Origin of the sequence: Roseomonas populi (genome assembly GCF_024594815.1) — a bacterium.
Lineage (GTDB): Bacteria > Pseudomonadota > Alphaproteobacteria > Acetobacterales > Acetobacteraceae > Roseomonas > Roseomonas populi.
Genome location: NZ_JANJOU010000002.1, coordinates 277481 through 331815, shown reverse-complemented (window position 1 = coordinate 331815; position 54335 = coordinate 277481). Strand labels below are relative to the sequence as shown.

Below are 54335 nucleotides of genomic sequence, written 5' to 3'. Positions count from 1 at the left end.
GACGTTGTAGAGCCCGTCGAGGAGGTCGAGGAAGGACTCGCCGGGCACGTGGAAGGCGTGGGTCACGCCCTGAGCCACCAGCGCATCCGCCAGAAGTTGCCCGCCCGTCCGTCCCCGGGCCGTGCCCTTCGTGGTGCCGTCCATCGTGCTTGGTCCCCTTCCCCCTCCGGCAGCGTGCCGGAGGGGGCGCAGACTAGGCCGCGCGGGCTGGCCCGCCAACCGCTACCGGGTAAGTTCCACCTTGGCGGAGGTGTAGAGGGCCACGCACTCGTCGGAGAGCACGCCGTCGATCACCTCCAGGTCCCAGCCGACGGTTTCCGCGAAGGACTCCACGGAATAGCCCCCAAAGTTGAAGGCCTTGTTCGCCAGCCGCTTCACTTCCGCGTTGCGCGCCCCCAGCACCAGCCGCTTGAAGCCGCCGTTGAGGATGGCGCCGAGGCACATCGGGCAGGGTTCGCAGGTGGCGTAGAAGGTGCAGTCGGGCAACTCCCGCCGGCCCAGCGCACGGCAGGCCATGCCGACGGCCAGGGTCTCGGAATGCGCTGTGGCGTCGCAGAGGCCGACCTTCTTGCTCCAGGTCTTCACCACCACCTCGCCATCCTTCGCTACCAGCGCGCCGAAAGGCTGTTCGCCGAGGCTGGCGCCGTGCTTTGCCTGCTCTATGGCGAGCCGCATCATCGTCTCATGCCCGTTCACGGCGATCATCCCACCACCGGGAGGAGGCGCGCTTCGCGCGCGGGCAGGAAGTCGCGCAGGAATACGTCCCGCACGCCGGGGGTGCGCGGCAGCCCGTAGGTCTCCACCACCGTCCCGATCGCGCCTTCCAGCCGCTTGTCGCTGAGGTCGCCGAGGCCGAGCGTGCCCGTTTCCGGCGTCGTCATCTGTGCGCGCAACATGTAGAGCAGGCGCTGCTTCTCGATGGCGGTGTCCGTCAGCGGCTCCACCTTCTTCAGCTCGGCGATCCCGGCATCCGGGTTCCTCGCCACCTCCTGAATCGCGCGGTTGATCGCGGTGGTCAGGCCGCGCACCGCCTCCGGCCTGTTCTTCAGCAGCGCCTGGCTGACGAGGACGCCGTTTGAATACTGGTCCAGCCCCATGTCGCTGTAGAAGAACCAGCGGAAGTCCTTCTCCGGATCCTTCCCCATGCCGACGAAATTCATGTAGCTGGTGCCCGAGAACTGGGCGACGGCATCCACCTGCCCTTGCACCAGCATCTGCTCCACGAGGTTCGGCGCGATGGCCGCCATCCTCACCTTCGAGGGATCCACGCCGTTCCGAGCGGCGAGCGCCGGGAACATGCGGGCCGTGGCGGATCCGGCGGGGGCGCCGACCTGCCGCCCTTCCAGGTCCTTCAGGGTGCGGACCGGGCCGTCAGCGCGGGAGATGATGGCGTAGGGCGCGCGGTTGTAGACGAGGTAGACCATGACGGGCTGCTCGCCAGGACGTCCGGCGGCGTTCTGGATCACGGCGTTGATGTCGCCGAAGCCGGCGTCGTAGGCACCGGACATCACGCGCGTGACGGCGGCCGCGGAGCCCTCGCCCTGGTCGATGGTCACGTCCAGCCCGGCCTCGCGGAAATACCCGCGGGACTGGGCCACGTAGTACCAGGCGTGCGGGCCCTGCGCCTTCCAGTCCAGGATGAAGCGGATAGGCGTCAGCGCCTGGGCGGAAGCCGGGCGGATGAATGGGCTGGCGAGGGCGGCGCCGAGGACGGCGCGGCGGGTGGCCCGGGGCAAGGGCATGGCGACACTCCTTCGCGCCCGCCATGCGGGCGCGGGTGGGAATGCCGCGTGGGGGTGCGGGCGGCCATGCTGCACGGACTTGCGGCGGCCTTCCCCCGCCGGGCGGCGCGAGCCGCCTTCCGTGCTGCCCCGCACCATGCAGCTTCCGTGCCGCCCCAATCATCCGCAAAGGCTTGGAACCCTGCCCGCCCGGCGGCATCCTGCGCGCCGAACGGGAGCAGGGCCGGATGAGAGCGATCTTCGTGATGATCAAGTGCGAGATGGGCGCGGCCTACCGCGTGGCGCGGGAGATGGCAGATACGATCCCCGAACTCTCCGAGATGCACTCCACCAGCGGGCAGTACGACCTTCTCGGCAAGTTCTACCTGGAGCCGGATCAGGATATCGGCCTCTTCGTCGTGGAGCGGATTCAGACGGTGCCGGGCATCAAGGACACCTACACGCTCCAAACCTTCAACGCCTTCTCCGGCCCGCGGGGCTGAAGGGGCGGCCGCTAGTCGAAGTAAAACCTCGCCACGAAAACACCTTCGTCCCGCCGCGCCCTGCCATGGCGCTGCCGCGCGGGTGACACCGGGGCCACCGATATCTGGTGTCCTCGGAGGTCCCGCCAGATGAAGCCCCGCTTCCTTCCCGCCCTTGCCATCGCCGCAGCCCTGGCTACGGCCGGGTGCCAGCACCCGGACGGCTCGACCGACTGGGGCAGCACCCTCGCCCTCGGCGCCGGGGTCGGGCTTGCGGCGGGGCTGGTGGCGGCCGCGGCCAGCGACGGCGGGCACCACCGGCAACCCCCGCGCCGTGGCGCGGGTTCCTATGGTGGCCCCGGCCGCCCCTATGCCGGCGGCTATGGGTACGGGAGGAACTGGCGATGACGATTCGTCTGGCGGTTCTCGCGGCGGCCGGGCTGGCGCTCGGCGGCTGCTACGGCCCCTACGGGGAACCGAACGTGGCCGGCTCGGCCCTGGTGGGCGCCGGGCTGGGGGCGGCGGCGGGGGCGGCCATCGCCTCCGGTCCTGGCTACTACGGGTATGGCTACGGCTACGGCCCGCGCTACGCCTATGCGCCGCGCTACTACGGGTACGGATACGGCTATTACCCCCGCCACTACGGCTGGCGCCGCTGGTAGGTCAGGGCGCACCGCGCGCCGCCGGCCCCCTCGGCACGGGGACCGGGACGCGCGGCGGCAGATGTTGCCCTCAGTCGAAGCCGAGGAAGCCTGGCATGGAGGCAATGGGCGGCGCCTGCCGCAACGCCTCGATGTCCGCCTGCGGCCGGGAAAGCAGCGCGTCGCCCCCGCAGGCCGCCTCGATCGCGGCCGCCGCGCGCAGCACCAGCGCGTCGCCCCCGCGCGGCCCGACGATCTGCAGGCCGAAGGGCATGCCCAGCGCGTCCCGGCCCATGGGGATTGAGATGGCGGGGTGGCCCGTCAGCGTCACGATGTAGGCCATGGCGAGCCAGTGGAAGTAGGTGCGGGTCGGCTGCCCGTCGATCTCGCGCGGGAAGAGCTCCGTCCAGGGGCGCGGGGAGATCGTGATGGCCGGCGCGATGATCAGGTCTGTCCCCGCCTCGAAGAAGCTCTGCCAGCGCTGGTACATCTGCGTCTGCAGCACGCCCGCGCGCGCCACGTCGGCGGCCGAGTAGCCGAGCCCCTCCTCCACATTCGCGCGCACGTTCGGTCCGACGAGATCGGGCGTCTTCGCCACCTTCTCCTGGTGCGCGGCCAGGAAGTTCAGGGCGCGCAGGACCTCGAAGGCCTCGTTCGCGCCCCGGCAGTCCGGCGTCTTCTCCTCAATCCGGGCGAAGAGCGGCTCCAGGGCCGCCACGCGGGCGCGGAAGGCCTCGCGGACGGTCTTCTCCACCAGCGCCAGGCCGAAATCCTCCGTCGCCGCCACGCGGAGGGAGGAGAGGTCGAGCGGGGCCAGCGGCGTCCAGCGCTCCGGCCGCGCCCGCACCACCTCTCCGGGCAGGGTGTAGGAGAGCGGGTCGCGCGCATCGTCGCCGGCCATGGCGGCGAGGAGGAGCGCGGCGTCCGGCGTGTTGTTCGCCATCGGCCCGAGCACGGACAGGTTCTGCCAGCCCAGCCCCTTTCGCTCCGTGGAGACGAGGCCGGGGCTCGGCCGGAAGCCGACGATGCCGTTGAAGGCCGCGGGGTTGCGGAGCGAGCCGCCCGTGTCCGAGCCCGAGCAGATCGCGAACATCCCCGCCCCCAGCGCCGCGCCGGAGCCGCCGGAGGAACCGGCCGCGGACCGCGTGGGATCGTGGGGGTTGCCCGTCGCGCCGTACACGGCGTTGCGCGTGTTCGCGCCCGCACCGAACTCCGGCGTGTTCGTCTTGGCGGTGATCACCGCCCCCGCCGCGCGGATGCGCGCCACGGAGGAGAGGTCCGCCTTCGGCACGTTGTCCTTGAAGATCTGGCTGCCGAAGGTGGTGGCGAGGCCTTCCGTCTCCTCCAAGTCCTTGATGCCGATCGGCAGGCCATGCAGCAGGCCGAGCTTGTCGCCCCGCATCACCGCGTCCTCGGCCTCCTTCGCCCAGCCCCGCGCGCGCTCGTCGATCGCGACCACGGCGTTGATCGCGGGGTTCACCGCCTCGATCCGGGCGAGGCAGGAGTCGAGAAGCTCCACCGGGGAGAGCTTCTTCGCCCCGATCAGGCGGCGGGCTTCAAGGGCGGGGAGGTCGCAGGGCTCGGTCATCGGCGGTCCAGCAAGTCGGGTCGGAAAAAGAAGGGCCGCGGCTGGTGCCGCGGCCCGATCGGGGCTCAGTAGCCCATCGCGCAGCCGTCCTTGCGCGGGTCGGAGCCGCCGATCAGCACGCCCCTCTCCCGATCGATCAGGATGGCCTGGCCGCCGCCATGCGGCTTCTTGATGAGCTTGGGCTGGTGGCCGAGTGTGGCCAGGGCGTCGCGCAGCGCGGGCGGCAGGCCGTTCTCAATCTCCACGTTGCGGTGCTCCTCGCCCACGCTCGGGAAGACCCGCGTCAGGTCCAGCGCCTCCTGCACGTCCAGGCCGAACTGGAAGTGATTGGTCAGGAACCAGCTCTGCCCCATGGGCTGGAAGTGCCCGCCCATCACGCCATAGGGCATGATCGCCTTGCCGTCCTTCATCACCATGCCCGGGATGATGGTGTGCATGGGGCGCTTGCGCGGCGCGATGCAGTTCGGGTGCCCCTCCTGCAGGCGGAAGCCGAAGCCGCGGTTCTGCAGCATCACGCCGCAGCCCTCCGCCAGGATGCCGGAGCCGAAGCCCTCGAAGAGGGAGTTGATGAAGGAGCAGGCGTTGCCGTCCCGGTCCACCACGGTCAGGTACACCGTGTCCTTGTGCTTCTCCCAGTCCGCATCACCCGGCGGGGGCAGGTCCACCATCGCCCTGTCGTCGCTGATCATGCCGCGGAGCTTGTCGAGGTAGCCGTCGGACAGCAGGCGGTCGAGCGGCACCTCGGCCTGGGCGGGATCGGCGAGGAAGGCGTCACGGTCACGGTACACGAGGCGCGCCGCCTCCAGGTGGCGGTGCAGGCGCACCGCGTCCAGCGGGCCGGCCGGCTCCGGGAAGCCCTCCAGGATGCCGAGCAGCATCAGCACCAGCAGGCCGGAGCCGTTCGGCGGGCACTGGAACACTTCCATGCCCCGCCACTTGCGGGAGATCGGATCGACGAAGTTCGCGGCGGTCATCCCCTCCGCGAAGTCCTCCTCCGTGTGCAGGCCGCCGGCGGCCCGCAGCGTCTTCACCATGTCGGCCGCGATGGCGCCGGTGTAGAAGGCGCGCGCCCCGTCCTTCGCGATGGCGCGCAGCGTCGCGCCCAGCTCCGGCTGCACGAAGCGGTCGCCGAACCCGTAGGCCTTCCCGTCTTTCAGGAAGCGGCGCGCCGTCTGCGGCTGGAGGGAGAGCTTGCCGACGCTGTCCTCCCAGTCCGCCGCGACGCGGGAGGAGACGGCGAAGCCCTGCTCGGCGTAGCCGATGGCGGGCTGCAGGATCTGGTCCATCCCGAGCCGGCCATGCGCCTTGTTCAGCGCCTCCCAGGCGGAGATCGCGCCGGGGACCGTGACGGAATGGACGGACGTGTTGACCATCTTCGTCAGCCCGGCGGCGCGCAGCGCCTCCGGCGTGGCGGCGGCCGGGGCCTTGCCGGAGCCGTTAATGGCGTGAACGCCGCCCGAGGCCGGGGCGTAAAGGCAGAAGCAGTCCCCGCCGATCCCCGTGGATTGCGGCTCCGCCACCGCCAGCACGGCGGCCGCGGCGATGGCGCCGTCCATGGCGTTGCCGCCCGCCCGCATCGTCTCCAGCGCGGCCAGGGTCGCCACGGGCATGGAGGTGGCGGCCATGGCATTCAGCGCCATGGCGGGGCTGCGGCCGGGAAGGTGAAGGTCGCGCATCGGTTCGGGTATCCTCCCAGGGCCGTCGTTGTTCGGCAGGTGTGGCGGGCCCGCGCCGTCCCTTGGCGGTCGGGAGAGGGCCCGCATGTCGCGCCGCCGCGTCCCTGACGCGACGGCCTCGGACCAGGGGATACGCCGGTATGCGCGCGGGCGGAAGGCAGGGCCGCCGCCGCGGGGCCACCGCCCGCCCAGGGCGGCGCCGGCGCGGGGCGCTCAGGCGCGGGAGGCGCGCTCCCGCCTCCAGGCGGCCGGGGGCATCCCGACAAGGCGCTTGAAGGCCCGGTTGAAGGCGGCCTCCGACTCGTAGCCCACCTCCACCGCGATGCTGACGACCTTGTCTCCGCCCTGAGCGAGGCGGGTAGCGGCGAGCTGCATCCGCCAATGGGTGAGGTATTGCATCGGCGGGCGCCCCACGAGGGCCGCGAAGCGCTCGTGCAGCGCCGTGCGGGAGAGGCCGGCCTCCCGCGCCAGGTCGTCCAGGGTCCAGGGATGGGCGGGGCGCCCGTGCAGCAGCCCCAGGGCGCGGCCGACCTGCGGGTCCCGCAGACCGCCGAGCCATCCTCCCGAGCCCTCCGGCAGGGCGGCAAGATGCGTGCGCACGGCCTCCACGAACATCATCTCCGCCAGCCGGGCGCGGAGCGCCTCCCCGCCGGCCCGGGGCACCGCCGTCTCGGCCACGGCCAGGCGGATCAACTCGCCCATCGGGCCTTCTCGCGCCGGGATGCGCAGCATCCGGGGCAGCGCCTCGATCAGCGGGTTGAACGGCCGAGCATCGCAGCCGAGGAAGCCGCAGACGAAGCGGGCGGAGGGTGGCCCTGTGCCGCCGTAGCGCAGGCGGATCGGCAGGGCTCCCTCCTGCGGCATGGTCGGGGGCGGCGGGCTCAGCCCGGGATCGCTGCGGAACAGATGCGCCTCCCCGCGCGGGAAGAGGACGACCTCGCCTGGGCCGATCCGCTCCTGTCCACCGCCCAGGGGACCGCCCCAGCACTCGCCCTCGAAGAAGACGTGGAACTCCATGACGTGGTCGCAGCCCGGCATGACGGCCGCGGCGACCTCACGGGAGGGAGGCGCCATCACTACCCAGGGCTCGGCCGCCTCCACGAGATAGAAGACGGCGCCCTTCAGCCGGACGGCCTGCAGAACGTCGGAGAGGATGTCGTGGCCCATGCCGCCTCGCCCTCCCCCGGCCGCCTTGTCCCCGGGCGGTCTGATTTAGCGCGAGACGGACGGAAGCGGAACGATCTTCCCCCTGCCACGCATATGCCCCGGCCAAGCCGCCGGCCGGAGAGGCGGGCAAGAGCGGCGGATGCCCGGCAAAGCGGGGTGGACCCGCTGCGAAACGGCGCGAAGGGACGATCAAGCGAGCAAGGACCGTAAGGCGTAGGACTCAAGCCGCGCCACGATCGCGCTAGCACGAACATTGAGGAGACAGGCAAATGCTCAAGCGCTTCATCATCGAGCGGGACATCCCCGGGGCGGGCCACCTCTCCCCGCCCCAGCTCGGCCAGGCGGCCCGCACCTCCAACGGCGCGCTCGGCCAGCTCTCCGGCATCCAGTGGCAGCACTCCTACGTCACCAGGGACGGCACCTACTGCGTCTATCTTGCCGAGAGCGAGGCGGTGATCCGGGAGCACGCACGGCTCTCGGGATTCCCGGCCACGCGCATCATGGAGGCGACAGGGATGATCGACCCCGCCACGGAACAGCTCTGCGAGTTGGCCGAGGCCTGAGCGATGGCGGGCGGGCGGCCTGCCGCCCGCCGCCCTGCCCTCAGTCGCGGGGCGCGGGAAGCCAGGGCCGCGCCCGGGCCTGGGCGGCCATACGCACCCCGGCATTGGCGGCGCCGTAGTCCGCGTAGCCGGCGCGCCGCTCCACAACCTCAAAGAAGAAGCGGTCCTCGAAGGAAACGGTGTAAGCGTGGACGAACTCGCCCCCGCGCGCATCCCGGTCGTAGAGGAGGTGGCCGCGCTCCAGATCGGCCAGGAGCCTGTCGTCCAGCCCGAAGCGGGCGGCCAGGTCCTCGTAGTAGTTGCCGGGGATCGTCAGCATCGGCGCCGCCCGCCCGGCCACGAAGGCGGCCGCGTCGGGGGTTGAGAAGGCGACGTGGTGCACCCCGGCGCCGGCGATGGCCGAGACGAAGCGCCCCGTCGCCGTCTGCCGGCTCTCCGAGACGTTCAGCGGCATCCTGACTCGCCCTGAAGGGTCCGCCATGGCCCGGCTCTGCACCAGCCCCTGCGGATCGGGCAGGTCCATCGGCGGGGCCGGCTCCAGCCCGAAGACGGCTCGGTGAAAGAGGACGAAGCCCTCCATCTGCCCCTGCGCCAGCGCGTGGGCGACATGGTCCACCCTCTCCAGCGCGCCCGGCGCCTCGGCGGCCCCGGGCAGGAGGTGGAAGTCGCTCTCCCAGATGCTGCGCCCCTCGGCGCCCGGCTCCACCAGGTAGATGAGCGTGCCGTCCGGCGCCCGGACCGCGGGGATCGGCCGCTCCCCCTCTCCCAGCCTCTCCCGCCAGGTGGAGCAGAGCAGGGCCTCGGCGCGGGAGAGGGCGCGGGTGGCGTCGTCCACCCGGAGCGCGGTGGCACAGACGGAGGCGCCGTGCAGCTCAAAATGCCCGGCCGCCGCACTGTCCGGCTCGCTGTTGAGGACGAGGTTGACCCCACCCTGGCGCCAGAGCTCCACCGACTTGGAGCGGTGCTGCCCCGCGAGGCGGAAGCCGAGGTTGGAGAGAAAGCCGCCGAGCTCCCGCCCCTTTGCCTCGTCCACCGCGAACTCGAGGAACTCCACCCCGCCCAGGACGGGCGGGGCGGGCAGCGGCGATGCGGGCACGGATGGGCCCGCCAGAACCGAATCGAGCCAGATGAGGGACCGATGCCCGTCCCGCGCGATGCGGCGCGCGGGGGCAGCGCGGAACTCGTCGTTGAACACCTCGAGCGAGAGGGGCCCGCGATAGCCGGCCCGAAGCACCTCCCGCGCGAACTCCGCAATGGGCAGCTCACCCTGGCCGGGGAAGTCGCGGAAGTGTCGGGACCAGCTCAGCACGTCCATTGAGAGGCGCGGGGCGTCGGCCAGTTGGACGAAGGCGATCCGGTCCCCTGGCACCTCGCCCGCCAGCCCATCCAGCGTGTCGCCGAGGGAGAGGGTGTGGAAGCTGTCGAGGATGAGGCCCAGCGCCCGGTGGTCCGCGCGCCGCACGATGTCCCAGGCCTGCCGCCACCGGTTAACGTGCCGGCCCCAGGCCAGCGCCTCGTATCCCACGCGCAGGCCCCGGGCCGCGGCGCGCTCCGCCATCTCTCGCAGGTCGGCGGCCGCGCGGGCGGGATCGTCCATCGCGGCGGGCTGGACGTTGCTGCAGACCAGCACGAGGTCCGTGCCGAGGGCCTGCATCACGTCGAACTTGCGCTCCGCCCGGTCCATGTTCCGCCGCCGCTGCGGCTCCGGCATCGCCTCGAAGTCGCGGAAGGGCTGGAAGATCGTGATGGCCAGGCCGAGGTCCTCCGCCATGGCGCGGATGCCCTCGGGCGGCCCGTCATGGGTCAGCAGGTCCTGCTCGAAGATCTCGACGCCCTGGAAGCCGGCGCTCGCCGCCGCCTCCATCTTGTCCGGCAAGCTGCCTGACAGGCAGACGGTGGCGATGGACTTCGGAAGCGGCGTTTCCAGCATGTTCGGCCCAGCGTTCGGCAGCAGGTTAGCCGAGCCGGCCCGTCCCGGCCACCTCTCCACCTTCCCCGGGGCGGCCCCCTCCGCTAATGGCGCGGGATGGAAGACGCGCCGAACGCCTCCCCCGTCGCCAGCATCGAGGATTTCGACCGGATCGACATCCGCGCCGGCACGGTGGTGGACGCGCAGCCCTTCCCCGAGGCCCGAAAGCCCGCGATCAAGCTCTGGATCGACTTCGGCGGGGGAATCGGCGTCCGCCGCTCCTCCGCCCAGGTCACGGTCCACTACGCGCCCGAGGCGCTGATCGGCCGGCAGGTCCTGGCCGTGGTGAACTTCCCCCCGCGCCGCATCGCTGGCTTCGCCAGCGAGGTGCTGACCCTCGGCCTGCCGGACGAGGCGGGCGCGGTGGTGCTGCTACGCCCCGACCTGCCCGTGCCGAACGGCGCCCGCATGTTCTGAGAGGACCAAGAGGAATGTCCCCGCCCCGCTACTACACCGTCACCTGGGACCAGTTGCACCGCGACGCCAAGGCATTGGCCTGGCGCCTGCACGGCAAGGGCCCGGAGGGCGGCGCCTTCAAGGGAATCGTCGCGATCACCCGCGGCGGCCTGATCCCCGCCGCGATCGTGGCGCGGGAACTGGACTGCCGCCTCATCGAGAGCGTCTCCGTCATCACCTACGGCAAGGACGGCGAGGAGCAGAACCGGGGCGAGCCGACGGTGGCCAAGCCCCCCGTCGCGGCCGGGGACGGCACGGGCTGGCTGGTGCTGGACGACCTGGTGGATACAGGAACCACCGCGCGGGTGGTGCGGGCCATGCTGCCCGGCGCCCATTTCGCGACCATCTACGCCAAGCCCGCTGGCCGCCCCCTGGTGGACAGCTTCATCACCGAGGTGAGCCAGGACACCTGGATCCTCTTCCCCTGGGACACGGAGCCGCAGTTCGTCGCCCCGATCGCGCGGTCCGCGGCGGCCGGGGGCTGACCGCTGGGGCAGGCCCGCAGGGCGGAACGACCCGCTAGCGGAACTGCCCTGGGCAAAGCATGGTGCGGGCCGGGGAATCGGCCCCGCCCCGCCCGGGGTGGTGCCCATTCCCGGGGGGTCATCCGCATGAATGCCACACCGCGGCCGGTTGCCGCCATCCTGGATAGCCGCGCCTTCGGGGTGCTGGCCCGGATCCTCCTGACCTTCCCGTACTGGGGAAGCGGGCTGGCTAAGCTGATCGACTTCACCGGTGCCAGGGCCGAGATGGGCATGTTCGGCCTGCACCCCACCGCGCCCTTCGCCATCGCCGTGATCATCACCCAGCTCGTCGGCGCGGGGCTGGTCATCCACGGCCGCCACGCCTGGCTCGGCGCCGGGTGGCTGGCGATCTTCACGGCGCTAACGATTCCCATCGTCCACCATTTCTGGAACATGGACGGGGTCATGGGCGTGGTGGCCTTCCACACCGCCACCGAGCATGTCGGCATGATCGGTGGGCTGATGCTCGGTGCCATCCAGGCCCACTGGGCGCGGCGGCGCGCCTGAACGCCGCCGTGCCCGGGATGGGGACCCGCTAGACCGGGACCGTCTCGTCCTTCGCGGCCAGCACCTTGTCCACGCGGCGTCCGTCCATGTCCACGATCTCGAAGCGCCAGCCGCCGAACACGATGCGGTCGCCCTCCTGCGGGACCCGCCGCAGAAGGGCGAGCATGAGGCCGGCCACCGTGTGATAGCTGCCGGCCTGGGGCAGCACGGGCAGATCCAGGCGGGCACGCAGTTCGTCGCTGGGCATCATGCCGTCCAGCAGCAGGGAGCCGTCGTGGCGCTCCACGGCCGGGCCGGCGGAAGGCAGCGGATCGGGCGCGCCGAGTTCGCCCACGATCGCCTCCAGCAGGTCGGAGGCGGTGACGACCCCCTCGAAGGAGCCGTACTCGTCCATCACCAGCGCGAGGCCGAGCGGGTCCTGGCGGATCTTCTCCAGCGCGTCCAGCGCCGGCAGGTTGTCCGGCAGGACCATGGGCTTGCGCAGGGCAGCCGCGACCGAGAGGGGCTGGCGGGACAGCATCTGGTCCAGCAGGTCCTTGGCGGCGACGACTCCGACCACGTTGTCCACGCGCCCGTCGGCCACGATGAAGCGGTTGACCGTCTCGCCCTTCAGTTTCTCCGAGACCTCCTCCGGCGTCGCCTTGCGGTCCAGCCAGACGATTTCGGTTCGCGGCGTCATCAGGGCGCGGACGGGCTTGTCCGCGAGGCGGAGGACGCGCTCGATCATGTGGCGCTCCTCCGTCTCCAGCGCCCCGGCCTCTGCGCCCTCGGCCACCACGGCCTTCACCTCCTCTTCCGTGACGGACTGCTCCACCGTGCCGCTGGCGCCCATCAGCCGCAGCACGAGAGAGGACGAGGTGGAGAGGAGCCAGACGATGGGGGCAGAGATCCGGGAGAGGGCGAGCATCGGCCGGGCAATCAGGGTCGCGATGCGCTCGGGGTTCCGGAGGGCGAGTTGCTTCGGCACCAGTTCGCCCAGGATAAGGGAGAGGTAGGTGATGAGCAGCACGACGACGAAGATCGCCACCTCGCCACCGTAGGGCGCGACTCCGGGGATGGAGTCCAGAACCGGGCCGAGGGTGGAGGAGAGCCGGGCGCCGCCGAAGGTGCCGGCGACCACGCCGATCAGGGTGATCCCGACCTGCACGGTGGGCAGGAAGCGCTGAGGGTCATCCGCCAGGGCCAGGGCGGCGCGCGCGCCCGCTGACCCGGCCCGTTCCATCCCCTGCAGGCGGGCGCGCCGGGAGGAGACGATGGCCAGCTCGCTGCTGGCGAAGACGCCGTTCAGCAGCACCAGAAGGATGATGATGCCGATTTCCAGGAGCGCCGACATGGGTGGTGAAAGGATCCTTTTGGGGTGAGAGGCCGGGTGTTGAACGCATCTTAGCGGCACTCGACGGATTGACCGAATGACAGGCGCGATTCGGACGCTTCGAGACATCGGGATATCATTTGTTGCGCCGCAATCTTGCCCAGATTGGGCCGGATGCGCGCCTCAGCCCCGGCGTTTGATGCCACTGAGCGCATCAGGCACCAGGACCATGCCAGCCCGGATCGGCCGGGCGGTGGCCAGGTGCCCCGCGCCGGAGCCCTGCACGCGATGACCGCGCACGTTGCCCCGCGCATCCCCCGCAACCCCGAATCCGGGTTCAGCCCCGCCCCTGCCCGCCCCGGCTTCCTCGCCCGGCACGGCCTGACGCTGGCGGTGCTGGCCCTGGTGGCGGCCGCCCATATCGGCGCCTGGTGGGCCATAAACCGGCCCGTGGCGGTGCCGGACTTCCGCGGCCAGGTGAACGGCCTAGCCTTCGCACCCTACCAGCGCGGCCAGGGGGCCGAGGGCGGCCCCACCCCGACTCCGGAGCAGATTGAGGGCGACCTGCGGAAGGTCGCGCCGATGACCCGGCACATCCGCACCTATTCCGCCCATGGCGGGATGGAGCGGATCCCCGACATCGCCTGGAGCACCGGGCTGGACCTGAAGATCACCCTTGGCTCCTGGCTGGACAAGCGGCTGGACCGGAACGCGGCCGAGATCCGCCGTCTGATCCAGATCGCGCGCGAGAGCCGGAACGTGGAACGCGTCCTCGTGGGCAACGAGGCGGTGCTGCGCGGCGACATCACCCCGGCCCAGATGGTCGGGTACATCCAGCAGGTGCGCCGGCAGGTCCGCCAGCCCGTCTCCACCGCCGAGCCCTGGCACGTCTGGATGGACCATCCCGAGCTCGGCGACGCCGTGGACTACATCACCATCCACCTCCTTCCCTACTGGGAGGGGCTGCCGGTGGACGACGCGCTGCGCTTCATCATGGAGAAGTTCGATGCCGTGCAGGCGCGCTTCCCCGGCAAGAAGGTGGTGATCGGCGAGGTGGGCTGGCCCAGCGACGGCGTAGCCCAGGGCGCCGCCCGCGCCAGCCGCGTGAACCAGGCCCTGTTCCTGCGCAGCTTCTTCAACATCGCGGAGCAGCGCGGCCTGGACTACTTCGTGATGGAGGCCTTCGACCAGCCCTGGAAGGTGTCCTTCGAGGGCCGCGCCGCCGGCCACTGGGGCATGTATGACCTGGACCGCCACCAGAAGTGGCCGCTGGTTGGCTCCGTGCAGGAGACGCCGGCCTGGTTCGGCTGGGCCTTCGGTGCCAGCCTGATTGCCTCCCTCGCCACCTTCTTCTTCCTCGCTCGCCGGCCCGACATCCGCTGGCAGGGCAAGCTGATGCTCGCGGGCCTCTCCCAGGGCTTCGTGGCGCTGGGCACCTGCGTGGTGCTGGCGATGAGCGAGACCTACATGTCCGCGACCGCGGGCGTGGTCTGGACCTTGCTGGTCTTCGGGCAGGTGCTGCTGCTGGGCCTGCTGCTGTCGGACGGCTTCGAGCTCGCCGAGACCCTTTATGGCCGCGTCTCCAAGCGCCGCTGGCCCGCCCTGCCCGCGCCGGACGGCACGGCGCTGCCGAAAGTCTCCATCCACCTGCCGATCTGCAACGAGCCCCCGCACATGGTGCGCGAGACGCTCGATGCCCTGGCCGAGCTGGACTACCCGGACTTCGAGGTCCTGGTCATCGACAACAACACGACCGACCCGGCGCTGTGGGAGCCGGTGGCCGAGCACTGCGCGCGGCTGGGCGCCCGGTTCCGCTTCTACCACCTTGGCAAGTGGCCGGGCTTCAAGGGCGGCGCGCTGAACTTCGCCTTGCGCGAGACGGCGCCGGACGCGGCCGTGGTGGGCGTGATCGACAGCGACTACCTGGTCCGCCCGGACTGGCTGCGCCGCATGGCCCCCTTCTTCAACCGGCCGGAGGTGGGCTTCACGCAGAGCCCGCAGGACTACCGGGACGGGAATGGCGGGTTGTTCAAGCGCCTGATGTTCTGGGAGTACGCCGGCTTCTTCAAGGCGGGCATGGTCACGCGCAACGAGCGCAACGCCATCATCCAGCACGGCACCATGACGCTGATCCGCAAGTCCGCCCTGGAAGGCGCCGGCGGCTGGGCCGAGTGGTGCATATGCGAGGACAGCGAGCTCGGCCTGAAGCTGATGCGCCAGGGCTGGGAGGCGGTGTACTGCCCGGACTCCATGGGCCGCGGCGTGATGCCGGACGACTTCTCCGCCTATCGCAAGCAGCGCCACCGCTGGGCCTTCGGCGCGGTGCAGATCGTGAAGCACCACTGGAAGGCGCTGCTGAACCCCTTCGACCGCAGCCTGACCCAGGGCCAGCGCTTCCACTTCGTCATGGGCTGGTTCCCCTGGCTGGGCGATGCGCTGGGGCTGGCCTTCGTGGTGGGCGGGCTGGTTTGGTCGATCGGCCTCACCCTCATCCCGCTGACCCGGATCCACAAGACGGTGGAGATCTTCGGCCACGAGTTCGCGACGGAAGGGCTGCGCACCGCCCTCGTCTCCGTCGGCCTCTCGGACGAGTTCCCGATCACCCTCTTCATGATCCCCAGCCTCGCGCTCTTCGCCTTCAAGTTCGCGCAGATCTGGCTGCTCTACCGCGCCCGCGTCTCCTGCGGCCCGATGGACCGGCTGGGCGCGGCGCTCGGCGGACTCGCGCTGTCCCACACCATCGGCAAGGCGGTGTGGCAGGGCTTCTGGAAGAAGCGGGCCCACTTCGCCCGCACGCCGAAGATGGAGAACGCCCCGGCGCTGGTGCAGGGGCTGATGACGGCGCGGCAGGAGGCGGTGTTCATGCTCCTCCTCTGGCTGGCGGCCGCCGGCGTGACGCTGGCGCATCGCGGCGGCACCTGGGAGGCGATCCTCTGGACCGTCATCCTGCTGGTGCAGTCCATCCCCTACCTCGCCGCCGTCTCCATGGCGCTGATTGCGGCGATGCCGGCGAAGGTGGCGGCGGTGCTGCCGGGCGCGGTGCCCGCGCAGTCCTCCGCGGGCACGGTGGTGGCGCGCAGCGAAGTCCAGTAGCCGCTGCGCGAGACCTGGGGCGGCCCGCCGGGGAGACCCGGCGGGCCGTTCGTCTTTCCCGGGCGTCAGAAGTGAATTTCGTTAATGCAGAATGAAGCTGCGGGCGTGGCCCATGCCGCGTTAAGCCTCTGGTCACCTTCTTCCGGAGCGCGCCGCATGGCCGAGATCCTTCCCCTGAACCGTGCCCCGCTGGAGCGGCTGCAATCCGCCCTCCGCCTCCTCGCCGTCTCGCAGGACGCGCAGAGGGCGGCGATGAACAACTTCCGGGAAAGCCTCTACGAGCTGCGCGACAGCACCGCGAAGCTGCAGGCCAGCGTACAAGGTTGGCACAGGCGTGTCGGCGATACCGGGCGCGAGCTGGCCAAGGCCCAGGACGCGGTGCGGACGCTGGGCGACACCGCCGCGAGGATGTGAGGGGTGGGGCCGCTCAGAGCGGCCGCACATGGGTCGCGGAGCGCAGGACGGCCGGCACGAAGCCGCAAGCCTCGTAGAAGCGGCGGGCCCCGCCGGGTGAGCGCACGCGCAAAAGCTTGAATCCATGCTCCGCCGCGGCCTCCGTTGCGGCGTCCACCAGGGCGCGGCCCACGCCCCGCCCGCGATGGGCGGGCGCGACGTAGAGGCGGCGCAGCCGGGCCGTGCCTCGATCCCCCGCATAAGGGTCGATGCTGAGCCCGACGATCCCGGCCAGGTCGTCGCGGCGCCAGGCGGCGAACAGCCCTTCGCCCGGCCGGTCGAAGCGGAGGGCACCGCCTGTCCAGTCCTCCTCCAACACCTGCAGCATCCGCCAGCCCTCGGCCAGCGCCGTGTCGCGCAGCGCCGCGAAGCCAGTAGGCAGGGTCTCGAGGCGGGCGATCCTGGCGCTCATCCCCCGGGTGTCACGGACCGTGGTGGACGACGTGGAGCTTGTTGCCCTCAGGGTCTCGCATATAGGCGCCGTAGTAGTGCGGGTCGTAGCGGGTGCGCAGCCCTGGCGCGCCCTCGTCCGTCCCGCCATGGGCCAGGGCGGCGGCATGGGCGGCGTCCACCGCCTCGCGGTTCGGGGCCATGAAGGCCACCATGCTGCCGTTCCCATGGCCCGGCGGGTTGCCGTCGAAGGGCTCCTGTACGTCGAAGGTCGGGTGGCGCGCGCCGGGGGCGCGGTAGCAGATGCCGCGCGGGCCGGCCGAGGAGTCGGGGCCACGCTCCAGGCCGAGGGGCAGCAGCACGGCGTCGTAGAAGCGTGCCAGGGTCTCCACGTCCCTCGCGCCGACCATCACGTGGCTGAACATCGGGTTCATCGCGTCACCTCGTTGGCGCCGGGGCGCAGGCGAAGACCCGGGCGGAGGTGGCGGAACGGTAGCGTGGCTGGATCCGCCACAACCGGGCCGGGTGCTGCGGCGACGATGACGCGTTCCGCGATGGGCTGGAAGTCCGCGCGGAAATGTACCGAGGATTTGACCACCACGATTCCCTCCTGCGCCGGCTCCACCCCGATATGGCGGAACAGCGCGAGGTCGTAGGCCTGCATCTTCCGGCTGGTGACGATCGCGCGCACGCCGCCGATCGCGACGAGGGCGGAGGGGCCGAGATCGGCGGGGTTGCCGCCCGCCATCGCGCCCGTGCAGGTGAAGCGCCCGTTGGAGAGGCGCAGCACGCGCGCCGTGACCTCCAGCGGCGCGCCGTCGCTCCGGCCGCCGAGCTTGAGGGAGACGGTCGCCCCCTCCCCGGCCCTATGGCAGGCCGCCGCGCTCTCGGGGTCGTTGATGGAGCCGACCACTGCCTTGCGGGCGTTCTGCCGGACCAGCTCGGCTAGCAGGCCGGTGGTGTCGCCGTGGCCGCCGCCGCCGGGGTTGTCCTGCGTGTCCGCGATGATCACGGGGCGGGAGGCGTTGACCCGGATGGCCTCGGCCACGGCGCGGTCGGCGGGGAGGATCTCGCCGGCGAAGTCGCGCTCACGGCGGTTCAGCAGGGCAAGGAACTCGTCCGCCGCCGCATCCGCCGCGGCCTGGTCGGATGCGAAGGCGGCCACCGCCATGCCGCAGCCCGGGAAGTCGGCGTAGGGAAAGCCGAAGCAGAAGGCGAGCTCCGAAACCCCGTGGCGGGTCGCGATGCGCTCCCGCTCCGCATAGACCTCGCTCATCGGCGGGACGAGGGTGCACTGGCTGGTGATGGGCAGCCAGAAATCCACTTGGCGATAGGCGCGGGCAAAGGGGCGGCCGCGCCTCATACGCTCCACCAACAGGCGGATGGCGCGCGCGCCCGCCTGCTTCATGTCAATGTGCGGGTAGGTGCGATAGGGCGCGAGCGCGTCGGCCCGCTCCACCATCGCCGCCGTCAGGTTGCAGTGCGGGTCCAGGCTGCAGGCAATGGGGACATCCGGCCCGGCGAGGGCGCGGACGCGGCGCAGCAGCTCGCCCTCCGCGTCCGGGAACTCCTCCGCCACCATGGCGCCGTGCAGGTCCAGGTAGATGCCGTCCAGCGGCGCCCTCGCCAGCGCGTCCGACAGCTCGGAGACGATGAAGGCGGTAACGCGCTCGAAGGCCTCCGCCTGCACCGGCCCGGCCGGATTGGCGAAGGCCCAGGCGAGCGGCACGATCTCGATGCCGCTGCGCTCCGCGGCCTGGATCGCGCCGGCGGCCGGCACGCCCGTGTTGCGCAGGCCGTCCAGCAGCGTGGCGCCGCGCTGCGGCACCGGCCATCCGCCGGGGTTGAGGAAGTCGTCCCAGCGCGTCGGCACGGGGGCGAAGGAGTGGCTCTCGTGCTGGAAGCCGCCGATCGCGATCCGCACGCGCTCAGCCCCGCGCCGCGCCGGCGGTGGCCAAAACGGCGTCCGCCAGCACTATCAGCCCGGCCTCCGCCCATTCCGGCGTGATGCTCTCCGCCTCGTTGTGGCTGATGCCGCCGTGGCAGGGGCAGAAGATCATCACCGTGGGGACCTGGCGCGCGACATAGACGGCATCATGCCCAATTCCGGTGGGCATGTCGCGGAAGCGGATGCCGCGCGCCTTGGCGGAATCCCGCAGGCGCTGGGCGAGGATCGGGTCGAAGGGGGTCTGGGGTGAAGTCCAGAAGGGCGCCACATCGACAGCGACGCCGCGGGATGCCGCGATATCCGCCGCCCTCTCCCGCAGCGCGGCTGCCATGGCGTCGAGCGCCGCCTCGTCGCCGTGGCGCAGGTCCACGCTGAAGCGGGTGACGGAGGGGACGACGTTGCGGCTGGATGGCTCCACGGCGATGCGGCCGACCGTGGCGCGGGCGTCGCCGCCGGATTCCAGCGCGATCGTCTCCAGTGCCTGGATCAGGATGGAGGCCGCAATCAGCGAATCACGCCGGTGCGCCATCGTCCCGCCGGCATGGGCGTCCTCGCCGGTCACGGTCACGTCGAACCATTGCTGCGCCAGGGCGTGGGTGACGACGCCGACGTCCAGCCCCTCTCGCTCAAGCACCGGCCCCTGCTCGATGTGCAGCTCGAAATAGGCTTCCAGCTCGCGCAGCCTTGCGGGGTCCGCTTCGCCCTTCCAGCCAATCGCCTCCAGCGCGTCGCCGAAGCGCACACCGTCCGGGTCGCGCTTATCGAGCACCTCCTGCTCGGTGAAGGCGCCGATCGCGGCGCCGCTGCCCATCATCGGCGGGGAGAAGCGCGCGCCCTCCTCGTTCGTCCAGTTGATCAGGACGATCGGCGCTTCCGTTTCCGCTCCTGCCTCGTGCAGGGCGCGCATCACCTCCAGCCCCGCGAGCACGCCCAGCACCCCGTCGAACTTCCCGCCCGTGGGCTGGGTATCGAGGTGGCTGCCGATGGCAACAGGCTTGCGGGCGGGATCGCGCCCAGGGCGCAGCAGGGCCATGTTGCCCAGCCGGTCGGTTCTCAGCGCCAACCCGACCTCCGCGCCCCAGCGCGCGAGCAACGCGCGACCCTCCCCGTCCAGTGGCGTCAGCGTCTGGCGGTTGCAGCCGCCTTTCGGGGTGGCGCCGATCCGCGCCATCTCCATCAGGGATTCCCAGAGCCGCGCGCCGGAGAGGGGAAGGTTGCTCATGCCGCCTTCTCCACCCCGCACCACTCGGCCATCAGCAGCGCAATGCTGCGGGTGATGTCGTGCATGGAGGAGAGGGACACGCTCTCGTCGATGCCGTGGATCTCCTGCGCCTCCGGCCCGAAGCAGGCCACCGGCGTGTCCTGGTAGAGGGTGAAAAAGCGGCCATCGGTGAGCCCGGTGGCGGGGTAGTGGCGCAGTTCACTCCCGCTCGCCTCCGCATAGGCGCGCTGGGCTAGGCGGGCGATATCGCTCTCCATGTCGAAGCCGCAGGGATCGGCCATGAAGCCCTTGAACTCCAGCTTCACCTGCGTGCCGCGCAGCCCCGGATCGGCCGCCGCCTCGCTTACGATGCGCTCGATGTCCGCCTTCGTCTGCGCCGCCGAGTAGCCGAGCATGACGCCGACCCGCAGCCCGATCCGCGCGCGGGTGGGAACGGAGGAGTTCCACTCTCCGCCCTCAACCGTGCCGAGGTTGACGTTCACGGGATGGTTCACCCCGCGGAAGGCCGCGTGGACGTTCTCGGCGCGGTTGCGCTCGTTCTCGTAGTCCTTGAAGCGCGCCGCGATCCGCATCGCCCCCTCGATGGCGTTAATGCCCGCGTGCATGTCGCGCACATGGGTCGGGCGGCCGGTCACCGTCACCCAGGCCCAGACAACGCCGACTTCGGCCGAGTACATTGCGGCCATGCCCGGCCCGGGCTCGGGGATCACTACCGCATCCGTCTTGGGCATGGCGAGCATGGTGGCCAGGGCGCCGTTGCCGCTGCACTCCTCCTCGATCACCGCCTGCATCTGCACGGGGGCGGCTGGCTGCAGCCCGGCCATCTTCAGCGCCTGAAAGGCCGTGAGGTAGGAGACGATGCCCGCCTTCATGTCACCCGCGCCGCGCCCGTACATGCGGCCATCCCGCACCGACGGCTCGTAGGGCGGGGTGATCCAGAGATCCGCCGCACCTTCCGGCACCACGTCCACATGCCCCTGCAGCGCCAGGCTGCGGCCCTTCACCTCGCGCGGGGTGAAGATGGCGGCCACGTTGTCGCGGCCGGCATAGGAGATAAGCGGGGGCGAGAAGCCGGGATGGTCTTTCAGCGCCTCCGGATCGGTCGGGATGCGGCGTGGGGCCAAGCCAAGCGACTCATAGTTCCGCGCCATCAGCTCCAGCGCGCCCGCCTCCTTCCCCAAGGTGGACTCGCAGCGCACGAGGTCGGCGAGGCGGTCGATCGCCGCCCCCTCCAGGGCCTTCACGGCCTCCAGGATCGCGCGTTTCGCACCGGGGTCGAGAGGGGTCATGGAACCGTCCTGAAAGTGGCAAGGGCGCGCAGGCTACGCCTTCCGCGTCCCCTGTCGAGGGATCGCCGGGGGATCTCCGGGGCATGGGCGCGGCCGCGTGGACAAGCGCCCGGGGCGCCCATAGGGTCGGCCCATGCAAGCCTTTGACCACCCCGCGGAATCGGCGCACGCGCCGCAGTTCTTCCTGCAGCGTGGCGTGCTCCGGCCGAACTTCGAGGTGCCGGCGCGGGCGGCGGCGCTGCGTGAGGGGCTGAAAACGCTGGGCATCGCTGCAATCACCCCTGCCCTGCCCGGCCGCGCGGCGCTGGAGACGGTGCACGCCCCCGACTACCTGGACTGGCTGCGCGACGGCCCGGCGGAGTGGGCGGCCACGCCCGGCGCCGGCGCGGAGATCGTGGCGAATATCCATCCCTCGCCGGAGATGCTCGCGCAGGGGGCCCGGCCCTCTACCCAGGCTGTGGGCAAGGCCGGCTGGTACACGGCGGACACGGCCTGCCCTGTCGGCCCCGGCACCTGGGAGGCGGCGCTCGGCGCAGCGGGCTGTGCGCTGGCCGCTGCGGATGCCGCGGCGAAGGGCGGCACCGCCTACGCGCTCTGCCGCCCGCCCGGGCATCATGCCTACGCCGCGCGCGCCGGGGGCCACTGCTTCGTTAACAACGCGGCGCTGGCCGTGCAGGCGCTGCGCGGCGCCGGTGCGCGCCGCGTGGCGACGCTCGACATCGACAGCCATCACGGGAACGGCACGCAGGGCATCTTCTGGACGCGCGGCGACGTGCTGACCGTCTCCATCCACGCCGACCCGGACCGCTACTATCCCTGGTTCGTCGGCCATGCCTCCGAAACGGGCGCGGCCGATGGCGACGGCTGCAATCTGAACCTGCCCCAGCCCTTCGGCACCGGTGACGAGGCCTGGCTGGAAGCCGTGGCGGCCGGCATCGCGCGCGTGCGCGCCTTCGGTGCGGAGGCGCTGGTCGTCTCCCTCGGCTTCGACGCCTCGGAGCATGAGCCGCTGGCCGCGTTGCGCGTCACGGAGGATGGCTTCGCCCGCGCGGCGGAGGGCATCTCGGGCCTCGGCCTGCCCACCGCCATCATCCAGGAAGGCGGCTACAACGTGGACGTGATCGGCACGCTCCTCGCCCGCTTCCTGGGAAGCTGGCGCGGGTGAGCCTCGCGCGCGTCACCACCTTCTCCCTCCAGGGCGTAGAGGCGGTTCCGGTCGAGGTGCAGGTGCAGCTCTCCGCGGGGCTGCCGGCCTTCACCGTGGTGGGGCTGGCGAACAAGGCCGTGGCCGAGAGCCGGGAGCGTGTACGGGCCGTGCTCTCCGGCCTGGGACTGTCGCTGCCGCCGAAGCGCATCCTGGTGAATCTCGCCCCCGCCGATTTGCCAAAGGAGGGCAGCCACTTCGATCTCCCGATGGCGCTCGGGTTGCTCGCCGCGATGGGCGTCATCCCTGCGGACGAGCTGGCGCATTTCGCCGCCATGGGCGAGTTGGCGCTGGACGGCAGCATCCAGCCCGTCGCGGGCGTGCTGCCCGCCGCGCTGGCCTGCGGGGAACGGGAACTCGGCCTCGTCTGCCCCGCAGCCCAGGGAGCGGAGGCGTGCTGGGCGGGGATGACCGAGGCGGTGGCCGCGCCGGACCTGCGCGCCCTCATCGCACATTTCCAGGGCCGCCAGGTGCTCGCGCCCCCAGCCCCGGCCGCGCCATTGGCCGGTGAGGCGCGCGGCCCCTGTCTGTCCGAGGTGCGCGGGCAGGAGAGCGCCAAGCGGGCGCTGGAGATCGCGGCGGCCGGGCGGCACCACCTGCTCATGGTCGGCCCGCCCGGCTCGGGCAAGTCCATGCTGGCGGCGCGCCTGCCGGGCATCCTGCCGGATCTCACGCCCTACGAGGCGCTGGAAGCCAGCCTTGTCCGTTCCGTCGCGGGCGGGCTGGAGGGCGGCCGGATCAGCGCCCGCCCGCCCTTCCGCGACCCGCACCACTCCGCCTCCCAGGCCGCGCTGACCGGCGGGGGGCCGAAGGCCCGGCCCGGCGAGATCAGCCTCGCCCACCGCGGCGTTCTCTTCCTGGACGAGCTGCCCGAATTCCCGCGCCCCGCCCTGGAAGCCCTGCGCCAGCCGCTGGAGACGGGGCGCGTCACCGTGGCCCGCGCCAGCGCCCACGTCTCCTACCCGGCCCAGGTTCAGCTCGTGGCCGCGATGAACCCTTGCCGCTGCGGATATCTCGGCGACGCGGCGCGCGAATGCGGACAGGCGCCGCGCTGCGGCGAGGGCTATCAGTCCAAGCTCTCCGGCCCGCTGCTGGACAGGATCGACCTGACGATCGAGGTGCAGCCCATCGCGCCGCGCGAGCTCGCCCGCGCCCCGGCCGGGGAACGCAGCGCCGCCGTCGCGGATCGCGTGGCGGCGGCGCGCGCGGTGCAGCGGGCGCGCTACGCGGGCATCGGGATCGCCACCAACGCCGAGGCGCCGGTGGAGGCCATCCGGGACGGGTTCGCCGCCGAGGCGCTGTCCCTTGCGGAGAGCGCGGCGGAGCGCCTCGCGCTGTCCAGCCGCGGCTTCACCCGCAGCCTGCGCGTGGCCCGCAGCATTGCGGATCTGGCGGGTACGGCCATGGTCGCGCGGGCCCATGTGGCGGAGGCGCTGGGCTACCGATTGAGGAAGCCGGCCGCCGGCTAGGCCTTGCGCGGGCCCGTGCGGATCGCGAGGACGATGCCCGCCATCGTCAGGGCAAGGGCGGCCGCCTGCCGAGGCCCGAAGGGCTCGTTCAGGAAGGCGGCGCCGGACAGCACGCCGATCAGCGGCACCGCCAGCGTGCCGATCGCGGCCACCCCCGCCGGAAGGGCCGCCAGCGCCGCGAACCAGGCGAGGTAGCAGAGGCAGAGCGGCAGCGCCGCCATGTAGAGGAAGGCCGCCCAGCCCGCGTTGGAGACCTGGGCAAAGTCGGCATTCTCGAGGAAAGGCCCGGCCAGCGCCATGGGCAGGCAGCCCAGCCCCACCTGCCAGGCCACCGAGGCCACGGGGTTCAGCCCCAGCGGGTGCCGCTTGAACCACACGGTGCCGAGGGCGAAGAGCACGGCGCCGACGAGGATCATGGCCACCCCCGGCATCTTCTCCCACTCCAGCGCGACGCCGTTCTCCGTGACCAGCAGCACCACGCCGGCCATGCCGAGAACCAGGGCCAGGAGCCGCGCGGCGGAAGGCCTCTCTCCCAGCACGGGCCAGGCGGCGAGCGCCGTCCAGGCAGGCATCGTGTAGCAAATCATCGCGCCCTCCCCCGCACCGAGGTAGCGAAGGCCCATCGTGGCCAGCCCCATCCAGGCGGTGACGTTCAGCGCCGAGGCGATGATCAGCGCGGGCCATTTCCGGCCGGGAACGAGAAGCGGAAGGCCGCGGGCGAGGGCGAAGCCGGCCAGGGCGAGGGCGGCCAGGAGCCCTGCGAGGCCGCGTGCCGTCAGCGGCGGCATCTCCGAGAGCAGGAACTTCAGCACCGGCCAGTTCAGCCCCCAGCCCAACGCAGTAACGCCGAGGCAGAGCAGGCCGAAGCGCCGCGCACCCGGATCTTGCATCGAGCCGGCCGGTGCGGCGGCGCTAGTCGAGATAGTCCGGCTCCTCGCGGGAGAGGACGCGCTTCACGCTCTCCAGGTGCAGCCGCGCGCTCTCGGAATCGCCGGCGCGCATCTGGGCGTAAGTGCGCTCCGCAACGTCCTTCGGCACGGGCTTCAGGGGGCGGTTGGTCGAGAAGGCCAGGCGCTGCACCTCCGCGGCGCGTTCCAGGTAGTAGAGATCGTCCCAGGCCTCCGCGATGGAGGGGCCGACGACCATCACGCCGTGGTTCTTTAGGAAGGCGATGTCCGCATCACCCATCACCGCGGCGATGCGGTCGCCCTCCGCTTCATCGAGCGCGAGGCCGTTGTATTCCTCGTCCACGGCGGTGCGGCCGTAGAACTTCAGCGCGGTCTGCCCGGCCCAGACCAGGGGTGGCCCCTCGAGCATCGAGAGGGCCGTCGCGTTCGGCATGTGCGTGTGGAAGGCGGCCACGGCGCGGGGGTGCCGCATGTGCAGCCGGGCGTGGATGTAGAAGGCGGTGGCCTCGGGCGTGCCCTCCCCGGCCACAACACGTCCCTCGAAGTCGCAGACGAGAAGGCGAGAGGCGGTGATCTCCCCGAAGGCCCAACCATAGGGGTTCACCAGCATCAGGTCCGGCCGCCCGGGAACCAGGGCGGAGAGGTGGTTGCAGATCCCCTCCTGCAGGCCGAGCCGCGCCGCCATGCGGAAGCAGGCGGCGAGGTCGATCCGCGCCTGCCGGATCTCCGGCGCGTCCAGCGCGCTGTTGCGGAGGATCGGCGGGGCGGAGGGCAGCGCGTGCGCCATGATGGGGTTTCCGGCCGTGAGGTGCGCAAGGTTTGCAACCTCAGGGGCGGATCGCAAGGCGCGAGGCGGTTTGTTTCGATCCCGCCGCCGCTATTTCCCCGAAATGGCCAGGCCGCCCGACGCTACGCCGCCGCGGGCCGGGCCTGCGGCCGGGGCCGGGCGCCGAGCACCAGCAGCGAAGCGATAAGGCAGGCAGCTCCCGCGACGTAGAAGGCAGGCAGGTAGCTCGCCAGCACGTCCCGGCTCAGCCCGCCACCGAAGGCCGCCAGCGCGGCGCCGAGCTGGTGCCCCGTGAAGACCCAGCCGAAAACCAACGGCGCCTTTTCCCGCCCGAAGGCCTGGCCGGCGAGCTTCACCGTGGGCGGCACGGTCGCGATCCAGTCCAGGCCGTAGAAGACGGCGAAGATCGAGAGGCCGTAGAGGGAGAAGGTGCTCATCGGCAGGAAGAGCAGCGAGAGGCCGCGCAGCCCGTAGTACCAGAAGAGAAGGCGGCGATTGTCGTAGCGGTCCGACAGCCAGCCCGAGGCGATGGTGCCGACGAAGTCGAAAGCACCCATGACGGCCAGCACCGAGGCCGCCTGGACCTCCTGCATGCCGAAATCGGCGCAGAGCGGGATGAAATGCGTCTGGATCAGGCCGTTCGTGGAGAGGCCGCAGATCGCGAAGCTGGCGAAGAGGATCCAGAAGACAGGGCTGTGCGAGGCCTCGGCCAGGTTGGCGAATGCGGTGCGGACCGGGTTGGCGTTCGGCACTGGCGGTGGGGCCGCCGGGGCATCCGCCGCCTCGCCTAGCGCGCGAAGGCCCAGCTCCTCCGGCCGGTCGCGGCCGAGCAGCAGCATCAGCAGCACGGAGGCCACGCCGGCCCCAAGCGCCGGCAGCATCGCCACGCGCCAGCCCTCCTGCTGCGCCAGCCAGGCGCCGAGCGGCAGGAAGGCGAGCTGGCCCGTGGCGTTGGCCGCCGTCAGCATGCCCAGCACGAGCCCGCGCCGCTGCACGAACCAGCGGTTGGCGACGGTGGCGCCGAGCACCATCGCCGTCATCCCCGTTCCGATCCCGGTGAGCACGCCCCAGTAGAGCCAGAGCTGCCAGAGCTCCGTCATCCGCATGGAGAGGACGCAGCCCGCGACGACGAGGGTGAGTGCGGTGGCCACGGTCCGGCGCAGGCCGTAGCGCTGCATGATGGCGGCGGCGAAGGGCCCCATCAGGCCGAAGAGGAGGATGCGGAGCGCCAGGGCGCCGGAGATGGAGGCGGTGTCCCAGCCCGTGTCGCGCTGCAGCGGCAGGAGAAGCGCCCCGAGGATGCCCATGGAGCCCGCCGACGAGAGCGAGACGAGGAAGGTGAGGGCCACCATGACCCAGCCGTAGTGAATCCCGCGCCGGGCAAGGCGCGCGTTGAGGGCGGCCGCGAGCATCACGCGGCGATCCCGGGCTGCGACGGGGGATGAGCCATGGCACTTATTCCATGATGGTGATCATATATATCCATGACACTCGTCATGATAAAGTCAACGCGTTAGTTTCGGTCCGCGGGAGGTGGCCATGGCACGTTCGTCTCGGTTGGCGGTCGCGGAGAAGCGGGAGGCGGTTCTCGACATCGCCGCGCGCCTGTTCCGGGAACGCGGCGTGGAAGCGGTGAGCGTTGCCGAGGTGATGGCTGCCGCGGGCCTTACCCATGGCGGGTTCTACGGGCACTTCGGGTCGAAGGAGGCGCTTGCGGCCGAGGCCTGCACGCGCGCCTTCGGCCGGAACGAGGCGCGCTGGACCGCGCTGGCCGAGGATTACGCCGACGAGGGGCTGGCCGCGCTGCTGCGCTCCTACCTGGGCCCGGAGCACCGGGACGCGCCGGGCGCCGGCTGCGCCGCCCCGAGCTTCGCGGCGGAGGCCGCGCGCGACGCGCCGGAAGGCGGGATACGGCGCGCCTATGCCGCGGGAATACGCGGGCTGGCGGGCGCGATCGAGCGTCTGCTTCCATCCTCCGTGCGGCGCCGGCGGCGGCAGCGGGCGCTGCTCGCGCTGTCGGCCATGGTCGGCGCCGTCTCCATCGCCCGGGCGGCGGGGGGCGACGGCATCTCGGACGAGATCCTGCAGGCGGTGCGGGAAGAACTCGCCGGCTGACCCCTTGTCCCCCCTCCCCGCCCGCCGCATTCATCCCGGGGCTACCAGAGGAGAGCGGGCATGTCCGGCACCAACCAGCGAATCGATGACCGCCGCCTCTGGGACGCGCTGATGGACATGGCGCGGATCGGCGCCACGCCGAAGGGCGGCGTCAAGCGCCTGACGCTGACAGAGGTGGATCGCGCCGGGCGGGACCAGTTCCGCCGATGGTGCGAGGAGGCCGGGCTGACGGTGCGCGTGGACGAGATCGGGAACATGTTCGCACGCCGTCCCGGCCGCGACCCCGCCCGCAAGCCGGTTCTTTTCGGCAGCCACCTGGACAGCCAGCCAACGGGCGGCAAGTTCGACGGCGCGCTTGGCGTGATCGCCGGGCTGGAGGTGATGCGGACGCTCCGGGACCTCAACATCGAGACCGAGGCGCCGCTGGAGCTGATCAACTGGACAGACGAGGAGGGCAGCCGCTTCGGCCACTCCCTGATGGGCAGTGGCGTCTGGGCGGGCGTCTACGACCCTGACGAGACCTACGCGATCAAGGATCTCGAGGGGACCTCGGTGATCGAGGCGCTCGAGGGTATCGGGTACAGGGGCGACGCACCGGCCCGGCCCTTCGAGGCAGATTCCTACTTCGAGCTGCACATCGAGCAGGGCCCAATCCTGGAGCGCGAGGGCAAGCGCATCGGGATCGTCACCGGCGGGCAGGCGCAGGTCTGGTACGACGCGGTGCTCACCGGCCAGGACTCCCATGCCGGCACCACCCCACCCTCCGCACGGCGCGACGCGCTGCTGGGCGCCGCGCGGATCGTGGAGCTGGTGGACTCCCTGATGAGGCAGCGTGGCGAGGACGGGCGCGGCACTGTGGGGCGGCTGCAGGTCTTCCCGAATTCCTGCAACGTGGTCCCGGGCGAGGTGCGCTTCTCCGTGGAGTTCCGCCATCCCTCCGGCGCGGAGATCGAGGCGCTGGCAGAGGAGTTCCCGAAGAGGGCGGGGGAGATCGCCGCGGCGGTCGGCCTCTCGCTGGAGCTGCGCGAGCTGTTCCGCATCCCCGCACAGCCCTTCGATGCGGAATGCGTCGGGCTGGTGCGGGACGCGGCGGCCCGGCTCGGCCTGCCCGCGCGGGACATCATCTCCGGCGCGGGGCACGACGCGATCTACGTCGCCCGGCGCGTGCCCACCGCGATGATCTTCACGCCCTGCAAGGACGGCCTGTCCCACAACGAGGCGGAGAGCATCCTGCCGGAAGAGGCCGCCGATGGCTGCCAGGTGCTGTTCGAGGCGGTTCTGGCCCGCGCGAACCGCCTGCTCTGATGGCGGCTTAGCGGGCGACCAGCTCGCCCGCCGGCACGGCGCGGCCGAAGAGCCAGCCCTGCATCACCGTGCAGCCCTCCGCAAGCAGGGCCTCGCGCTGGGCCTCCGTCTCTACGCCTTCGGCCAGCAGAGGAATTTCCATCCCGCGCGCCAGGGTGGCGACGGCGCGCAGGATCGCCCGCTCCCGCGCCCCGCCGGGCAGGCCGGCCACGATGCTGCGGTCCAGCTTCACCTGGTCCACGGGCAGGCGCAGCAGGTGGGCCAGGGCGGAACGGCCGCCCCCGAAGTCGTCGAGAGAGAGCCGCACACCATCGGCGATCAGCTCGTGCAGCACGGGGGCGATGGCGTCCAGGTCGCGCGCCGCCACGTCCTCCGGGATCTCGATCTCCAGGGCCTCCGCCGGCACGCCGTAGCGGGCCAGGGTGGCCTGCACCCGCGCCGGGAACTCCGGGTCGCGCAACGTCGCCGGGGAGATGTTCACGCCGACAATGTCGGGCCCGGTGTGGCTGGCGCGCCAGGCGGCCTTCTGCCGCAGCGCTTCCTCCAGCACCCAGGCGTCGATCTGGGGCATCAGCCCCATGGCCTCGGCCTCCGGCAGGAACTCGGCCGGGGAGATCGGGCCCTCCGCTGTCGGCGACCAGCGGAGCAGCGCCTCCGCTCCGCGCAGCGCGCCGGTCCGGGCATCGACCTGGGCCTGCCAGGCCAGCCGGAAGCCCCCGTTGGCGACCGCGGACGCAAGCTTCTCGCGCCGGGCCAGCTGGCGGGCCATGCGCTCGCCCAGCGCCCGATCATAGGCGACCACGGCGCCGTTGCCGGTGCGCTTGGCCTGGGCCAGGGCCAGGGCGGCGGCCCGGTGCAGCCCCTCGGCATCCGCGGCGTCCTCCGGCAGGGAAGCCTGCCCGATCACTGCCCGCAGTGGCTGAGGGTTGCCGCCGAGGTCGAAGGGAAGGGCGAGCGAGCGCTGCACCCGCGCCGCGATGGCGCCCGCGGCCTGCGGCGTGCGAATCCCGGTGGCGATAAGGGCGAACTCGTCCCCGCCCAGGCGGTACACCCCGTCCTGGGGGCGCAGGCCTTCACGCAGGCGCCGCGCCACCTCCCGCAACACCGAATCGCCCGCCACCTGACCGAAGGAGTCGTTCACCGCCCGCAGCCCGGTGAGATCCAGGAGGAGCAGGGAGCCGCCATCCGGCATCTCGGCGAGCCGCGTCAGGGCCTGCTGGAAGCGGGAGCGGTTCGGCAGCCCCGTCAGCGGGTCGTGCCAGGCAAAGTGCAGCGCGGTGGCCTGGGCCGCATGCAGGCGTGTCACGTCCAGCAGCATCAGCACGGCCTGGGTACCGCCGCCCTCCCCCGGCAGCCAAGGCGAGGCAACCACGATCACCCGGCGCTCCGGCATGCGGCCGCGGGCGGGCAGAAGCCCCTCCACCTCGCGCCCCGGCGGCAGGCCGAAGGGGCCGTCCCCGGGCTGGCCGAGCTGCTGCAGGCCCGATTCCATCAGCGTGGCCGGCAACCTCCCGCCGAACAGATCCACCATGCGGCCATTGCCGGCGACCGTCCGCCCGGAGGGGTCGAGGTGCCAGATGGCGGCCGGCACGCTCTCATGGATAGCGCGGGCGCGGAGGTCCCGGGCACGCGAGCCGGTGACGTCCAGCGCGAAGCGCGCCACCTCGCCGCCGGAGAGCCGCCGCTTGCTCACCTGCAGGATGCGGCCGTCCGGCAGGGCACGGTCGTACTCCGATCGCGCGTCGTCCTCGTGCTCCGCGATCTGCTGGGCGACTTCGTTGGCGGCCTCGGGGCCCCGGCCATGGGTGGCGGAGAGGAGATCGTCCAGCTTTGCGCCTGGAGGCAGCGGGCGTGGATCGATCCCCGGCAGGTCGTAGGCGGGGCTGCGGTCCAGCAGCGTGCGGTCCCGGGCGAAGACGGCGTAGCGCACCGCGGTGCGGTCCACCGCCTCACGCAGCAGGGCGGCGCGGCGCAGGCGGGGCCAGACAGTGAGGAAGACGCAGAACACCCCCCCGGCGAGCAGCAAGGTAAGAGCCGCCAGCACCGCCGCGGCCATGGCCGGCGGCAGAGAGAGCAGCGTAAGGACGGCCGCCAGCGCAAAGGCCAGGAGGACGCCGGCGCCCAACGTCAGCATCCGTTTCAGCCGGCGCATGGGGGCCTCTTCCGGAGGCATCGATGACAGCTTCCTATTTATTGTGCTTTCGCAACGGAACCCTTTTGGCTGCCGCGGCAGGTCTTCTGGCCTGGGGCAACACTATGGCAGCTATGCCCAATAGGGCCATGGGGATTTGCGGGATCCGGTGGCCCGGGGCCTGCAGCGCTCTCGAACGCGCTGGGTGGGGCAGGGTTGGCATCCGCCCGGCCCGCCTCTATAGCGGCCGCGAAGCGCCCCCGTCGTGAACCGCCGGCAAGGTCCGGCCGGAAGCAAACGGGGGCAAGGAGCCGGCGGGCGCCCCCCTGCCCGCCCGGCCAACGCTGCCGGAGACCCCCGCCTTGGCCACCACGGAACCCGACCGGCAGCCCTCCACCCCCGAGCGGAGCCCCGCGCTGGTCGCGCAGGATGCGATCCTCGCCCGGCCCGTGACCCCGATCCGCCGCATGGCCGATGCCATCCGAGCCCTGGCGATCGACGGCGTGGAGGCTGCCAAGTCCGGCCATCCTGGCATGCCCATGGGCATGGCGGATGTGGCCACTGTCCTTTTCACCCGCTTCCTGAAGCACGATGCCGCCGACCCGCGCTGGCCGGACCGGGACCGCTTCGTCCTCTCGGCCGGCCACGGCTCCATGCTGCTCTACGCTTGGCTGCACCTGTCCGGCCATGCCGGGATGGGGATCGAGGAGCTTAAGCGCTTCCGCCAGCTCCACTCCCCCGCGGCCGGCCATCCCGAACTGGGCGAGCATCCGGGAATCGAGACCACCACCGGTCCGCTCGGCCAGGGCATCTCCACCGCCGTCGGCATGGCCATGGCGGAGCGGCACCTCGCCGCGCGCTTCGGCAAGAGCCTAGTGGACCACCGCACCTGGGTCATCTGCTCGGACGGCGACCTGCAGGAAGGGATCTCCCACGAGGCGGCCTCGCTGGCCGGGCATTTCGGCCTCGATAAGCTCACCGTCCTGTGGGACGACAACCACATCTCGATCGATGGCGACACGGCCATCTCCGTCTCCGAGGACACGCTGGCCCGGTTCCGTGCCTATGGCTGGGCCGTGCGCCGCGTGGACGGGCACGACCACGAGGCGATCGCGGCGGCCCTGAATGCGGCCACCAAGTCGCGCAAGCCGACCCTGATCGCCTGCCGCACCATCATCGGCTTCTCCGCGCCGAAGAAGGCGGGCACGGCGGGCAGCCACGGCGCCCCGCTGGGCCCCGAGGAGGCCGCGGCGGCCAAGGCGGCGCTGGGCTGGGAAGGCGGTCCCTTCGAGGTGCCCGACGACATCCGCGCGGAGTGGGAGAAGGCCGGCAGCCGCGGCGGCGGCACGCGCCGTTCCTGGCTCAAGCGCCTGGCAAAGCACCCGCAGCGCGCCGATTTCGAGCGCGCCATGGCCGGCAAGCTGCCGGAGCGCTGGGACGACCCGGTTGCCGAGTGGAAGGCCAAGGCCGTTGTCGAGAAGCCGAAGCTGGCAACCCGCGTCTCCTCCCAGAAAGCGCTCGAAGCGTTGGTGCCGGCGGTGCCTGAGATGATCGGCGGCTCGGCCGACCTCACCGGCTCCAACAACACGAACGTGAAGGGCGTGCCGGCGCTGAACACCGCCAACTGGGGCGGGCGCTTCGTGCACTGGGGCATCCGCGAGCACGGCATGGCCGCGGCCATGAACGGCATGGCGCTGCACGGCGGCATCATCCCATATTCCGGCACCTTCCTGGTCTTCTCCGACTACATGCGCCCGGCTATCCGCCTGGCGGCGCTGATGCGCCAGCGCGTGATCCACGTGCTGACGCATGACAGCATCGGCCTCGGCGAGGACGGCCCGACGCACCAGCCCGTGGAGACGCTGGCGGCGTTGCGCGCCATTCCCAACCTCTACGTCTTCCGCCCCGCCGACGTGGTGGAGACGGCCGAGGCCTGGGAGTTGGCGGTGAAGCGCACGGACGGGCCGAGCGTGCTGGCGCTGTCCCGCCAGAACCTGCCGACGCTGCGGAGCGAGGCCGGGGAAAATCACACGGCGCGCGGCGGCTACGTGCTGGCCGAGGCCTCCGGCGAGCGGCGCGCGACGCTGATCGCGACCGGCTCCGAGGTGTCCCTGGCCATCCAGGCGCGCGAGATGCTGGAAGAGGCCGGGATCCCCACCACGGTGGTCTCCATGCCCTGCTGGGAGCTCTTCGCGCTGCAGGATCCGACCTACCAGGAGACGATCCTCGGCACCGCGCCCCGCGTCGGCATCGAGGCAGCGCTGGAGTTCGGGTGGTCGCGCTGGCTCGGCCCCGATGGCATCTTCGTCGGGATGACCGGATTCGGCGCCAGCGCGCCGGCGGATGAACTCTACAAGCACTTCGGCATCACGGCGGACGCCGTGGTGGCGGCCGTGAAGCGGCGCGTGAATTAGAACGATACGGACGGAAGAGAAGGAACGGACATGGCGGTCAAGGTTGGCATCAACGGCTTCGGGCGCATCGGCCGCCTGGTCCTGCGCGCGGCGATGGAGAGCGGCCGCGACGACGTGGAGTTCACCCACATCAACGACCTCGGCTCCGTCGAGGCGAACGCGCACCTATTCCGCTACGACTCCGTCCACGGCCGCTTCCCCGGCGAGGTGAAGGTCGAGGGCGACAGCCTGATCATCACCGTGCACGGCAAGACCCATAAGCCGATCAAGGTGACGGCCGAGCGCGACCCCACCAAGCTTCCCTGGGCCGGCGTGGACGTGGCCGCCGAGTGCACGGGCATCTTCACCACCACGGAGAAGGCCGAGCTGCTGTTGCAGTCCGGCGCGCGCAAGGTGCTCGTCTCTGCCCCCGTGACCTGGGGCGAGACCTATGCGGACGCCTCCGCCCAGGCGACGATCGTCTACGGCGTGAACCACAAGACGCTGAAGCCCGAGCACAAGATCGTCTCCAACGCCTCCTGCACCACCAACTGCCTCGCGCCCATCGCGAAGGTGCTGCACGAGAAGTTCGGCATCCTGCGCGGCTACATGGTCACCATCCACGCCTACACCGGTGACCAGAACACGGTGGACACGCTGCACAAGGACCTGCACCGCGCCCGCGCCGCGGCGGTCTCGGCCATCCCGACCTCCACGGGCGCGGCCAAGGCCGTGGGCCTAGTGCTGCCGGAACTGAAGGGCAAGCTGGACGGCACCGCCATCCGCATCCCCACCCCGAACGTCTCCCTCGTCAGCCTGGACTTCGTGCCGGCGCGGACCGAGGGGCTGACGAAGGAGGCGATCAACGCGGCGATGAAGGAGGCCTCCGAGTCCGCCGACCTGAAGGGCATCCTCGGCTACAACACGGCGCCGCTGGTCTCCACCGACTTCAACCACGACAGCCACTCCTCCACCTTCGACGCCACGCAGACGCAGGTGGTCGATGGCGGGCTGGTCCGCGTGATGTCCTGGTACGACAACGAGTGGGGCTTCTCGAACCGCATGAGCGACACGGCCGCGCTGCTCGGCACGCTCTGACCTGACCAAAAAGGGGGCGCTTCGGCGCCCCCTTCCCGTTCCGCGACCCTCGTTCTTCCGGATACCCCGCCCATGGCCGCCTTCCGCACCCTCGACGACCTCGACGCGCAGGGGAAGCGCGTGCTGCTGCGCGCGGACCTGAACGTGCCGGTGCGGGACGGCGCCATTACCGACCGCACCAGGATCGAGCGGCTCAGCCCGACGATCAAGGAGCTGTCCGACAAGGGCGCGAAGGTGGTCATCCTCAGCCACTTCGACCGGCCCAAGGGCAAGCGCGTGCCGGAGATGTCCCTCCGCCCGCTGGCCGAGGCCCTTTCCTCCGTGATCGGCAAGCCGGTGGCCTTCGCCGATGACTGCATCGGGCCGGAAGCCGAGGCGGCCGTGGCGAAGCTGCAGGACGGCGACGTACTGCTGCTGGAGAACACCCGCTATCACGCCGGCGAGGAGAAGAACGACCCCGAGCTGTCCGCCGCACTGGCGAAGCTCGGCGACGCCTATGTGAACGACGCCTTCTCCGCCGCCCACCGCGCCCACTCCTCCACCGAGGGCGTGGCAAAGCTGCTGCCCGCCTATGCCGGCCGGCTGATGCAGGCGGAACTGGAGGCGCTGCAGGCGGCGCTGGGCTCCCCTTCGCGCCCCGTGGTCGCCATCGTCGGCGGTGCAAAGGTCTCCACTAAGCTGGACCTGCTGGGCAACCTCTCCAAGAAGGTGGACGTGCTGGTCATCGGCGGCGCCATGGCCAACACCTTCCTCGCCGCCCAGGGCTACGACATGGGCAAGTCGCTGCAGGAAGCGGAGATGCACGCCACCGCGCTGCAGATCCTGCAGGAGGCGAAGGCCGGCAACTGCGAGATCCTGCTGCCGCGCGACCTCGTGGTCGCCGCCGAGTTCAAGGCGCATCCGGCCACGCGCACCGTCGCGGTGGATTCCGTGCCCTCCGACATGATGGCCCTCGATGTCGGGCCGGAGACGGTGGACGCGATCGAGGACCGGCTCCGCAAGGCCTCCACCCTCGTCTGGAACGGCCCGCTCGGCGCCTTCGAAACGCCGCCCTTCGACGCGGCGACTGTGGCGGTGGCCGAGAGCGTGGCGGGCCTGACCCAGTCCGCCGGACTGAAGTCCATCGGCGGCGGCGGTGACACCGTGGCCGCGCTGCGCCACGCCGGGGTCGCGGAGCGGATGACCTACGTCTCCACCGCCGGTGGTGCCTTCCTGGAGTGGCTGGAGGGCAAGACCCTGCCGGGCGTCGCTGCCCTGCAGCAGAACTAGCTCAGGCCGATACCCGCCGCCCGGCCCCGGGCGGCAGGGCGGGGTCGTGGGTGCAGAGGATGGTCACATCCTCCTCATGGTCCCGCCTCAGGGTGCGGAGGAGATCCCGGCTCTCCAGTCGGGCCTCCCGATCCACCTGCATGAAGTTGGCATAGGTCGAGGCCAGAGGTGGCATGCGGAGCGGCTCATCGAGCTCCGTATGCATGAATATTGCGTCGCCCGCGTGCAGCACCCAGCCGTCGCCGGTGTTCAGGGCCACCCCGCAATGTCCCGCCGTGTGGCCGGGCAGCGGGACGAAGAAGATCGATTCCGGTAGCCCGTCCAGCCCGCGCAAGGTGGGTAGGCCGAACCAGGGCTCACCGGGCGCATCGTATTCCCGCATGGGATGGGCGAGCTGGGCGGGGCGGTAGCGGCCTCGGGCCTTTGGCGTGGCGCGCGCCCGCGATGCCGCCGCTTCCGTCGCGGAGACGTGTACCCGCGCGCCCGGAAAGTCCGTCAGCCCGCCCGCATGGTCGAAATCCAGGTGAGTCATCACGATATGGCGCACGTCGCTGGGGCTGAAGCCCAGGCTCCGGATGCGGGAGATGGCGGTCTCGTCCGCCTCCAGGTGGATGCGGTCGGCCACCAGGAAGGCGCGGCTCAGCCGCGGTACGGGGCGGTTCACGTCGTCCAGGCCGAAGCCCGTATCCACCAGCACCAGCCCCTCATCCGTCTCGACGAGGAGGCAGCGGCAGGCGAGGTGCGCCGGGCCGATGCCGGGGGTGGCACCATCCCAGAGCCGCCCGCCATAGGGACGCATGGAGCCGCACTCGATGACATGGATCCGCATCGCGGCGGAACGCGCCGGGTCGTCCGAGGTTGTGCCGGGCCGGTTCAGTAGCCCTTCACCGGGTCCACTCGGTTCGGCATGGGGCGCCCGGCCCGCATGGCGCGAATGTTCTCGAACAGGATGTCCAGCGTGCGATCGTTGTACCGGGCGTGGTCATCGGCCGAGACGTGCGGGGTCACCACCATCCCCGGCGTGCGCCAGAGGCGGTGATCTGCCGGCAGCGGCTCCGGCACCGCGACATCGGTAACGCAGCCCTCCAGATGGCCGGCTTCCAAGGCGTCGCAGATGGCGTCCTGGTCCCATACCGCGCCGCGGGCGATGTTCACCACCCGCGCCCCTGGGGGCAGGAGGGCGATGCGCTCGCGGGAGAGCAGGCCCCGCGTCCGTTCCGTCAGCGGGCAGGCCAGGACGAGGAACTCGGCCCGTGGAAGGACGGTATCCAGCGCCTCCGTCGCATGGGTCTCGTCGCAGTCCGGGTGCGGCTCGGGGCCGTTCCGGACGCCGATCACGCGCATCCCGAACTGTCTCGCCCGGCGCGCCACGCCCCCGCCGAGCGATCCCAGCCCGACGATGACGACCCGCCGCCCTTCGAGCGTGGAGGCGAAAAGGGGCTTCCACTCGCCCCGCCGCTGCTGGTCCGCGAAAGCGGGCATCCGGGTCTGGAGCATGAGGATGGCCATGATCCCGAACTCCCCGGCCTTGTCCGCATGGGTGCCGCGGTTGTTCAGCAGGGCGACAGAATCCGGCAGCCATTCGAAGGGGGCCGCGCTGTCCACGCCGGCCGAGGTGCAGGCGATGACCTTCAGCCTCGGTGCCGCGCCCGGCAGCGCGCCCGCGGGGAAGCGCTGGCGGAGGGGGCGCACCCAGCTCAGCAGCACCTCGGCTTCCGGCAGGGCCTGGGTCAGACCCTCCTCGTCGCTGGCGAAGGAGACCTCGAGCCCTGTCATGTCGGGGTTCCGCGACAGGGCGGCGCTCCACTGCGCCTCCGTTACCGCGAACTGGGACTCGCCGGCGGGGTTCTGGACGTGGATGCGCATGAACCGGCTTTCGCACGCGCACCGGGCGGCGTGAAGCCGGGCTTGCAGACGACCGCCCCTGCTCCACGTTAACCTGGGGAAAATCGGAGCTATCCTATGATTCGGCGCGCCGCCCTGCTGGCCATCGCAGGCTTTGCTCTCGCGGGCCCCTTGCCAACACTCGCGCAGGGGGCGCCGCGCCGGATCCGCGGCACAATTCAATCGGTTTCCGGGCGGGAGATGGTTGTCGCGACCCGGGAGGGTGGGACGGTATTGCTCCGCCTGGCCGACAATGTCGGCGTCTCCGCCTTGCGGAAGCTGAGCCTGGCGGATGTGGCCCCCGGCAGCTTCATCGGAACGGCCGCCGAGCCCGGCCCGGACGGTGTCTGGCGCGCGCTGGAGGTGCTGGTCTTCCCCGAGGCCATGCGCGGCACCGGCGAGGGCCACTTCGCCTGGGACCTCACCCCGACCTCCTCCATGACGAACGCCACGGTGGATTCGGCGGTGGAGGGCAATGATGGCCGCAGCCTGACGCTGACGGCGCGCGGCCAGCAGGTGAAGGTGCTGGTACCGCCCGACGTGCCGGTGGTGACGCTGATCCCGGCAGCGATGGAGGATCTCAGGCCCGGCGCTCAGGTATTCCTGACGGCCACCCCGGGCGCGGATGGCGCCCTCAACGTCGCCCGGGTCACCGTCTCCCGGGACGGCGTGGTACCCCCGATGTGAGCGAGGCTGCCCTCCCCTCCGCCGCCGCCCGGCCGCGCCGCGCGCGGCGGGATGGCCCACCCCCGCCCAAGCCCGGGCCATGGCCCTGGTTGGACCGGGGCGGCCGCTTCTCCGTCTTCAAGTCGGCGGTGCTGCTGGGCTGCCTGGCGCCGGCGCTCTGGGTCGCATGGCTCTGGGCCACTGACAGCCTGGGGCCGGAGCCGCTGAAGCTCGCCACACACGAGACGGGCGATTGGTGCGTCCGGTTCTTGCTCATCAGCCTCGCCGTCACCCCGGCACGCTGGGTGCTGGATTGGCAGCGGGCGGTGCAGGTGCGGCGGATGCTCGGCCTGACGGCGCTCTTCTATGGCCTGGCTCACCTCGCCCTCTACATCGGGAACGAGAACTTCCGCCTCTGGCACGTGCTGCTGGAAATCGTGCGCCGGCCCTACCTCTCCATCGGGTTCACCGCGCTGATCGGGCTGGCCGTGCTGGGCTGGACCTCCACCGACACGGCCTTGCGGCGCCTCGGCCGGGAGTGGAAGCCACTGCACCGGCTGGCCTATCCCCTCGTCGCGCTGGGAATCCTGCACTTCTACATCCAGTCGAAGATCAACGTGTCAGAGCCGGTGCTGATGACCGGCTTCTTCCTGTTCTTGATGCTTTGGCGGCTGGTGCCGGCCCGCTGGCGCGGGCTTCCCTGGCCGCTCTTCGCAATCGCGCCCCTGGCAGCCGCTGGGGCAGCGGGCGTGGAGTACCTCTGGTACGCTCTGGCGACGAATTTGCCGGCGGCAGAAATCTTCAAGGCCAACTTCGACCTGGAGTTCGAGGTCCGCCCCTCGGTCTGGGTGCTGGTCGCCGGGCTGGCCGCCGCTGCCCTGTCCGGGATCTGGTGGGGGGTCCGGCAGGTGTTCGTGACCGGGCAGGCCCTGCCCAGGCCACGGGCTCTGCGGGAGTAGCCGCGCAGGTCTCGTCCGGTGCGCCGGGCCCGGTGCGGGCTTAGGAGCCGGACGGTCCGTTCTGGCCCTGGGTGGCCGCGGCCTGGGGCGAAGCGGCCTGCGCCGGCGAGGCCGCAGCAGCCGGTGCCGCGGCCGGGCTTGGCACCGCAGCGGCAGCGGCCGGTTGCGCCGGGGGTGTCTCGGCCGGCTTGGCGGCCGCTTCAGCGGGCCCGCCGGGCAGGCAGCGCACCGTACCCGGGTTGAAGCGGGCGGCCGTTGGCACCGTGCCGGGCGGACAAGCCATCTGCTTGTGGCTCGCAGGCGCGAGGTCCGCATGCCAGCCCTCAACGTCAGAGGCCGCACCCGCGCCGCCCCGAGCGGTCCCGCGCCCGTCGCACCGGCCAGGGCGTCCCCGCACGGGGGTGCCTCCGTTCGGGCACAGCCAGCGGGCGATGGAGGCACGGTCCATCACCATGACCTGCTGAAGGCCCCCGGCCCTCTGGCCCAGGCTTGTGTCCAGCCGGGGCGGCTCGCTGCGCGGGCCTGGTGCCACCTGGAAGAAGCGGCGTTCCTGCGCCTGGGCGGCTTCCGGCCATAGGACCGGTCCGGCCATCAGCGTCCCCAGGCCGAGGCCGACAAGACAACGGGTGCGGATCATGCCCGGCAAATGGTGCGACGCCGCAGGATAACCAACCCCATCGCGAAACCTTTTCGGCCGCTTGACGCGCCCCTCTCGCCGCGCGAATCCCGGTGAGGACCGCGCCCAACCCAGGAGATCCCCTTGAACCTCGACCCCCAGATCAAGGCGGCGCTGGAAGGCGTCTCCACGGCCACCCTCACGACGGTGCTGCTGAAGAAGGGCCTGCGCAACGTCTGGATGCGGGGCACCAGGCCGATCCGCGAGGGCCAGCCCCGGCTGGTCGGCCGGGCCTTCACGCTCCGCTTCGTGCCGGCGCGGGAGGATCTGGCGACCCCGGCCTCCTGGTCCAACCCCATTTCCACCCGCGCCGCCATCGAAGCGATGCCGGAGGGCTGCATCGCCGTGGTGGACGCCATGGGCTGCACGGATGCCGGCATCTTCGGCGACATTCTTTGCGCCCGCATGGAGAAGCGCGGCGTGGCCGCCCTGATCACGGATGGGGTGGTGCGCGATCTGGCCGGCGTGCTCGGCACCGGCCTGCCGGTATGGTGCCAGGGCGCAGCCGCCCCGCCCTCCGTCGCCGGGCTGACCTTCGTGGCCTGGGACCAGCCGATCGGATGCGGCGGGGTGGCCGTGTTCCCCGGAGACGTGGTGGTGGTTGATCAGGACGGCGCCGTGCTGATCCCGCAGGACCTGCTGGAGGCCGTGGTGGCCGACGCGGTGGAACAGGAGCGCCAGGAAACCTGGATCATGTCCCAGGTGGACGGCGGCGCCTCCCTCCCCGGCCTCTACCCGCCGAATGCCGAGAACAAGGCCCGCTACGAGGCCTGGAAGAAGGAGCAGGGCTGATGACGGATCTCACGCAGGCCCAGGGCGTCTACGCCATCGCGCCGACCGCCTTCGACGAGGACGGGCGGGTCGATGAGGCCTCCAACGACCGCTACACCGATTTCTGCGTCGAGAGCGGCTGCACCGGCATCACGGTGCTCGGGGTGATGGGCGAGGCCCCGAAGCTGGACATGGCGGAGAGCGTTTCCCTCGCCTCCCGCATGATCAAGCGGGCCGGCATCCCCGTGATCGTAGGCGTCTCCGCCCCGGGCTTCGCGGCCATGACCTCCCTGACGAAGGCGGTGATGGATGCGGGCGCGGCGGGGGTGATGATCGCGCCCCCGAACACGCTGCGGACCGATGACCAGATCGTCGGCTACTACGCGCAGGCGGCCGAGGCGATCGGGGCGGACGTGCCCTTCGTCGTGCAGGATTTCCCGCAGACCTTCAGCGTCATCATGACCCCCGGCGTGATCCGGCGGATCGTGCAGGCCAACCCGAACTGCGTGATGGTGAAGCACGAGGACTGGCCGGGCCTGGAGAAGATCTCCGCCCTGCGCGGCTTCGAGGCCGACGGGTCGATGAAGCACATCTCGATCCTCTGCGGGAATGGCGGGCTGTTCATCGACTTCGAGTGCGAGCGCGGGGCGGACGGCGCCATGACCGGCTACGCCTTCCCCGACATGCTGTCCGATCTCGTCCGCCTCCAGGCCGAAGGGAAGCGGGACGAGGCGCACGACCTGTTCGACGCTCACCTGCCCCTGCTCCGCTACGAGCAGCAGCAGGGGCCGACCGGGCTGGCCGTCCGCAAGTATGTGCTCATGCGCCGCGGCGTGCTGGCCAGCGACGCCCAGCGCCGGCCCGGCACCGGCCTGTCCGCGAAGGCGCGGGCGGAAGTGGACTACCTGCTCTCCCGCGTGGCGCGCTTCGACAAGCGCGCGGATGTCGGCGCGGTCAGCCGCGCCGCCTGAACGGCCATGGGATCCCCCTGCCGGGGATCCCAGACCGGTGCGGATCAGCGCCGTGCGGGCAGCACGGCCGCGGGCTCGATGGAGGAGCCCATGGCCAGGTAGCCCGCGCGGTTCGGATGCAGCTTGTCGCCGGCCCCGCCCGTGGTGCTGTCCGGCACCATCTCCCGCTTCAGCCCGCCGGTCGCTGGGTCCAGCGTCGCCCGGTCGAAATCGACCACCGCATCGAAAAGCCCGCCCTCGCGGATGAAGGCGTTCAGCGCCTTCCGCTTCTCGTCCTGCTCCGCATGCCCGTGGGCCGCGCTGGTGCTTCCCAGCGCGGGGGTGACGGTCGCGCCGACGACCCGCACCCCCGGGATCCGCTCCCGCAGCCGCCGCACGCCCTCCCGCATGCCGTCCCGCACGGCCTCGAGGGTGGCGTTCCCGTTCCGGCTGAAGTCGTTCGTCCCCTCCAGCCACACCACCGTCGTCACGCCTGAGAGCGAGATCACGTCCCGCTCCAGCCGCGCGAGGGCAGAGGGCCCGCCGGGGAAGGGCCGGTCCGGTCCGTACTGCGCCGGCCCGACCACCTGGTTCCCCCCGATGCCCGCATTCACCACGGCGACACGGTTGCCCATCGCCGCGTTCAGCCGGCGCGCCAGCACATCCGGCCAGCGGTCATCCCCGTTCATGGTGGAGGCCGTGCCGTCTGTGATCGAATCCCCGAATCCGACGATGACCGGCGTGCCGGCCGGCGCGGACATGTCCAGCGCGTCGAGGAAGAACCAGGAGGCCGTCGGGAAGGGGAAGCTCCCCTCACCTTCCTCGGCGCCCTTGGCCCCGGCGCCCGGCGGGGTCGAGTAGGAGGTCTGCAGCGCCTTCGCGTGCCAGGTCATCGGCCCGCTTGCCGTTGCAACATGGAGCGACACGGCGAGCTTCCGCCCCATCAGCAACGGCGAGTCGGGCTCCGCGGCGAAGGGTAGGTCCACCGGGTCCGACCACGCCTGCCCGCCCGGTGGGATGGTCACCCCTTCCGCGCCGTCGAAGCGCACCGGCCGGTTGGTGCCGGGCACCAGGGCCGCGCCGCCGTGCTGCAGCCCGACATGCACGCCGTCCAGCACCAGAGGCCGCGTTCCAAAGGCATTGGAGAAGCGCAGCCGCGCCCGGCGCCCCCAGATGGAGGGCCGCACCACCAGCCTCAGGGTCTGGTCGCGCGCCCCTTCGGCGGGGTCAGGAAAAATGAAGGACTGGTCCGGTTGGGCGGACGGATTCCCGACGGGATAGGGGCCCTGCACCGAGCCCGCCCAGCTCGTCACCCAGTTCTCCGCACCAGCGGGCTGGGCGCCCAGCCCCGGGGCAAGCGCCTGGGCGAGTGCGAGGGCGGCGGCGCCCTGGCCAAGGGTGCGGCGATCCATGGGCGTCCTCCTCCGCCGTCTCTGCGGGCGGCGGCGCAACGTTTCCACCGGTCGCGCCGTAGGGCAAGGCGCGGCGCCCTTACTTCGGCGAGGGCTCGGCCCGGACCTGCCGGCTAACCCTGATCGGGCGGGGGCGGAAACTCCTCCGGCCGGGAGCGGTGGACGCGGCGGCGAGTCCGCAGCCCACGGCGCCGCAGGATCGGCGCGACGAGCAGCAGCGGTGCCGCCAGAATCGGAAGGAACCCCAACACGGCCGCCACGGCGCGCGGGGCCAACATGGCTGCCGCCGCGGCAACCCCTGCCGCCACCGCGTTGATCAGCACGGCACCCACCCACCAGCGCCGGGCACGCGCCTCCAGCAGTTCCAGGGCGCCGGATGGGAGAGGATCGCGCGTGTAAGGGCGCCCATCCCGGCCCACCTCGTAGAGGCGGCCCGGATCGGGCGTGAAGCCCCCGGGCCCTTCCGGATGGGACGCCCGCAAGCCTTACCGGCGGATGATGACGAAAGCCGGCATGCCCGGGCCACCACGCGGCCGGCCACCGGCGCGCCGGGCGCGCCACCAGAGCGTGGCGAAGCCGACCAGCCCCGCCACGATCACCACGGGGATCAGCAGGCCGAGCAGCAGCACGGCCGAGGCCGCCAGGATCAGGCCGCCCGCCACGAACGCGGCGAGAACCGCCGCGCCGCCGAGGCGCAGCAGGGTGCGGTCCAGCCAGGTGCCGCGGGGCACTGCCTGGGGCGTGTCCCGGAACTCGCCCTCCGGCGTCATGTCGAGAACCGGGGGCCGATGCGGAGCCTGGGTCATCGCTTGGATGTTGCCGCGCCCGGTCCCCGCTTCAAGGGGCGGGCCGGCCGGATTAGAGAAAGGGGATGAGCCTTCCCCGCCTCCGTTCCCTGGACGAGCTGCACCCGGGCGACCGCTACGAGTTGGGCCGCTTCTCCCTCTCGCTGGAGGAGATCCGCGCCTTTGCCGGCCGCTACGACCCTCAGCCCTTCCACCTGGACGAGGAAGCCGCGAAGGATTCGATCTTCGGAACGGTGGTGGCCGCGGGGCTGCACACCCTTTCCGCCTGCTTCGGCATGCTGATGGCCAGCCCTTTGCTGCAGGACATCAGCTTGGCCGGTTCCGCCATGGATATCCGGTGGCCTGCCGCGCTGCGGCCGGACGAGGAGGTGCTGGTCACGGTGGAAGTTGTGGAGGTGAAGACCTCCCGCGCCCGCCGGGACAGGGGCTCCGCCCGGCTGCGCTACGTCGCCACCCGGGTGGCGGACGGGGTGATCGTGCTGGACGCGACGGGGCTGCACCACCTGCGGCGCTAGCCCGGCGAACTCGCTTGTTGACGCGTGGAGGGGGTGCCCGGATCATTCCGCGATGAAGCGACTGCTGATTCATGCGGGCCTGCCGAAATGCGGATCAACCAGCCTGCAATTCGTGCTCGCCAGCTACCGGGCCATGCTGGCCGAGCGCGGCATCTTCTACCCGGACGCCTCGGCCTATGCTCCGCAGGACGAACTCCGTGAAGACCGCTCGTCGCTCTCGCATATGGGCTTGGTCAACGCCCTGGTCGGCGCCTCCTCGGGCCGGGAGGACAATGCGAGCCGGCCGCTGCTCGAGATAACAGTCCGGGAATTTGAGGAATCAGGGCTGGAGACGCTGCTCCTATCTTCCGAGAGCTTCTGCATGCGAGCCGGGCGCATCTCGCCGAACCTCGTGCAGAAGCTTATCGGGGGCTACCACGTTGAACTGGTCATCTTCACCCGGCGCGCCGATTTCTGGACGATCTCCTTCTACAAGGAATTCGTGAAGAACCTGAAGCGCCGCTACGCCGGAACCCTTCCGAGCTTCCTTGCCGGCGAGGGTGGTGCGGGATGGGTGCAGGAATTCAGCCTGTCGCGCTCGGTCGAACAGCTCACCGGCGTGTTCCGTCCCTCGCGGATCCACATCCTTCCCCTCGATCTCGGAGCGGGCGACAGCGTCGGCCTCTTCGGCCAAGTGCTGGGCGTTCCGCTCGAGGGACTGAAGGGCGATCCGGCCATACTGGTGGGCCGGAACCTCGAGTTGCACAAGCACGGCCTGCCGATCAACCACTCACCTTCCGACGCGGCGATCCTGTTCCTGGGCGCTTGCAACCGGATCCATGCCGCCCGTGATGGCTTCCGGGAGATGTCGGTTTCCTCGGTCATCGTTGGCCGCGAGATCAAGGAGAAGGTTCCGCTCCGGCTGCTCTCCAGTCTCCACTCCGCCCGGATCCTTCGCCGGGCGCAGCAGGACTACGCCCGCCTTCCCGAATTCGTGGAGATGCCGGTCACCTCCTATGCCCCGGTGGAGGATGATCCGAAGCTGCCCTCGCGCCAGCGCCTGAAATGGGAGGAGTGGCACCTCGTTGCCGAGTGCATTCGCCCACTCCTGGGGGAGGCGGGGAACCAGGAGCTCTCGGCCGCCGCAAGCCGCTTCTCGACCAGGGCCGGCTACCAGAACATCATGGCGGTCTGATTTACCGGCCGAGCGAAGGCCCTGGTGCGGGACACCCCTGGCAGCACCATGCATGCGAAAACGGCGCGGACGATGCCATCGTCCGCGCCGTCCAAATTTCTGGTGCGGCCCCGCCGGAGCGGGGCCGCTTCAGGATCAGGGCGCGGCCGTCAAGATCTCGTCCGCCACCTTGCGCGGCACCGGATCGTAGTGGTGGAACTGCATGGAGAAGGAGGCGCGCCCCTTCGTCATGCCGCGCAGGTTGGAGATGTAGCCGAACATCTCCTTCAGCGGCACATGGGCCCGGATGATGACCGAGGTGGAGGCCATGTCCTGGCTCTGGATCACGCCACGGCGGCGGTTCAGGTCGCCCACGACGTCACCGACATGGTCGGAGGGGGTGGTGACCTCCACGTCCATGATCGGCTCGAGGATGACCGGGCCGGCCTTCTTCATGCCCTCGCGGAAGCAGGCCTTGGCGGCGATCTCGAAGGCCAGGGCCGACGAGTCGACGTCGTGGTACTTGCCGTCCACCAGGGCGTACTTGAAGTCCACCGTCGGGAAGCCGGCGAGCACGCCCGTGTCGGCCTGGACCTTGATGCCCTTCTCGACCGCGGGGATGTACTCCTTCGGCACCGAGCCGCCGACGACGCCGTTCACGAACTCGATGCCCGTGTTCCGCTCCTTCGGCTCGAAGACGATCTTCACCTCGGCGTACTGGCCCGAGCCACCCGACTGCTTCTTGTGGGTGTAGATCTCGGTGTGCGGCTTGGTGATCGTCTCGCGGTAGGCCACCTGCGGGGCGCCGATGTTGGCATCCACGCCGTACTCGCGCTTCAGGCGGTCGATGATGATCTCGAGGTGCAGCTCGCCCATGCCGGACAGGATGGTCTGGCCGGTCTCCTGGTCGGTCTTCAGGCGCAGCGAGGGGTCCTCGCCGGCCAGCTTCTGCAGCCCGAGGGTCATCTTCTCGATGCCCTCCTTCGTCTTCGGCTCCACGGAGATGTCGATCACGGGCACCGGGAAGGCCATGCGCTCGAGCACCACCGGGTCCTCGGCGGAGGCCAGGGTGTCGCCCGTGCCAGTGTCCTTCAGGCCCACGAAGGCCGCGATGTCACCGGCGGAGACCTCCTTGATCTCCTCGCGCTTGTCGGCATGCATCTGGAACATGCGGCCGACGCGCTCCTTGCCCTCCTTGGTCGTGTTCAGCACCGTGTCGCCGGTGCGGAGCACGCCGCGGTAGACGCGGACGAAGGTCAGGTTGCCGTACTTGTCGTTGATGATCTTGAACGCCAGGCCGGCGAAGGGCGCGTCCTCGCGCGCGGGGATCACCCGGCGCTCGGCGGTCTCGTCCTCGCCCTCCTCGGGGGCCACCTTGATGCCCTCGATATCCACCGGGGACGGCAGGTAGTCGATCACGCCGTCCAGCAGGGGCTGCACACCCTTGTTCTTGAAGGCGGAACCGCAGAACACCGGGCGGAACTCGCCGGAGATCGTGCCCTTCTTGATGGCGCGCTTCAGGGTCGCGACGGAGACGTCGCCCTTGTCGAAGTACTCCTCCATGGCCGCGTCATCGGCGCCGAGAACGGCGTCGAGCAGGGTCTGGCGGTACTCGGCGGCCTTATCCTTCAGGTCGTCCGGGATCGGGGCCTCGTGGTACTTGGCGCCCAGCTCGTCGCCTTCCCAGATCAGCGCCTTCATCTCGACCAGGTCGACGATGCCCTTCAGGGTATCCTCAATGCCGATCGGGAGCTGCAGGGCCACCCAGTTGATGCCGAGCTTCTCGGTCAGGGTCGCTGCGGCGCGGTAGAAGTCGGCGCCCGTGCGGTCCAGCTTGTTGATGAAGATGATGCGGGGGACGTTGTAGCGGTCCGCCAGGCGCCAGTTCGTCTCGGACTGCGGCTGCACGCCGGCCACGCCCTCGATGATGAACACGGCGCCGTCCAGCACGCGGAGGGAGCGGTTCACCTCGATGTTGAAGTCGATGTGGCCCGGGGTGTCGATGACGTTGATGCGGTGGTCGTTCCACTCCGCCGTCACGGCCGCGGAGGTGATCGTGATGCCGCGCTCACGCTCCTGGTCCATGTAGTCGGTGGTGGTGTTGCCCTCGTGCACCTCACCGATCTTATGGGACTTGCCGGTGTAGTAGAGGATGCGCTCCGTCGTGGTCGTCTTGCCCGCGTCGATATGCGCGGTGATGCCGATGTTGCGGATACGCTCGAGAGGGGTGCGCGCCACTTGGGCCTCCGTTGGTCGCGGCCCCCGGTGGGGCGTGGCCGCGAAGGGTTCTGCGGCTCGGCCGCGTCAGGGTCGTGCGGCTCGCTACCGCGGGGTCGCTCTGCGGTGTCGCCGCGCGGCGGGCATTCCGGATGCGGCAGAACGGGCCTTGGCGATCCACCGCCGAGCCCGCACCTGATCCGACCTGCCTGATGCCGCCGGGCGCCGCTGCTGCGCCCGTACTGCGGGCGGACACATGCTCTCTCAGCCGGCGTTTTGCAAGCTTCCCAGACAGCGAGAGTGCCGCACCGGCCGCATTTCAGGGTCGCGCGGAGCCCCTCGGGGCGCTTCCGGGCGCGCTCAGTCGTCCCGGTGGACGCGCTCCATGCGCTCGTGCCGCTCCTGCGCCTCGATGGAGAGGGTAGCGATCGGGCGGGCCTCCAGCCGGCGCAGGCCGATCGGCTCGCCGGTCTCCTCGCAGTAGCCGTAGGTGCCGTTATCCACCCGCTCCAGCGCCTGGTCGATCTTGGAGATCAGCTTGCGCGCCCGGTCCCGGGTGCGGAGCTCCAGCGCCCGGTCCGTTTCCACGCTGGCGCGGTCCGTCAGGTCCGCCTCGACGATCCCGCCCTGGCCCATGGAGGAGAGGGTCTCCCCGGCCTCGCGCAGGAGGTCCTGGCGCCACCGCAGCAGCTTCTGCCGGAAATAGGCGAGCTGCCGGGGGTTCATGAAGGCCTCGTCTTCCGAGGGCTTGTAATCCGGCGGCAGGGTGATGAGCATGGCTTGCATCCCGATAGCCTGGCCCTGACCCCCCGGTCCCCCCGGCCGGTCAGGCTGCCGCGTATAACGACGCATCCCCGGTCAAAACAAGGGGAACTACCTTGTCGTAACCCTGGGTAGGCATTCCTTCGCGGCTTTTCACGTTCCTGCAACCATTATGCCACGCCTCGCCAACTCGATCCGGGCGCGCAAGGCGATTCCGGCCAGCGCGTCGGCTAGGGCTGGGTCGTCCGGCGACTCGCCTTCGGCAAGCTCCGCCAGCCGCGCGAGGCCCCCGGCGTCGGCCTCACCGCGCAGCAACCCGGCCTGGAGGGCGGAGAGCTCCTTCAGCAGGCCCCTGGCCCGGGCGGCGCCACGGCGGTTCCGTTCCGCGGCCCCGTCCGCCGCCTGCACGGCCAAGAGGCCTACCGGTGCCACGGCGGCCATTGGCGCCGCCTCGGCCGGCCCGGTCGCGGCAGGAAGCCTGAACCCGCCGCCGCGCGGGGGGGTGCGCGTGGCCGAGGGGCCTGCTGCCCGTGCCGTGCCGCCGATGCCTGTCACGCCCATTTGGAGCCGCCTCCTGTCGTCCAGCCGAACCGCTTCCTGCCACCCCTGGGAAGGGAACTCCCCCTGCCCGGCAAGGCCTGCCGCCCCCTCCCCGCCCCGCCCTGGCATGGGCGTTGCGCTCCGGGGCACAGGATTTGATGGAGGCCAGATTGCCCCGGACCGGTTTCCGAAGCGCGAAGACGGCGCTGATCCTCTTTCTCGCCCTGCTGTGGCCCGCGCTGGCAGCCGCCCAGGTGCGGATCAAGGACATCGCGGACATCGAAGGCATCCGGGACAACCAGCTCGTCGGCTACGGGCTTGTCGTCGGGCTGCCCGGCACGGGGGACCGGCTGCGCTCCGCGATCTTTACCCGCCAGTCCCTGGTGGGGATGCTGGAGCGGCTGGGCGTGAACACGCGCGACCAGGAGGCAAAGCTGGACACGCGCAACGTGGCCGCGGTGATGGTCACGGCGAACCTGCCGGCTTTCGCGCGGCCGGGCAGCCGGCTGGACATCGCCGTTTCCTCCCTTGGCGACGCGACGAACCTCACCGGCGGCACCCTGCTCGTCACGCCGCTGCTCGGGGCGGATGGCGAGGTATACGCCGTGGCGCAGGGGGCAGTGGCCACGGGGGCGATCGCGGCGCGCGGCCAGGCGTCCTCGGTACAGCGGGGTGTGCCCACCTCCGCCCGGATCTCCTCCGGTGCGGTGGTGGAGCGGGAGCTGCCCTTCCAGCTCGCCGGGCGGGACCGCGTCCGCCTTTCCCTCCGCAACCCCGACCTGACCACCGCGCAGCGAATGGCGGCGGCGATCAACCGGGCGGTGGGCCCGGGCAGCGCGACGGCGACCGATCCTCGCACGGTGGTGTTGCTGACCGGCGGCCGCGACCCGGCCCGGCTGCTGACCGAGATCGAGGGGCTCCGCGTGGAGCCGGACCAGGCGGCGAAGGTGGTGATCGAGGAGGCGTCCGGAACGATCGTGATGGGCGCCAATGTGCGCGTCTCTACCGTGGCCATCGCGCAGGGCAACCTGACCATCCGCGTGACGGAGACGCCGCAGGTGAGCCAGCCCGGGCCGCTCTCCAACGGCCAGACCACCGTGGTACCGCGCACGGGGATCGAGGTAGACGACGCGCGGGAGCGGCGCCTGGGCATCCTGCCCCGCTCCGTCACGCTGGAGGAGCTGGTGCGCGGGCTCAACTCGCTCGGCGTCGGGCCGCGTGACCTGATCACCATCCTGCAATCGGTGAAGGCCGCGGGCGCGTTGCAGGCCGAGCTGGAGGTGCGGTGATGGACGCCATTACCGCGAACCACGCCGCCCTCGCCCGCGTGGCGCGCCGGTTCGAGTCGCAGGCGCTGGGCGCACTCCTCAAGCCCGTCTTCGGCGAGGCGCCGAAGGGCCTTCTCTCGGCCGGCGCCGCGGAGGAACAGTGGCGGCCCATGCTGGTGGAGCACTACGCCCAGGCCTGGTCCAACAAGGGCGGGGTGGGCATCGCCGACGCCGTGTACCGCGAGTTGCTCCGCGCGCAATCCGCCGCGCAGGGCCTCCAACCCGGAGAGACCGCATGAGCCAGACGCCCCCCGCCCCCATCGGCCAGGCGCTCCTCCTGGCCGGGCAGCGCCTGGCCGAGGCGCTTCGCGCGGAGAACGAGGCGCTGTCGCGGCTCGATCTCACCCGCGCGGCGACGCTCGCCACGGCGAAGGTGCAGGCGAGCGACGCCTTCACCGCGGCCTACGGCGCCGCGACGAAGACCGGGGCGGGCCCAGGGAGCATGGGGGGCGAGCTGCGCGCGGCCGCCGAGACGCTGGCGCTGCGACTGCGCGACCTCTCGGACGAGAACCGGCGGCTGCTAGAGCGCGCCATCGGCCTGCAGTCCCGGGTGATCGAGACGATCGCGGGCGCGGCCATCCCCGCCAGCCGCCCGGCCACCTATGGTGGGCTCGGCCAGCGCGCCATGCCGCGCCAGACTCCCTCGCTCACCCTCGCGGCACGGGCCTGAACGGAGGAGCGGGCTGCTGGCGCATGGCGCGCCGCTGGGGCATAGCTGCGAGACATGGATGCCATGCCGGACAGCGCAGCGGAACAGGCCTGGGCGGCGCTGCTGGCGCGGCGCGCCGGTTCGCCCGCGCCCCTGCCCGACCACCCCCTTGCCAGCCTCTTCGCGCCGGTGCTGGCGGGCGGCGCGGGAGGCGATGGCTGCACCCTCGTCGGCCGCTTGGCGCAGACGCTGGACGGCCGCATCGCCACGGCCGGCGGATCCAGCCAATGGATCGGCGGGCGCGGCGACATCCTCCACACCCATCGCCTGCGCGCGCTCTGCGACGCCGTGCTGGTGGGCGCGGGCACGGTGGAGAAGGACGACCCCCGCCTGACGACGCGGGAGGTGCGGGGCGAGAGCCCCGTGCGCGTGGTGCTGGACCCGCGGCGCCGCCTACCGGACGCGCACCGACTTTTCTGCGATGGCGGCCCGCCCACGCTTCTCGCATGCCTCGCCGAATCGCCCGGCGGCGACCGCCACGGCGCCGCCGAGGTGCTGCGCCTGCCGCGCGGCCCGGAAGGCATGGACCTTGCTGCGCTGCTGCGGGCACTGCACGCGCGCGGGCTGTCCCGGCTGTTCGTGGAGGGTGGCGGGATCACCGTCTCCGCCTTTCTCGCGGCGGGGCTGCTGGACCGGCTGCACGTCACGGTGGCGCCCGTCATCCTCGGCTCCGGCCGCGCGGCCTTTATCCTGCCGGAGGCGGCGCGGATCGCGGATGGGCTGCGCTTCGACTGGACACCCTATCCGCTGGAGGGCGGCGACATCCTCTTCGACATTCCCCTGCGCCGGACCCGACCCCGCGTCTGCGAGGGCGCATGACGGTGACGGCCACCGCCTTCTGGACCACCGGCCCCGGCGAAGGCGCCATCCACGGGGAGTCGCTCCGTGCCCCCGGCCCCGGCGAGGTCCTCGTGCGGACCCTCGCCAGCGGCATCAGCCGCGGTACGGAGCGGCTGGTCTTTCACGGCCGCGTGCCGGAGAGCGAACGGGCGCGCATGCGCGGCCCGATGCAGGGCGGTGAGTTCCCCTTCCCCGTCAAATACGGGTACGCGGCCGTGGGCGTGGTGGAGGACGGGCCGGAGGAATGGATCGGGCAGCGCGTCTTCTGCTTGCACCCGCACCAGGATCGGTTCGTCGCGCCCATCACATTATGTTCTGTTGTGCCGGACCGGGTCCCGGAATGGCGCGCCGTGCTGGCGGCAAACATGGAGACGGCGCTGAACGTCGTCTGGGACGCACAGCCGCTGCCAGGGGAGAGGGCGCTCGTCATCGGTGCCGGGGTGGTGGGGCTGCTCTGCGCCTGGCTGCTCTCTCGCTTCCCGGCGATGGAATTGGCGGTGGCCGATCCCGACCCGCTGCGCGCGCCCGTGGCGCAGCGCCTGGGGCTGCGGCTCGTCGCGCCGGAAGATGCGCCTGGAAACCGCGACCTGATCGTCCACGCCTCGGGCAACCCGGAGGGGCTGCGGACGGCGCTGCGCTGCGCGGGGTTCGAGGCGCGCATCCTCGAGGCCTCCTGGTTCGGCAGCGCCGATTGCACCCTGCCGCTGGGCGAAGGTTTTCACGGGAACCGCGTCACCATCCGCTCCACCCAGGTCGGGCATGTCGCGGCGCCGATGCGCGGGCGGCGCAGCCACGCGGAGCGGATGGCGCTCGCCCTCTCCCTGCTGGCCGATCCGGCGCTGGATGCGCTCTGCGGCCCCATGGTCCCGTTTCGCGACCTGCCGCGCGCCATGCCCGGCCTGCTCGGCGCCCCGCCCGAAGGGCAGGCGGCGCCGCTGCTGCCCGTCGTCACCTACGAACAGTGAGCGAGAGCCCGATGTACAGCCTGACCGTCGCCGACCACGTGATGATCGCGCACTCCTTCAAGGGAGAGGCCTTCGGGCCCGCCCAGCGGGTGCACGGCGCGACCTTCGTGGTGGAGGCGGAGTTCCGCGCGCCGGCCCTGGACGATGCGAACCTGCTGGTGGACATCGCCGCCGCCCGGGTGGAGTTGCGGCGCATCCTCGACAGCTTCGACTACGACAACCTGGACAACCTGCCCCAGTTCTCCGGCCAGAATACCAGCACGGAGTTCCTTTGCTTCCATATCCATGGCCTGCTCTGCGCCGCGCTGGCGGAGGGGAAGCTCGGCGAGGGCGGGCGGGCCGTGCAGGCGGTGAAGGTGCTGCTGCGGGAGAGCCCTCTGGCCTGGGCTGCCTATGAAGCGCCGGTGCGGAAGACCGTCTCGGCGTGAGGATCGTCCTCGCCGTACCGGCGCCGCTCTCCGCCACCAGCGGCGGCTACGCCTACGACCGCCGCATTCTCGAGGGCCTCCGGGCTGCGGGCCATGAAGTGCGGATCGAGGAGATGCCCGGCCGCCATCCACTTCCGGACGCGGAGGCCGAAGCCGCCGGGCGCGGCGTGGTGGACCGGCTCCTCGCGACGGAGGCGCTGGTCGTCGATGGGCTCGGCCTGCCCGCCTTCGCACCGCTCCTGGACTCCCCTGCCCTGGCCCGCGCCGTCGGTCTGATTCATCACCCGACCGCGCTGGAAACCGGCTTCTCCGAAGAGGAGCGCGCGGCACTGCGGGAGCGCGAGCGCGCGATTTTCCCGCGGCTCGGGCGGCTGGTCACGACCTCCCATCTCACGGCCGAACGACTGGCGCCGGAATTTGGCGCCAACCCCGCGCGCATCGGCACGGTCGAGCCGGGCACGGACCCGGCGCCGCGCGCCAGGGGATCGGATGGACCGGGCTGCGCCATCCTCTCGGTGGGCACGCTCGTGCCGCGCAAAGGGTATGATGTGCTGCTGCGGGCGCTGGGGCGGCTGACCGACCTGGAATGGACGCTGACGATCGCCGGCCCGGTGCGAGACGCCGTGCACGCCCAAGGGCTGCGAGGCCTGGCTGAGGAGCTCGGCATCACCAAACGCATCACCTTCGCCGGGGAGGTGGAGGGTGAGGCGCTGGAGGCGCTGTACGACCGCGCCGACCTTTTCGCCTCGGCGAGTCACTGGGAAGGCTACGGCATGGCGGTGGCAGAGGCGCTGGCGCGCGGGCTGCCGCTGGCCGTGACCTCCGGCGGCGCCTTGGCAGACCTCGCGCCGCGCGACGGCGCGGTGATCGCGGCGCCGGGGGACAGCAACAGCCTTTCCCGGGCCATGCGGCGCGCGATCTACGATCCCGGGCTGCGCGAGGCGATGGCGGGAGCGGCCTGGCGGGCCGGGCAGCGCCTGCCGCGCTGGTCCGACCGCGCCGAGGCCTTCGCGCGCGAAATTGAGAGGGCGCGCGCATGAGCGAGAGCTTCGACGCGGACTGGTTGGAACTGCG

General features: G+C 71.4%; 55 protein-coding genes (2 of these 55 running past the window's edge). 30 read left to right on the top strand and 25 right to left on the bottom strand.

The features are described 5' to 3' along the window. The 3 genes from NRP21_RS04595 to NRP21_RS04585 form a co-directional block, all read right to left on the bottom strand. On the bottom strand, positions 1-144 hold the start of the coding sequence (locus NRP21_RS04595; RefSeq protein ID WP_257715000.1) for a thiamine pyrophosphate-dependent enzyme. It extends 1545 nt beyond the left edge of the window; the window shows 144 of its 1689 coding nt (coding positions 1-144); its start codon is at positions 142-144; the stop codon falls past the left edge of the window. Between the two features lie 78 nt (positions 145-222). Next, entirely contained in the window at positions 223-705 is a 483-nt protein-coding gene (locus NRP21_RS04590; RefSeq protein WP_257714999.1) for a nucleoside deaminase, read from the bottom strand. Continuing rightward, positions 702-1742 (bottom strand): ABC transporter substrate-binding protein, encoded by a 1041-nt coding sequence (locus NRP21_RS04585; RefSeq protein WP_257714998.1) that lies wholly within the window; start codon positions 1740-1742, stop codon positions 702-704. The genes NRP21_RS04590 and NRP21_RS04585 overlap by 4 nt, the downstream gene beginning before the upstream one ends. Before the next feature lie 227 nt (positions 1743-1969). Here NRP21_RS04585 and NRP21_RS04580 point away from each other — a divergent pair, with 227 nt between their 5' ends. The 3 genes from NRP21_RS04580 (at position 1970) to NRP21_RS04570 (ending at position 2865) form a co-directional block, all read left to right on the top strand. After that, positions 1970-2224, top strand: a complete 255-nt coding sequence (locus tag NRP21_RS04580; RefSeq protein WP_257714997.1) for an Lrp/AsnC ligand binding domain-containing protein — start codon at positions 1970-1972, stop codon at positions 2222-2224. A gap of 129 nt (positions 2225-2353) precedes the next feature. Further along, complete coding sequence (locus tag NRP21_RS04575) at positions 2354-2611, top strand: hypothetical protein (RefSeq protein WP_257714996.1); 258 nt, start codon at positions 2354-2356, stop codon at positions 2609-2611. Continuing rightward, on the top strand, positions 2608-2865 hold the full coding sequence (locus NRP21_RS04570) for a hypothetical protein (protein ID WP_257714995.1): 258 nt from the start codon (positions 2608-2610) through the stop codon (positions 2863-2865). Before NRP21_RS04575 ends, NRP21_RS04570 begins: the two co-directional genes overlap by 4 nt. Positions 2866-2935: 70 nt before the next feature. Here the strand turns inward: NRP21_RS04570 and NRP21_RS04565 are convergent, their stop codons facing one another. From NRP21_RS04565 to NRP21_RS04555, 3 genes are all read right to left on the bottom strand, one after another. Then, on the bottom strand, positions 2936-4432 hold the full coding sequence (locus NRP21_RS04565; protein ID WP_257714994.1) for an amidase: 1497 nt from the start codon (positions 4430-4432) through the stop codon (positions 2936-2938). A 65-nt stretch (positions 4433-4497) separates the two neighbouring features. After that, entirely contained in the window at positions 4498-6108 is a 1611-nt protein-coding gene (locus tag NRP21_RS04560; RefSeq protein ID WP_257714993.1) for a gamma-glutamyltransferase family protein, read from the bottom strand. Between the two features lie 213 nt (positions 6109-6321). Beyond that, a complete protein-coding gene (locus NRP21_RS04555) occupies positions 6322-7275 on the bottom strand; it encodes an AraC family transcriptional regulator (protein ID WP_257714992.1) in 954 nt (317 codons plus the stop codon). A 269-nt stretch (positions 7276-7544) separates the two neighbouring features. On the opposite strand from NRP21_RS04555, the gene NRP21_RS04550 reads away from it, so the two are divergent. After that, entirely contained in the window at positions 7545-7838 is a 294-nt protein-coding gene (locus NRP21_RS04550) for a DUF4242 domain-containing protein (protein ID WP_257714991.1), read from the top strand. Between the two features lie 40 nt (positions 7839-7878). On the opposite strand, the gene NRP21_RS04545 is transcribed toward NRP21_RS04550, so the two are convergent. Further along, on the bottom strand, positions 7879-9768 hold the full coding sequence (locus NRP21_RS04545; RefSeq protein WP_257714990.1) for a bifunctional sugar phosphate isomerase/epimerase/4-hydroxyphenylpyruvate dioxygenase family protein: 1890 nt from the start codon (positions 9766-9768) through the stop codon (positions 7879-7881). A 96-nt stretch (positions 9769-9864) separates the two neighbouring features. Here NRP21_RS04545 and NRP21_RS04540 point away from each other — a divergent pair, with 96 nt between their 5' ends. The 3 genes from NRP21_RS04540 to NRP21_RS04530 all read left to right on the top strand — a co-directional run bounded on the left by NRP21_RS04540 (position 9865) and on the right by NRP21_RS04530 (position 11294). Continuing rightward, positions 9865-10224, top strand: coding sequence for a tRNA-binding protein (locus NRP21_RS04540; RefSeq protein ID WP_257714989.1), 360 nt, complete (start codon positions 9865-9867; stop codon positions 10222-10224). A gap of 14 nt (positions 10225-10238) precedes the next feature. Then, positions 10239-10748, top strand: coding sequence for a xanthine phosphoribosyltransferase (gene gpt, locus NRP21_RS04535; RefSeq protein ID WP_257714988.1), 510 nt, complete (start codon positions 10239-10241; stop codon positions 10746-10748). Between the two features lie 126 nt (positions 10749-10874). Continuing rightward, positions 10875-11294 carry a DoxX family protein gene (locus NRP21_RS04530; RefSeq protein ID WP_257714987.1) on the top strand — a complete coding sequence of 140 codons (420 nt, stop codon included), beginning with the start codon at positions 10875-10877 and terminating at the stop codon, positions 11292-11294. 28 nt (positions 11295-11322) lie between these two features. Here NRP21_RS04530 and NRP21_RS04525 read toward each other — a convergent pair whose 3' ends face one another. Beyond that, positions 11323-12627 (bottom strand): hemolysin family protein, encoded by a 1305-nt coding sequence (locus NRP21_RS04525; RefSeq protein ID WP_257714986.1) that lies wholly within the window; start codon positions 12625-12627, stop codon positions 11323-11325. A 267-nt stretch (positions 12628-12894) separates the two neighbouring features. Between NRP21_RS04525 and NRP21_RS04520 the strand changes: the two genes are divergently transcribed. Together NRP21_RS04520 and NRP21_RS04515 are read left to right on the top strand one after the other, a co-directional pair. Continuing rightward, complete coding sequence (locus NRP21_RS04520; RefSeq protein ID WP_257714985.1) at positions 12895-15699, top strand: glycosyltransferase; 2805 nt, start codon at positions 12895-12897, stop codon at positions 15697-15699. A 156-nt stretch (positions 15700-15855) separates the two neighbouring features. Next, on the top strand, positions 15856-16113 hold the full coding sequence (locus tag NRP21_RS04515) for a hypothetical protein (RefSeq protein ID WP_257714984.1): 258 nt from the start codon (positions 15856-15858) through the stop codon (positions 16111-16113). Positions 16114-16126: 13 nt separating this feature from the next. Here the strand turns inward: NRP21_RS04515 and NRP21_RS04510 are convergent, their stop codons facing one another. Genes NRP21_RS04510 through NRP21_RS04490 form a run of 5 tightly spaced genes read right to left on the bottom strand, consistent with a single transcriptional unit; the run spans position 16127 to position 21001 of the window. Beyond that, a complete protein-coding gene (locus NRP21_RS04510; RefSeq protein ID WP_257714983.1) occupies positions 16127-16564 on the bottom strand; it encodes a GNAT family N-acetyltransferase in 438 nt (145 codons plus the stop codon). A gap of 10 nt (positions 16565-16574) precedes the next feature. Continuing rightward, a complete protein-coding gene (locus tag NRP21_RS04505; protein WP_257714982.1) occupies positions 16575-16976 on the bottom strand; it encodes a VOC family protein in 402 nt (133 codons plus the stop codon). Then, entirely contained in the window at positions 16973-18466 is a 1494-nt protein-coding gene (locus NRP21_RS04500; RefSeq protein ID WP_257714981.1) for a M81 family metallopeptidase, read from the bottom strand. The genes NRP21_RS04505 and NRP21_RS04500 overlap by 4 nt, the downstream gene beginning before the upstream one ends. A 4-nt stretch (positions 18467-18470) precedes the next feature. After that, positions 18471-19712 carry a Zn-dependent hydrolase gene (locus tag NRP21_RS04495; RefSeq protein WP_257714980.1) on the bottom strand — a complete coding sequence of 414 codons (1242 nt, stop codon included), beginning with the start codon at positions 19710-19712 and terminating at the stop codon, positions 18471-18473. Beyond that, a complete protein-coding gene (locus tag NRP21_RS04490; RefSeq protein WP_257714979.1) occupies positions 19709-21001 on the bottom strand; it encodes an ArgE/DapE family deacylase in 1293 nt (430 codons plus the stop codon). The genes NRP21_RS04495 and NRP21_RS04490 overlap by 4 nt, the downstream gene beginning before the upstream one ends. 133 nt (positions 21002-21134) lie before the next feature. Between NRP21_RS04490 and NRP21_RS04485 the strand changes: the two genes are divergently transcribed. Both NRP21_RS04485 and NRP21_RS04480 read left to right on the top strand, forming a co-directional pair. Further along, positions 21135-22166, top strand: coding sequence for a histone deacetylase family protein (locus NRP21_RS04485; RefSeq protein WP_257714978.1), 1032 nt, complete (start codon positions 21135-21137; stop codon positions 22164-22166). Next, positions 22163-23674 (top strand): YifB family Mg chelatase-like AAA ATPase, encoded by a 1512-nt coding sequence (locus NRP21_RS04480; protein ID WP_257714977.1) that lies wholly within the window; start codon positions 22163-22165, stop codon positions 23672-23674. The genes NRP21_RS04485 and NRP21_RS04480 overlap by 4 nt, the downstream gene beginning before the upstream one ends. On the opposite strand, the gene NRP21_RS04475 is transcribed toward NRP21_RS04480, so the two are convergent. The 3 genes from NRP21_RS04475 to NRP21_RS04465 form a co-directional block, all read right to left on the bottom strand. Continuing rightward, positions 23671-24564, bottom strand: coding sequence for a DMT family transporter (locus NRP21_RS04475; RefSeq protein WP_257714976.1), 894 nt, complete (start codon positions 24562-24564; stop codon positions 23671-23673). The genes NRP21_RS04480 and NRP21_RS04475 overlap by 4 nt on opposite strands. A 22-nt stretch (positions 24565-24586) precedes the next feature. Next, positions 24587-25369, bottom strand: coding sequence for an aldolase (locus tag NRP21_RS04470; RefSeq protein WP_257714975.1), 783 nt, complete (start codon positions 25367-25369; stop codon positions 24587-24589). Between the two features lie 122 nt (positions 25370-25491). Beyond that, entirely contained in the window at positions 25492-26781 is a 1290-nt protein-coding gene (locus NRP21_RS04465) for an MFS transporter (RefSeq protein WP_257715102.1), read from the bottom strand. Between the two features lie 127 nt (positions 26782-26908). Between NRP21_RS04465 and NRP21_RS04460 the strand changes: the two genes are divergently transcribed. Both NRP21_RS04460 and NRP21_RS04455 read left to right on the top strand, forming a co-directional pair. Continuing rightward, complete coding sequence (locus NRP21_RS04460; RefSeq protein WP_257714974.1) at positions 26909-27484, top strand: TetR/AcrR family transcriptional regulator; 576 nt, start codon at positions 26909-26911, stop codon at positions 27482-27484. 60 nt (positions 27485-27544) lie between these two features. Further along, positions 27545-28789 carry a Zn-dependent hydrolase gene (locus tag NRP21_RS04455; RefSeq protein WP_257714973.1) on the top strand — a complete coding sequence of 415 codons (1245 nt, stop codon included), beginning with the start codon at positions 27545-27547 and terminating at the stop codon, positions 28787-28789. A 7-nt stretch (positions 28790-28796) separates the two neighbouring features. On the opposite strand, the gene NRP21_RS04450 is transcribed toward NRP21_RS04455, so the two are convergent. Next, positions 28797-30941, bottom strand: coding sequence for a putative bifunctional diguanylate cyclase/phosphodiesterase (locus tag NRP21_RS04450; protein WP_257714972.1), 2145 nt, complete (start codon positions 30939-30941; stop codon positions 28797-28799). 446 nt (positions 30942-31387) lie between these two features. On the opposite strand from NRP21_RS04450, the gene tkt reads away from it, so the two are divergent. The 3 genes from tkt to NRP21_RS04435 all read left to right on the top strand — a co-directional run bounded on the left by tkt (position 31388) and on the right by NRP21_RS04435 (position 35680). After that, the gene (gene tkt, locus NRP21_RS04445) at positions 31388-33334 is read left to right on the top strand and encodes a transketolase (RefSeq protein WP_257715101.1); all 1947 of its coding nucleotides are present in this window, start codon (positions 31388-31390) and stop codon (positions 33332-33334) included. Between the two features lie 30 nt (positions 33335-33364). Then, on the top strand, positions 33365-34411 hold the full coding sequence (gap, locus tag NRP21_RS04440) for a type I glyceraldehyde-3-phosphate dehydrogenase (RefSeq protein ID WP_257714971.1): 1047 nt from the start codon (positions 33365-33367) through the stop codon (positions 34409-34411). A gap of 72 nt (positions 34412-34483) precedes the next feature. Continuing rightward, the gene (locus NRP21_RS04435; RefSeq protein ID WP_257714970.1) at positions 34484-35680 is read left to right on the top strand and encodes a phosphoglycerate kinase; all 1197 of its coding nucleotides are present in this window, start codon (positions 34484-34486) and stop codon (positions 35678-35680) included. Position 35681: 1 nt separating this feature from the next. On the opposite strand, the gene NRP21_RS04430 is transcribed toward NRP21_RS04435, so the two are convergent. Together NRP21_RS04430 and NRP21_RS04425 are read right to left on the bottom strand one after the other, a co-directional pair. Then, positions 35682-36509, bottom strand: coding sequence for an MBL fold metallo-hydrolase (locus NRP21_RS04430; RefSeq protein ID WP_257714969.1), 828 nt, complete (start codon positions 36507-36509; stop codon positions 35682-35684). Between the two features lie 44 nt (positions 36510-36553). After that, positions 36554-37546: a D-2-hydroxyacid dehydrogenase gene (locus tag NRP21_RS04425; RefSeq protein ID WP_257714968.1), complete on the bottom strand. Its 993-nt coding sequence runs from the start codon at positions 37544-37546 to the stop codon at positions 36554-36556. Positions 37547-37765: 219 nt separating this feature from the next. On the opposite strand from NRP21_RS04425, the gene NRP21_RS04420 reads away from it, so the two are divergent. From NRP21_RS04420 to NRP21_RS04405, 4 genes are all read left to right on the top strand, one after another. Next, on the top strand, positions 37766-38251 hold the full coding sequence (locus tag NRP21_RS04420; protein ID WP_257714967.1) for a hypothetical protein: 486 nt from the start codon (positions 37766-37768) through the stop codon (positions 38249-38251). Further along, positions 38248-39189, top strand: a complete 942-nt coding sequence (locus tag NRP21_RS04415; protein WP_257714966.1) for a protein-methionine-sulfoxide reductase heme-binding subunit MsrQ — start codon at positions 38248-38250, stop codon at positions 39187-39189. The genes NRP21_RS04420 and NRP21_RS04415 overlap by 4 nt, the downstream gene beginning before the upstream one ends. Positions 39190-39949: 760 nt before the next feature. After that, on the top strand, positions 39950-40657 hold the full coding sequence (locus tag NRP21_RS04410; RefSeq protein ID WP_257714965.1) for a ribonuclease activity regulator RraA: 708 nt from the start codon (positions 39950-39952) through the stop codon (positions 40655-40657). Then, positions 40657-41607: a dihydrodipicolinate synthase family protein gene (locus NRP21_RS04405; protein ID WP_257714964.1), complete on the top strand. Its 951-nt coding sequence runs from the start codon at positions 40657-40659 to the stop codon at positions 41605-41607. Before NRP21_RS04410 ends, NRP21_RS04405 begins: the two co-directional genes overlap by 1 nt. A 44-nt stretch (positions 41608-41651) precedes the next feature. On the opposite strand, the gene NRP21_RS04400 is transcribed toward NRP21_RS04405, so the two are convergent. The 3 genes from NRP21_RS04400 to NRP21_RS04390 all read right to left on the bottom strand — a co-directional run bounded on the left by NRP21_RS04400 (position 41652) and on the right by NRP21_RS04390 (position 43804). Continuing rightward, positions 41652-42998, bottom strand: coding sequence for a GDSL-type esterase/lipase family protein (locus NRP21_RS04400; RefSeq protein ID WP_257714963.1), 1347 nt, complete (start codon positions 42996-42998; stop codon positions 41652-41654). A 113-nt stretch (positions 42999-43111) separates the two neighbouring features. Next, a complete protein-coding gene (locus NRP21_RS04395) occupies positions 43112-43480 on the bottom strand; it encodes a hypothetical protein (protein ID WP_257714962.1) in 369 nt (122 codons plus the stop codon). Positions 43481-43483: 3 nt separating this feature from the next. Then, positions 43484-43804: a hypothetical protein gene (locus NRP21_RS04390; RefSeq protein WP_257714961.1), complete on the bottom strand. Its 321-nt coding sequence runs from the start codon at positions 43802-43804 to the stop codon at positions 43484-43486. Positions 43805-43869: 65 nt separating this feature from the next. On the opposite strand from NRP21_RS04390, the gene NRP21_RS04385 reads away from it, so the two are divergent. Together NRP21_RS04385 and NRP21_RS04380 are read left to right on the top strand one after the other, a co-directional pair. Beyond that, a complete protein-coding gene (locus NRP21_RS04385) occupies positions 43870-44319 on the top strand; it encodes a MaoC/PaaZ C-terminal domain-containing protein (RefSeq protein WP_257714960.1) in 450 nt (149 codons plus the stop codon). Positions 44320-44371: 52 nt separating this feature from the next. Then, positions 44372-45493, top strand: a complete 1122-nt coding sequence (locus NRP21_RS04380; protein ID WP_257714959.1) for a hypothetical protein — start codon at positions 44372-44374, stop codon at positions 45491-45493. 135 nt (positions 45494-45628) lie between these two features. Here the strand turns inward: NRP21_RS04380 and fusA are convergent, their stop codons facing one another. The 3 genes from fusA to NRP21_RS04365 all read right to left on the bottom strand — a co-directional run bounded on the left by fusA (position 45629) and on the right by NRP21_RS04365 (position 49012). Beyond that, positions 45629-47710 carry an elongation factor G gene (gene fusA, locus NRP21_RS04375; RefSeq protein ID WP_257714958.1) on the bottom strand — a complete coding sequence of 694 codons (2082 nt, stop codon included), beginning with the start codon at positions 47708-47710 and terminating at the stop codon, positions 45629-45631. A 339-nt stretch (positions 47711-48049) separates the two neighbouring features. Next, a complete protein-coding gene (gene dksA, locus NRP21_RS04370) occupies positions 48050-48466 on the bottom strand; it encodes an RNA polymerase-binding protein DksA (protein WP_257715100.1) in 417 nt (138 codons plus the stop codon). Between the two features lie 138 nt (positions 48467-48604). After that, a complete protein-coding gene (locus NRP21_RS04365) occupies positions 48605-49012 on the bottom strand; it encodes a flagellar assembly protein FliX (RefSeq protein WP_257714957.1) in 408 nt (135 codons plus the stop codon). A 137-nt stretch (positions 49013-49149) separates the two neighbouring features. Here NRP21_RS04365 and NRP21_RS04360 point away from each other — a divergent pair, with 137 nt between their 5' ends. From NRP21_RS04360 to NRP21_RS04325, 8 genes are all read left to right on the top strand, one after another. Continuing rightward, a complete protein-coding gene (locus tag NRP21_RS04360) occupies positions 49150-50280 on the top strand; it encodes a flagellar basal body P-ring protein FlgI (protein WP_408639592.1) in 1131 nt (376 codons plus the stop codon). Next, entirely contained in the window at positions 50280-50558 is a 279-nt protein-coding gene (locus tag NRP21_RS04355) for a rod-binding protein (protein ID WP_257714956.1), read from the top strand. Before NRP21_RS04360 ends, NRP21_RS04355 begins: the two co-directional genes overlap by 1 nt. Next, a complete protein-coding gene (locus NRP21_RS04350) occupies positions 50555-50989 on the top strand; it encodes a hypothetical protein (RefSeq protein WP_257714955.1) in 435 nt (144 codons plus the stop codon). Before NRP21_RS04355 ends, NRP21_RS04350 begins: the two co-directional genes overlap by 4 nt. A gap of 63 nt (positions 50990-51052) precedes the next feature. Continuing rightward, positions 51053-51847 carry a RibD family protein gene (locus tag NRP21_RS04345; protein WP_257714954.1) on the top strand — a complete coding sequence of 265 codons (795 nt, stop codon included), beginning with the start codon at positions 51053-51055 and terminating at the stop codon, positions 51845-51847. Further along, complete coding sequence (locus tag NRP21_RS04340) at positions 51844-52833, top strand: zinc-dependent alcohol dehydrogenase (protein WP_257714953.1); 990 nt, start codon at positions 51844-51846, stop codon at positions 52831-52833. Before NRP21_RS04345 ends, NRP21_RS04340 begins: the two co-directional genes overlap by 4 nt. An 11-nt stretch (positions 52834-52844) precedes the next feature. Further along, positions 52845-53261: a 6-pyruvoyl trahydropterin synthase family protein gene (locus NRP21_RS04335; protein ID WP_257714952.1), complete on the top strand. Its 417-nt coding sequence runs from the start codon at positions 52845-52847 to the stop codon at positions 53259-53261. Further along, positions 53258-54301, top strand: coding sequence for a glycosyltransferase family 4 protein (locus tag NRP21_RS04330; protein ID WP_257714951.1), 1044 nt, complete (start codon positions 53258-53260; stop codon positions 54299-54301). The genes NRP21_RS04335 and NRP21_RS04330 overlap by 4 nt, the downstream gene beginning before the upstream one ends. Continuing rightward, a protein-coding gene (locus tag NRP21_RS04325; RefSeq protein ID WP_257714950.1) for a class I SAM-dependent methyltransferase crosses the window boundary here: on the top strand, positions 54298-54335 show its start. The gene runs 829 nt beyond the window's last position; 38 of the gene's 867 nt are visible here — the first part of the coding sequence; its start codon is at positions 54298-54300; the stop codon falls past the right edge of the window. The genes NRP21_RS04330 and NRP21_RS04325 overlap by 4 nt, the downstream gene beginning before the upstream one ends.

Bases quoted from the DNA above. Each gene is read 5' to 3' on its own strand.
- NRP21_RS04590 (WP_257714999.1), bottom strand. From the start codon at position 705: ATGATCGCCGTGAACGGGCATGAGACGATGATGCGGCTCGCCATAGAG.
- NRP21_RS04585 (WP_257714998.1), bottom strand. From the start codon at position 1,742: ATGCCCTTGCCCCGGGCCACCCGCCGCGCCGTCCTCGGCGCCGCCCTC.
- NRP21_RS04580 (WP_257714997.1), top strand. From the start codon at position 1,970: ATGAGAGCGATCTTCGTGATGATCAAGTGCGAGATGGGCGCGGCCTAC.
- NRP21_RS04575 (WP_257714996.1), top strand. From the start codon at position 2,354: ATGAAGCCCCGCTTCCTTCCCGCCCTTGCCATCGCCGCAGCCCTGGCT.
- NRP21_RS04570 (WP_257714995.1), top strand. From the start codon at position 2,608: ATGACGATTCGTCTGGCGGTTCTCGCGGCGGCCGGGCTGGCGCTCGGC.
- NRP21_RS04565 (WP_257714994.1), bottom strand. From the start codon at position 4,432: ATGACCGAGCCCTGCGACCTCCCCGCCCTTGAAGCCCGCCGCCTGATC.
- NRP21_RS04560 (WP_257714993.1), bottom strand. From the start codon at position 6,108: ATGCGCGACCTTCACCTTCCCGGCCGCAGCCCCGCCATGGCGCTGAAT.
- NRP21_RS04555 (WP_257714992.1), bottom strand. From the start codon at position 7,275: ATGGGCCACGACATCCTCTCCGACGTTCTGCAGGCCGTCCGGCTGAAG.
- NRP21_RS04550 (WP_257714991.1), top strand. From the start codon at position 7,545: ATGCTCAAGCGCTTCATCATCGAGCGGGACATCCCCGGGGCGGGCCAC.
- NRP21_RS04545 (WP_257714990.1), bottom strand. From the start codon at position 9,768: ATGCTGGAAACGCCGCTTCCGAAGTCCATCGCCACCGTCTGCCTGTCA.
- NRP21_RS04540 (WP_257714989.1), top strand. From the start codon at position 9,865: ATGGAAGACGCGCCGAACGCCTCCCCCGTCGCCAGCATCGAGGATTTC.
- gpt (WP_257714988.1), top strand. From the start codon at position 10,239: ATGTCCCCGCCCCGCTACTACACCGTCACCTGGGACCAGTTGCACCGC.
- NRP21_RS04530 (WP_257714987.1), top strand. From the start codon at position 10,875: ATGAATGCCACACCGCGGCCGGTTGCCGCCATCCTGGATAGCCGCGCC.
- NRP21_RS04525 (WP_257714986.1), bottom strand. From the start codon at position 12,627: ATGTCGGCGCTCCTGGAAATCGGCATCATCATCCTTCTGGTGCTGCTG.
- NRP21_RS04520 (WP_257714985.1), top strand. From the start codon at position 12,895: ATGACCGCGCACGTTGCCCCGCGCATCCCCCGCAACCCCGAATCCGGG.
- NRP21_RS04515 (WP_257714984.1), top strand. From the start codon at position 15,856: ATGGCCGAGATCCTTCCCCTGAACCGTGCCCCGCTGGAGCGGCTGCAA.
- NRP21_RS04510 (WP_257714983.1), bottom strand. From the start codon at position 16,564: ATGAGCGCCAGGATCGCCCGCCTCGAGACCCTGCCTACTGGCTTCGCG.
- NRP21_RS04505 (WP_257714982.1), bottom strand. From the start codon at position 16,976: ATGAACCCGATGTTCAGCCACGTGATGGTCGGCGCGAGGGACGTGGAG.
- NRP21_RS04495 (WP_257714980.1), bottom strand. From the start codon at position 19,712: ATGAGCAACCTTCCCCTCTCCGGCGCGCGGCTCTGGGAATCCCTGATG.
- NRP21_RS04490 (WP_257714979.1), bottom strand. From the start codon at position 21,001: ATGACCCCTCTCGACCCCGGTGCGAAACGCGCGATCCTGGAGGCCGTG.
- NRP21_RS04485 (WP_257714978.1), top strand. From the start codon at position 21,135: ATGCAAGCCTTTGACCACCCCGCGGAATCGGCGCACGCGCCGCAGTTC.
- NRP21_RS04475 (WP_257714976.1), bottom strand. From the start codon at position 24,564: ATGCAAGATCCGGGTGCGCGGCGCTTCGGCCTGCTCTGCCTCGGCGTT.
- NRP21_RS04470 (WP_257714975.1), bottom strand. From the start codon at position 25,369: ATGGCGCACGCGCTGCCCTCCGCCCCGCCGATCCTCCGCAACAGCGCG.
- NRP21_RS04465 (WP_257715102.1), bottom strand. From the start codon at position 26,781: ATGCTCGCGGCCGCCCTCAACGCGCGCCTTGCCCGGCGCGGGATTCAC.
- NRP21_RS04460 (WP_257714974.1), top strand. From the start codon at position 26,909: ATGGCACGTTCGTCTCGGTTGGCGGTCGCGGAGAAGCGGGAGGCGGTT.
- NRP21_RS04455 (WP_257714973.1), top strand. From the start codon at position 27,545: ATGTCCGGCACCAACCAGCGAATCGATGACCGCCGCCTCTGGGACGCG.
- NRP21_RS04450 (WP_257714972.1), bottom strand. From the start codon at position 30,941: ATGCGCCGGCTGAAACGGATGCTGACGTTGGGCGCCGGCGTCCTCCTG.
- tkt (WP_257715101.1), top strand. From the start codon at position 31,388: ATGGCCGATGCCATCCGAGCCCTGGCGATCGACGGCGTGGAGGCTGCC.
- gap (WP_257714971.1), top strand. From the start codon at position 33,365: ATGGCGGTCAAGGTTGGCATCAACGGCTTCGGGCGCATCGGCCGCCTG.
- NRP21_RS04435 (WP_257714970.1), top strand. From the start codon at position 34,484: ATGGCCGCCTTCCGCACCCTCGACGACCTCGACGCGCAGGGGAAGCGC.
- NRP21_RS04430 (WP_257714969.1), bottom strand. From the start codon at position 36,509: ATGCGGATCCATGTCATCGAGTGCGGCTCCATGCGTCCCTATGGCGGG.
- NRP21_RS04425 (WP_257714968.1), bottom strand. From the start codon at position 37,546: ATGCGCATCCACGTCCAGAACCCCGCCGGCGAGTCCCAGTTCGCGGTA.
- NRP21_RS04420 (WP_257714967.1), top strand. From the start codon at position 37,766: ATGGTTGTCGCGACCCGGGAGGGTGGGACGGTATTGCTCCGCCTGGCC.
- NRP21_RS04405 (WP_257714964.1), top strand. From the start codon at position 40,657: ATGACGGATCTCACGCAGGCCCAGGGCGTCTACGCCATCGCGCCGACC.
- NRP21_RS04400 (WP_257714963.1), bottom strand. From the start codon at position 42,998: ATGGATCGCCGCACCCTTGGCCAGGGCGCCGCCGCCCTCGCACTCGCC.
- NRP21_RS04390 (WP_257714961.1), bottom strand. From the start codon at position 43,804: ATGACCCAGGCTCCGCATCGGCCCCCGGTTCTCGACATGACGCCGGAG.
- NRP21_RS04385 (WP_257714960.1), top strand. From the start codon at position 43,870: ATGAGCCTTCCCCGCCTCCGTTCCCTGGACGAGCTGCACCCGGGCGAC.
- NRP21_RS04380 (WP_257714959.1), top strand. From the start codon at position 44,372: ATGAAGCGACTGCTGATTCATGCGGGCCTGCCGAAATGCGGATCAACC.
- dksA (WP_257715100.1), bottom strand. From the start codon at position 48,466: ATGCTCATCACCCTGCCGCCGGATTACAAGCCCTCGGAAGACGAGGCC.
- NRP21_RS04365 (WP_257714957.1), bottom strand. From the start codon at position 49,012: ATGGGCGTGACAGGCATCGGCGGCACGGCACGGGCAGCAGGCCCCTCG.
- NRP21_RS04360 (WP_408639592.1), top strand. From the start codon at position 49,150: ATGGAGGCCAGATTGCCCCGGACCGGTTTCCGAAGCGCGAAGACGGCG.
- NRP21_RS04355 (WP_257714956.1), top strand. From the start codon at position 50,280: ATGGACGCCATTACCGCGAACCACGCCGCCCTCGCCCGCGTGGCGCGC.
- NRP21_RS04350 (WP_257714955.1), top strand. From the start codon at position 50,555: ATGAGCCAGACGCCCCCCGCCCCCATCGGCCAGGCGCTCCTCCTGGCC.
- NRP21_RS04345 (WP_257714954.1), top strand. From the start codon at position 51,053: ATGCCGGACAGCGCAGCGGAACAGGCCTGGGCGGCGCTGCTGGCGCGG.
- NRP21_RS04340 (WP_257714953.1), top strand. From the start codon at position 51,844: ATGACGGTGACGGCCACCGCCTTCTGGACCACCGGCCCCGGCGAAGGC.
- NRP21_RS04335 (WP_257714952.1), top strand. From the start codon at position 52,845: ATGTACAGCCTGACCGTCGCCGACCACGTGATGATCGCGCACTCCTTC.